This is a genomic window from Corynebacterium sp. HMSC068G04, from assembly GCF_001814885.1.
Lineage (GTDB): Bacteria > Actinomycetota > Actinomycetes > Mycobacteriales > Mycobacteriaceae > Corynebacterium > Corynebacterium hiratae.
The window spans coordinates 95084-151652 of the sequence record NZ_KV818299.1 but is presented as its reverse complement, the minus strand read 5'-3'; the positions used below and the strand labels follow the sequence as shown (position 1 = coordinate 151652).

The following is a 56569-nucleotide window of genomic DNA, read 5'->3' as shown; positions in this document are numbered from 1 at the left end:
TGGAGGAGGCTTATGTGGCCATGACGGATCGCGCGGTGCAGTACCAAGCGGAGGCACCGCAGAAAGGGGCCCAGTTCTAATGTTTTTCAACACTGTTCACGCGGAGTGGACGAAGCTGCGCACGACGAAGTCCTTCTGGTGGACCACCGCGCTCATCTTCCTCATCGTGACCGGCTGGACGCTGCTGAACTCGCTCAACGCGGGGGAGGCGGTGCTCGGCATTAGCCCGCTGCAGCCGATGAGCCTGGCCTCCGTCCTCCTGCTCATGGGCGTGCCGATCATGATGATCCAGGGCGCGATGATGGTGACCACGGAGTACCGCTACAAGACGCAATCCCTCACCTTCTTGGCCAACCCGAATCGCTGGAGCGTGGCCTGCGCCAAACTGGTGGTGTACGGCGTGATTGCGGCTGTCATCGCCTTCTTGGGATTGGTGTACATCTTCGTGTTGGCGGATCTCACGGCAAACGAATCCGCGGCGGAGGCCTTCCAGCCTTTCTCCAGCGACGACGGCAAGCACATGCTGTGGGCCTTCCCCATCGCGGCCTTTGGCGCGGTGCTCTTCGTGCAGGGGCTGGGTCTGCTGCTACGGCAGACCGCCGGCACGGTGGCGATTTCCCTCATCTTGTACATGGGCCTGGAAAACTTGGTGCGTTTGCTCCCGGTAGTGGGAGATAAGATCATCCACTTCATGCCGTTTACTGCTTTCCAGAACTGGGCGTTGGACTACGTGGATGAGAACGCCCCGTGGAGCTCGATTGGCTTTGAGGCCCTCGTCTTCTTCGGCTGGGCTGGTGTGCTGTGGATCCTGGGCGTTATCGTGCTGGAGCAGCGCGACGCGTGATCCCTTTTCCGCTTCTGGCGACGTTGGCGCTGTTGTCCGCAACAGCGCCCTTCGCTACTGATATGTACCTGCCGGTGATGCCGGAGATCGTCGCCGATCTGGGCACCACCCGGGCCATGGTGCAGCTGACCATTTCGGGCTTCTTCGTCGGCATGGGCATGGGCCAACTCGTCATGGGCCCGCTGTCTGATGCCATCGGGCGCAAGCGCCTCCTTGTCGCCGGCGCCTTTCTCGCTCTGCTGGCTTCCGTGTTAGCGGCGATGGCCCCGACGGCCTCGGTGCTCGTCGTGGCCCGCGTGCTGCAGGGCCTCGGCGGCGGTGCGTGCGTGGTGCTCTCCCGCGCGGTGGTCCCGGACCTCGTGCATGGTGCCGCGGCGGCGAAAGCCTATTCACTGCTCATGGCGCTCCAAGGTATCGCTCCTGCGGTAGCCCCGGTACTGGGCGGCATCCTGGCGGAGCCGCTGGGCTGGCGCGGCATTTTTTGGGTGCTTGCCGGGCTGCATGCGGTGCAGTTGGTCCTGGCCATCGCTATCGTCCCGGAAACTGCGGGCGGCCGCTCTCGCGATGGGTTGCTGCGCACGGTGGCGGGCAATTACTGGGCGGTGCTGACTAACGCCCGGGTCTGGGGCTACCTGGTGACCATGGCCTTCGGCTTCTGCTCGATGTTTTGTTACATCTCCGCCTCGGCCTTCGTGGTGCAAGAACAGTGGGGCTTTTCACCGCTGGGCTATTCGCTGATCTTCGGCATCAACTCCGTGGGCCTCTTTGCGGCCACGCTGGTGAATTCGCGGGCGATGGATTCGGTCTCCCCGGCGGTCATGTTGCGCATCGGCGTGACCGGTGTCTTTGTCTGCGGGGTGCTCCTCCTGCTGGCGGTACTGCTCGGCGCCCCGGTGTGGGTCTGCCTCATTGTGCTTTTTGCTTGCGTGGCACCGACCGGCTTCATTATGGGCAACGCCACCGCCTTGGCCACGGGTTTGATGCGCCCGCGGGCGGGCAGCGTGTCCGCGATCATGGGCTTTGGGCAGTCCATGCTAGCCAGTGCCATCAGCCCGCTCATGGGCTGGGGCTCGAACGCCGCGCTGACCATGGCCATCGGCATGGTGTGCTGCAGCTTCATCTCGCTGTGCGGCCTCGTGGTGTCCACGCGTCTGGCTCGTGGAGCTGCGTGAAGTTCAACAGATGTGCACAACGCAGAGAGCGTTCATGCGTATTATTGGCCGCATGGCTACCCCACGTCTCGCTGAGCTTCGCCTGAGCAAGTTCAAGTCCTTCCAAGATGCTGTATTGACTCTGCATCCAGTCACTTTTCTGACTGGCCTAAACAGTTCTGGAAAGTCGAATGCTTTGGATGGGCTGGAGGTTTTGTCCCGCTTGGCATCGGGGGCAGAACTAGGAGACGCACTTGATGGGCGCATGACCCAAACCGGCCCGATCCGAGGTGGCTCTCGTGGTTGCGCCCCGCATGGCACCGAGAGCTTTGAACTGGGCTGTACCGTTGAATCTGGGACAGATACGTACCGCTATGACGTCGAGGTTCAGGTATATCCGGAGTTGCGTGTTGTCAAAGAAAGCCTCGTGGGTACCGGATATTCCGTAAAGAGCGGCACCCGCACTAGCGATGCAGAGTTGTTTAAGACCCAGCCGGCAGCAGACAACCGAGCTGGGATCTACACGTTAATTTTTAGCGGAAAGCGTGGGGCAAACCCCACCACACTCTTGCGTGACTCTCGCCTTATCTTGGGACAGATTAAAGCGGTGCTTGCGGGAAAGAACCGTGCAGAGAATTCAGTGTTGAAAGGGGCGTCGATTGTGTCCATGGCGCTTCGATCAGTGTTTCACCTCGATCCAGTCCCCAGCCTTATGCGGGATTACGTTCCAAGGAAGAGCACGCAGCTGAAGCGTAGCGGTGAGAACCTCTCGGCGGTGCTGTGGCAGTTGCACAAGGATTCCCCCAAGACTTTCCAAGAGCTAGGGCAGCTGGCCGCTCACGTGACTGGAGTGGATTCCACACTGGACTTTATTGACTCCCCGTTGGACGAAGTCATGCTGACCCTCGTGGAACACTTCGAAGATGGAAAGCAAGAAAGAACGCCTGCTCGTGAAATGAGCGATGGTCTCCTCCGATTCCTCGCAATTGCAACGGCGCTTAAAACTGCGCCCAAGGACTTGGATATCGAACAGCCACTTGAACTTGGTGATGACGTAGAGAACCCAGTAGCTCAAATTGTCGTCGAAGAAATGGAAAACGGGCTCCACCCTTCGCAGGCGCAAAGAGTTATGCAGATGCTTAGCGAATCCGCACGCAAACATGACTCGCAGGTTCTTGTCACGACCCACAGTCCTGCCATCTTGGACCAGATTTCTGGGGAGAAAAACGGTCAGGTAGCAGTGTGCTACCGGGATAGCAGAACCGGGCAAAGCGAGCTCTCGCCTTTGGTGGAGTTACCGGATTTCGTGGAATCCATTTCCAAGCACAGCTTGGGTGCTGCGGTCACCGCTGGTGAATTAGTCGATGACACCGAAACGCAGACTAGTTTCGAGAACATGAATCGGCTTTTTGGGATCGGCTGATGCGCGTTTACTTCATCGATACCTCTGTGTTGGATAACCTGCTTGCGATCCCTCACAAATGCCAAGCTAAAGAACAAGCCAAAATCGATTTTGCGGAACGCCAAAGTGAGAACGCGAAGTTCATCCTGCCGATTACCGCGGTGATTGAAACCGGAAATCACATTGCGCAGCTTCCGCAGGGCGACGTGAGGCGCAATATTGCGGAAAAATTTTCCCAGATGCTAGAGCTGACCGCCCATCAACAAGCCCCATGGATCCTGCATGACTTTCAGTGGAACAAGGAGTTCATCACCGAGCTCGTCTCAAGGCACCGTGCGGGTCTATCAATGGTGGATATGATGACTCAGCAGGTTGGTGGCGGCGACCTTTGTATTCTGACTGAGCGCGAGCTGTATAAGCGCGCCACCGGAATTACCGCAGAAGTGTGGACATACGATGCGGCGCTGGGTGCATATTCTGGATAGGTCATGCCCAATCAAGGGCGAGGCAAATCGAGCTCGCGGGCGTGCTCCTACTGCAGCGCTGAAGTCAGGCGCATGACGTTGTCCACGTAGCGGCGCAGCACGCCGCGCTCGTTCCACTCTTCGAGGGTGAGCTCGTGGCAGACCTTCTTGTAATTGGTGGCCAGCTGGGTGAAATCCTCGATGAGGTCGCCCTTGGCCACCAGCATGGTCGATTCATAGTTGAGGCCGAAGGAGCGCATATCCATGTTGGAAGACCCGAACATGCACAGCGGTTCGCGCTCCGGCAGGCCCGGGTCCGCCAGGATGAACTTGGAGTGCAGCACGAAGGGCTCGGGGAATTGGAAGATCCGTACGCCGGCCTCCAGGAGCGCCTGGTAGTAGGAGGACTGCGCGTGGTGGACCATGAACTGGTCCGCCTTCGCGGACACTAGGAGCTCCACTTCGACGTCGCGGTAGCAGGCGGTGGTCACCGCCTCCAAGAGGGACTCATCCGGGATGAAGTAGGGCGAGCAGAGGATGAGCTTTTCCTTCGCGTGGTGCACCACCGAATTGAACATGCGCAGGTTGGGTTCCGTGGTGTAGCCGGGGCCGGAGGGGACCAACTGGAGGTGGTTGGAGTCCGCCGTCATAGCGTCGTCATAGGGCTGCATGTCCAAGGACAGCTGCTCCTCTGATTCCAGATACCAATCCACCGCGAACACCGCGGCGAGCGAAGTGACCACCGGTCCGGTCATTTCGACCATGTAGTCGATCCATGCGCGGTCCTTGGTCTTGTACTCGCGCTTGATCATGTTCATCGAGCCCAAGAAGCCAGTATGGCCATCGATGACCACGATCTTGCGGTGATTGCGCAGATCCGGGCGGCGGAAGCGGCCCTTGTGCAGCTGCAGCGGAAGCATGAGCCGCCAGTCGACGTCAATCTCGGTGAGGCGCTTGCCCAGCGTGAAGTAGCCCTTGTACTTCAGGCTGCCGATCTGATCGAGCAGCAGCTTGACCTCCACGCCGCGCTCGCGGGCGCGCGCCAGGGACTGGAAGAAAACATCGGTCACCTCATCCCAAGACTGGATGTAGATCTCAATGAGCACGTATTTCTCAGCCCGGTCCACGGCCCGCGCCATGGCCAAGATGGCCTCCTCATAGGAGGCGTGGAGGCCCTTGTTGTGCCCGATGAGGGCCGGGTGCCCGGTGAGGTTGCGGTTGAGCTGGATGAGGGATTCCACCTCCGGGGAAAGCCGGCCGGAGGGATGGTTGGGGGTGGAGGCGGTGACGTCGTTTAGCAGCGCATTGGCTTCTTGCTGGATGCGGTGGCGGCGGCGGTTGATGTAGGGCGAACCCATGAGCAAGAACAGCGGCAGCCCCACGATGGGAAGTACAAGAATGGCCAGCAGCCAGGCGGTAGAGCTGGAGGGGCGGCGGCCCTCGGGGACCACGCCGATGGCGATGATCTTGATGCCGTAGTCAATAACCAGCAGCACGAGCTGCCAGACGGAGAGATCGACGTTCACGTTCATGGCAGGCTAGCGCACCGACGCGAAATCGGGGACATCGAAATCTGCGATCAGCGGCACGTGGTCGGAAGTCTTGTCACCGGCGCGCTCCACCATGTCCACCTGGGCGCCCTGGACGAGGCGCGCTAGTGGCTCGCTGGCTAGCTGGAAGTCGATGCGCATGCCCTCGTTCTTCTGGAAGCGCAGGGACTTGTAATCAAAGTAAGTCCAGCGCTCCTCTTCGGTGAAACGGCGCGTAACCTCCTGCAGCCCGGCCTCCTGAAGCATCTGGAAAGCCGCGCGCTCGGGCTCGGTAACGTGCGTCTTGCCGCGGAAAAGAGAGATGTCCCAGACGTCCTCATCCCGTGGAGCAATGTTGAAATCGCCCGTGAGCAGTAGTTTCGATTGCGCGCGGGTTTCCACATAGCGCGCCAAGGAGTAGAGAAAGTCCAGCTTGTAATCGAAGTGCCGGTCCGTAATCTCGCGCCCGTTGGGAACATAGAGGGACCAGATCTCAATCCCGCGGATGCGGGCTGAGACCGCCCGGGCCTCGCGCTTTTGCTCCTTGGCGGGGTCCTTGTGGAAACCCGGCTGAGCAGGGAAGAAGGTCTGGACCTCCTCCGGTTCTTCCTTGGATAGGATGGCCACGCCATTCCACTGGTTCAGGCCGTGGCAGGTGACGTGGTAGCCGGCCTCCTCGAAAGGCTCGCGGGGGAACTTCGCATCCGCCACCTTGGTTTCTTGCAGGCAGAGCACGTCGATGTCGTGTTTGGCCAGCAAGTCCACCGCGCGCTGGGCGCGGGTGCGGACGGAGTTGATGTTCCAGGTAGCGATGCGCATGTGGTTTAGGGTACTTGAGGCAGGCGGCGGGCGTAACGGTGGCGGTGCTGCTCGAGGAAGCCGAGCATCTCATAGAGCCGAATCCCGGCCGTGTTACCCGCCACGACCTGCAGGTAGGCTTTCTCAGCACCCTGGGCTTTGCCCCAGGCCAGCATGTGCGCGCCCAGCGCGGTGCCCAGTCCCTTACGGCGCCAACCTTCGGCGACCTCCACGGCGGAGTAGCCCAGCCACACGGTGCCGTCACCGGATTCCGTCAGCGTGCCCCGCGTAATCGCGATGGTCTCACCCGTCGGGGCGAGCAGGCGCCCAAAGCCCATCGTCCCGTCGATGCGGCTGCGCAGGTACTCCAGGGCCAACGGCGGCAGGGCCTGACCACGGAAGTGGTAGAGGTCGAGCCACTCGGAATCGGGCTGCTCGTCGATGCGGAAGCTGACGTCCCCCGGGGCAGGGAGCTCCGCCAAATCGCGCACCATCACGAGGATCTCCGGTTCGAGCTCCCACGCTTCGGGTTCTGCTGCCAGCAGCTTCTCCGCGGAGGCACCGATGCGCTCCGGAATGGCCAGGCACACGGGCAGCTCGTGGCGGGCATAAAACGCTTCGATCTCCTCCATCGGCACCGGGAGGAAACCCGCAGAAGGGCCGAGCGGGATCGCCGAGTTGGAGCGGCCGGTCACGCCGTCGCCGGCGCGCATGAGCCACTGGCCATCTGAGGTCCACGTGTGCTCCTTGCCGGGGAAGGCCGCCGCGGTGGCCACCTCGACGGCCCGGATATCGGAGTTGCGAACCGTGCGCGGCGAGAGGCGCTTAATAATCTTGAGCTGCTCCGGCGGAATCTCCACCGCGTCGAGCGAAGACGGGTAGCCGCCGACCTCTTGCGGCCGGATGAGCAGCGGATCCAGGCTGAGCACGTGGCCGATGACATCGCTGTACACGCCGTCGAAATCGCGCCGGGCCACGACGCGCTCGCCCACGGAGACGTCATCGGAGCGGAAGATGCGGGACATTAGTCGTCGTGCCCGAAGGGGTCCTCGTCCTCGCCCGGCAGCCAGGTAAGCCCGGCCTCGGTCCACCCGTTGCGCTTGATGACCTTCTTGGCCTGGCGCTTGTAGCGGCCGGTGAGCACGTCGGTGTAGACAAAGCCGTCAAGGTGGCCGGTTTCGTGCTGCAGCATGCGCGCGAAGAAGCCGTAGCCTTCGATGGAGATGTCCTCGCCCTTCTCGTTCTTGCCGGTCACGCGGGCCCAGTCGGCGCGGCCGGTGGGGAAACCCTCGCCGGGGACGGAGAGGCAGCCTTCGTCCTCGGAGCCGTCGTCAGCCGGCATGGTCTCCGGGATCTCTGAGGTTTCCAGCACCGGGTTGATGACGCAGCCGCGGCGCATGCCGCCGTCGGGAAGCTCGGTGCCATTGGGACCGTCGGTGTCGGGGCAGTGGTAGACAAAGAGGCGCTTGTTCACGCCGATCTGGTTGGCGGCCAGGCCAACTCCGTGCGCGGCGTCCATGGTTTCGTGCATGTCCGCGATGAGCTCCTGCAGCTCGGGGGAGTCGATGGCTTCGGTGACCGGCTCGGTGGGATTGTGGAGGACCGGGTCGCCGTGGATAACGATGGGACGAATAGTCATGGCATACAGTCTAAGCATGCACTCCCTGTCAGACCTAGACGCCGCGATTTTGGAGTTCGAGTCCCACGCCCCGCGCGATATCGGCGCCAAGGAGGAGGCCATCCGCACGCAGCTGGACATCACTCCGGTGCGCTATCACCAGCGCCTCAACGTGCTCCTGGATGACCCCGCAGCGCACGCCTCCTACCCGCTGTTGGTCACCCGCCTGCGCCGGCTTCGCGACGTCCGCGACGACGTCCGGCGCGCCGCACGCGATAATGCCCCAGACTGAGCGAATCAGATACTAAAGTTGCCAATGTGACTAATGTGAATCCGGAAAACTCTGCCTCGTCCGCTGACCACGCGCGCCACGCCGCCGATTCTGACGCGGCTGCCGCCCCGGCCGCCGCTGCCGCTCCTGCGAGCAAGCTCCCCCTGCGCGGGCTCGCCATGGTGCTCATCGCCGTTGCCGTCATGCTCGGCATGTGGGCGCTTTATGCCATGACCTCTGATGATTCGGAGGACACCGCGCAGAACGCGCCGGCAGGCAACGATGCTGTCGTATCCGGCCCCGCGACTGGCGGCGCCGAGGGTGACGGTGCTGCCGCCGGTGGCGCGGAAGGAGAGGCGGACAAGAACCGCGAGGAGTCGGATGCTGCCGGTGCTGACGCCGAGGCTGGCGCAGACGGCGATGCTGAAGCCGAGCGTGACGCTGCCCGCGACGACAACGCTGAGGAAGGCGCTGCCGCAGGTAGCCCCGACCGAGCCCAGGCGGAGATCCCCGTCAACGTCTACAACAACTCCGGTCGCGCCAACTTCGCTGCCGATGAGGCCGAGCGCCTGAAGTCCCAGCACTTCCACATCGCCGAGGTGGGCAATATCAGCGGCGACGTCCTCGTGGCTCCGAAGACCACCGTCTACTTCCCGGAGGGGGATGCGGCCGCCGAGAGCCTCGCCAAGGAAGTTGCCGCCCAGTACTACGGTGCCAACGTGCCGGCGGAAGCGATTGCCCCGTACCCGGCCGAGCTGACCGGGGACTACACCAAGGGCGATGCCGTCGTGGTTGTCCTCGCGGTTCCTCAAGCCTAGGGAATAAAATCTTATTAAATTCATCCGCCCGACGGATAGGATGAATGGGTGAATATTCCGGAAGAGAACTTCGCCCGCTCGCCCGAGCCCACGCTGGGTGTTGAGTGGGAAGTTGCCCTCGTTGATCCAGCGACCTGGGATCTCGTGCCGCGCGGCGCTGAACTCATTGACCGCGTGCGCGCTGCTCATCCCGACATCCACCTGGAAAAGGAATTCCTCCAAAACACGGTGGAGCTGGTGACCGGGGTGTGCCGGACGGTGCCGGAGGCGATGGGGGACCTGCGGGCGTCGCTCAGCGCAGTGCGTGAGGCGGCCGACTCCTTGGGTGTGCGCCTGTGGGCCTCGGGCGGGCACCCCTTCACGGACTTTCGGAAGAACCCCGTCTCCAACAAGGAGAGCTACTCCGAAATTATCAACCGCACCCAGTATTGGGGGCAGCAGATGCTGCTGTGGGGCACCCACGTGCACGTCGGCATCAGCCACGAGGACCGCGTGTGGCCCATCATTAATGCGCTGATGACGAAGTACCCTCATCTGCTGGCTATTTCCGCCTGCTCCCCGGGGTGGGAGGGGCTCGATACCGGCTATGCCTCCCACCGCACGATGCTCTACCAGCAGCTGCCCACCGCCGGCATGCCCTACCAGTTTGAAAACTGGGAGCAGTGGCAGTCCTACATGCGGGACCAGGCCATTTCGGGAGTTATCAACCACACGGGCTCGATGCACTTCGACGTCCGACCGGCCTCCAAGTGGGGCACGGTGGAGGTGCGCATTTCCGACGCCGCCTCCAACCTCCGCGAGCTCTCCGCCATCGTGGCGCTGACACACTGCCTCGTGGTGCACTATGACCGCATGATCGACGCCGGCGAAACGCTGCCCACGCTGCAGCCGTGGCACGTGGCGGAGAACAAGTGGCGCGGCGCGCGCTATGGCATGGACGCGCTGGTCATCACCTCGCGCGAGACCGATGAACGCTGGATCAAGGATGAGCTGGCGGATCTCTTGGTGGAGCTAGCCCCGTTGTCCGAAGAGCTCGGCTGCGCCCGGGAGCTGCAGCTGGTGCAGGAGATCATCGATGGCGGGGCGGGTTATGAGCGCCAGCGCCGTTTGTACCAGGAGACCGGCAGCTGGCAGAAGGTGGTTGAGGCCACTGCGGATGAGATGGAGCGGCTGGCGTAAGTACCGAACGATCAATTAAGGCCCGAAAATTGGGAGGTTTCAGGGGCTTAATTGATCGAAACGTCCCAACTGGGAAGCTGCCTCAGCTCAAAGGCGACGTTTCGATCAAATAGCCCCGCAAAACCGCCTTGGTTTTAGCCCTTAATTGATCGAAACGTCCCCCTAGCTCTCCGCGACCGCGCGCTTGCGCGGCGCAATGAAGCCCCACACGGCGTAGACCACGATGAAGGCCAAGCAGGACAGCGTCCACAGCGAGGTTGCCCACGGCTGGAAGGATTCGATTGCGTCGAGGTTGGCCGAGGACATGGTGAACCACACGGGCACCGACATGAAGGGCAGCGAGAGCACGAACAAGGCCGCCACGGAGGCAAGCCCCGCGAGCTGCTCACCGCCCTTGCCGGACACACGCGAGCTCACCGCCTGGTTAACCGAGACGAAGACCATGACGATGAAGGGGATGGTCCACACGAAGTGGTGGTACCACGAGAAGGGGGAGACCAGGCAGGTGCTCAGGCCCGTCAGAGCGAAGGCCGCCGAGCGGTTGCCGCGCAGGTAGGCGGTGCGCAGCGCCAGGCAGGTCAGCGCGAAGACCACGATGACCGCCAGGATCCACCAGATGCCGCCGTCGATGCCGAGCTCGCGGAACATGAGCGAGCGCAGCGACTTCGCCCCGGGGTTGGCATGCTCGCCCACACGCGATGAGTTGAACATGGCATCGGTCCAGAACACCATCGCATCAGGAACGAAGAGGAATCCGAGCCCCACCGTGACGAGGAAGGTGATCACCGCGCCCGCGGCGGCCCACCAGCGCTTCTCAAAGAGCAGAGCTAGGCCCATGTACGCCGGGGTCAGCTTGATTCCGGCCGCCAGGCCAATGCCCACGCCCGGCAGGCGGCGCTTGATAGGCAGGAAGTCAAAGGCCACGAGCAACATGAGGAAGACGTTGACCTGCCCGTAGTACAGCGACCCGTGCATGGTCTCATTCGCCGGGGTCAGCGCGGTAAGCAGCACCGCGATGAGGACGGCCGCCGGGGTCATCTTCACGCCCCGCTCGCGGAAGATCATGACGATGATGGCCAGCACAGCCAAGAACATGAGCGAAGGCCAGATAATGGTCAGCGCGTCCTTGCTGAAGAACGGCAAGACCTTGAACAACAGGCCCGCAAAGGGTGGGTAAGTGAAAGGGAATTCAAAGATATAGGGGGCGTCGTACAGCAGGCCACCGGCGTTGAGATCCTCGCCAGCCATGCGATAGATGGCGAGGTCAAAGGGGAGGATGAAGGTGAAGGCCTTGTGGCCATCGAACTGGATGATCTTGTACACCATCACCGCGATGCCCAGTGCGAGGACAGCACACATCGTTGGTACGCCTTGCAGCTTCTTCACGTCGACTCTCCTCGCCTGACCACCTATTAGTGCCTTTTGCAGCCTATATTATTGTCCCCGCATTTCCCGGCAGAAAGGTACCGTGTCCTTACTTTCGGCGCATCGAACGCGCGGCCGGGCTCTCGTTGCGTGTCATCGATTCCGGGGGACCGTACAGGCCCTCGCGGCGGGCGATACGCGTGGTTCTCTGCGCGGTCACCGGGCTGGTGATCATGGCGAAGAGAACGAGCAAGACGAGGATTCCCAGGTCGCCCCTCTCGGCCACGCTGAAGTCCTCGGAGCCCGTCACCTTGATGATCGCGCCCACGATGGTGAAGATCAGCCCTGTGGTCTGTGGTTTGGCGATGGCATGCACGCGCGCCATCGTGTCCTGAAAGCGCGCCACGCCAATTGCGGCAGCCAAGATGAGGATGGAGCCGACGAGGATGAGGATGATGGAGAGGACATCGGCAATCAGTGCGTAACTCATGAATCCCTCTTCCTAAAGCGGGTGACAGAGACCGTCGAAATGAACCCGAGGAGCGCCACGACGATCATCGCGTTGGAGACCGTCGTGTCCAGTGTCCAGCAGATATAGGTGGCCAGGGCGCATTGGAACATGGCCACGAGTCCGTCCATGGCGATGAGGCGGTCGAGCGAGTTGGGGCCGATGACGATGCGCCACGTGGTGATGAGGAATGCCACCACGAGGAAGCCGGCGGCCACGGTGAGCAGGATGTTATACAGGTCCGTATCCATCAGGGGTGGCTCCTTTCAAAGATGGCAATCATATCGGCCTCGAGCTTGCGTACGGCCGCGATTTCGCGTTCCAGGTCCTCTTCGGAATCGGCGTTCAGCAGGTGGATGGTCAACATGCGGTTGGCAATGTCGATATCGGAGACCGTGCCGCCGGGCTGCAGGTTGTACAGGCTGACCGCCAGCGAGAGAATGAACTCGTTCTCCACTCGCATCGGCAGCTTCACAATCGCCGTCTTCGGCACCGGCTGCGGGCGCACCGCCAGCCAGCCGACCATGATGGAGGCCTCCATGAGCTCTATAAACCACTGCGCCATGAAGACGAGCAGTTTGCCCCAGCTCACCGAAATCCCCGCCACGGGCATGGCCGGCAGCGGCAGCGCAAAGACGATGACGAGGCTGACGAGCAGGCCACCCACCAGGTTCGCTACGGTAACTTCGCCCATGAGCATGCACCACATGACGACGATCCACACCATGAACCATGGCCGGAAGCGGTGCTTAATACCGGAGAATCTCATCGCGACACCTCCTTTTCATCATCGTCCACGGTCGTGGGGAGTGTAGCCGTCGTGCTTGGCGACGTCCTCGTGGTCGGCGCCACCGGTTCCGGATCCGGGAGGGGCTCGCTGCGGTTCTTTCGCGAATCCGCGCCCTCCTCGTAGCGCTCAGCGGGGTCTAAGTGGCGCGTCGGGTCCTCGGCGGAATCACCCAGGACGGCATAACGGTAGATGGAATCATCCTGCGCCGAGGTGGCCGCGCGGGTGGTGACACCGGAGATGGGGCCCGCCAGGAAGGACATCGATACCGAGGCGATGACGAGTAGGGAAGTAGAGGCCAGCATGCCGAAGGGCACGCGGCCGACGTCATCGCGCTCTTCCAATTCGACGTACTCGGTGACTTCTCCCAGTGGGGAAGGCCGCACCATGGCGAGGTTGCCCTCGGGCGCATCGCCGCGGTCGCGCAGGAATCCCTTGGCCCACACGAGGATCATGACGTAGAGGGTCAGCAGGGAGGTGACCACCGCGCCGCCGATGAGAACCCAGGACAGCCAGGAACCTTCATTCGCGCCGGCTTGGAGCAGCATGATCTTGCCCAGGAAGCCGGAGAAGGGCGGGATACCGCCCAGGTTCATGGCCGGGATGAAGTACAGGATGGCGATGATCGGCGCGGTGTAGATCAACGAGCCCAAGCGCCGCAGCGAGGAGGTGCCGGCTTGGCGCTCGATGAGGCCCACCACCAGGAACAGCGCGGTCTGCACCAGAATGTGGTGCACCGCGTAGAAGATGGCGCCCGACAAGCCCTGCGCGGTTCCGAGGGCGACGCCGAAGATCATATAGCCGATGTGGCTGACCAGTGTGAAGGACAGCAATCGCTTGATATCCGATTGGGCGATAGCGCCCAAAATACCCACGAGCATCGTGGCCAGTGCGACCCACATGAGAAGGACGTCCAGCCCGCCATCAGTAAAGATCGAGGTGCGCGCGCGGATGATGGCGTAGACACCAACCTTGGTGAGCAGGCCCGCGAAGACGGCGGTGACCAGCGAGGGGGCGGTGGGGTAGGAGTCCGGCAGCCAGGCATCCAGCGGGAAGACGGCCGCCTTAATTCCGAAGGCGATGAGCAGCACGGAGAACACCGCGGTGCGGGTACCCGCGGGGATATCTTCCATCCGGATGCCAATCTGGGCCATGTTCATCGTGCCCACCGTGGCGTAGACATAGGCCAAAGCCAGCACGAAGATGAGCGAGGACGCCATGGAGACCATGACGTAGCCCACGCCGGCCCGCACGCGCGCCGGTGAGGCGCCGAGGGTGAGCAAAACGTAGGAGGCCACGAGGAAGATCTCGAAGCCCACGTAGAGGTTGAACAAGTCACCGGCCAGGAAGGACACGTTCACGCCCATGGTCAGCAGCATGTAGGTGGGCAGGAAAGCCGCCACCGGCTCGTCCTTCGTGCCGTCGCGCACGCCCTGTGCGATCGCGTACCACATGACGGAGAAGAGGACGATGGAGGAGGTAAAGAGCATGACCGTGGACAAACGGTCCGCCACCAACGTGATGCCCACCGGCGCGTCCCAGCCGCCCACCTGAAGGGTTTGAATGCCGGTGGTATCCGCGATGGCAATCAGAGCGGCATTCACCACGGCGAGCGTGAGCAGCGAGAAGAAAGCGATGCGGCGCTGCGCATTGGTATTGCGAGCAAAGAGCATCGCCAGCGCAGCAGCCAAGGCCGGGATGATGATCGGCAGGGGGATCAGGTAGCTGATATACGGCAGCAACAGATCCACTAGGGGCGAGATGGTCTCACTCATCGGTCGCCTCCTTCACGGGAGCCTCGAAGAACTCGGGGCCAAACTTATCGCCTTCCTTGGTGGTGCGTCCGGTGGTCGGGTCATTAGACGCGTCGTGGTCAGGGGCGGCTGAGGCATTGCCCGGGCGCGAGGCAATCGCCGCGATGGCAGCGTCCTCGGTGTCGTCCTCAATCACGTCCGCGGAGCGGTAGCGGTATTGGCGGTAAGCCAAGGTGAGGATGAAGCCGGTCAGCGCCATCGAAATGACGATGGCCGTGAGGATCATCGCCTGGGCCAGCGGATCGGCGATCTGATCGCCGTAGGGGAGGGAGTTCCGGCCGTCGATAGGCGGCGAGCCCGCCTGGCCGCCAGCCATGAGCATGAAGAGGTTTGCGCCGTTGCCCAGCAGCAAGATGCCGAGCAGCATCTTGGTCATCGCGCGGTCGAGCAACAGGTAGACTCCGGTGCCGCAGAGCACGCCCGCAGCGAGCAGGAGCATGAGATTGGCATCCATTAGGCGTGTCCTTTCTCTGCCGTGGCAGCGGTTTCTTTTGCTTGTGTGCGGCGCGCCAGGGAGCGTGCGCGATCGCGGGCGCGTTGCTTACGCATCTCTTCTTCCTCATCGAGCTTCGCGCCCAAGGAGGACAGCACGTAGAGCGTGAGGCCAATGACGATGAGGTAGACGCCGGCGTCGAAAATCAGCGCGGACGGCAGCGACACATCACCGATGAGCGGTATGCCTACCTTCGTGTACCCAGAGGTCAGCGGCGGGTAGCCCAAGAGCATCGGGGTAATAACGGCGCTGAGGGAGAGCAGCAGGCCTACCGCCATGGTGCGGCCGCCGTCGAGAGGCAGCGCCTCTTCGAGCTCCTCGCGGCCGCCAGCCAGGTAGCGCAGGATCAGCGCGAGAGCGGCGACGAGGCCACCGGCAAAACCGCCGCCAGGGGCGTTGTGGCCACCGAAGAAGAAGTACAGGGACAGCACCATCATCGAGGGGAAGAGGATGCGGGTGCTCACGTCCACCATGAGCGAGCGGTTGAGTGCCTTCTCCGATTCCACGCCTGCAGCCAGCCAGCGGCGCCCGGTGACCTGCAAGGTCGGGCGGCGGGAGGCACGGGTAAAGCTCTGCGTGCGGAAAATCAACGAGGCAATACCCGTTGCGGCAATGACGAGCACCGTGATCTCGCCGAAGGTATCCCACGCGCGCAGGTCCACGAGCAGGACGTTGACCGTGTTGGCGCCGTGGCCAATCTCCTTGGCCAGATCCGGCATGTACTGCGAGATGGGCTCCTCGCGCCGAGCGTTGATGGCAAACATGCCCACCACGGTGACGGCAAGGCCCACGCCTACCGCCAGCCAGGCGCGCAGGCGGCCGGTTTTGGGGTCCTGCTTCCACTCGGTATTGGCCGGCATACGGCGCAGCACCAGCATGAAGAGCACCATGATGATGGTTTCCACGAGGAGCTGCGTCAGCGCCAAGTCCGGAGCGCCCTGCAGCGCAAAGATGAAGGACAAGGCGTAGCCGGTCACGCCCACCAGGATGACCCCGGAGAGGCGGTTATCCAGCACCGTGGCGGCCACGGCGGCGATGATGATGATCACCGCGGCGATGGCCTGCCAGGGGTTTTCGGCCACGATCATGCGCACGTTGGTGAGATCGCCGCGGATGAGCATGACGATGGGCAGCACCATGAGCGTGGCGAAGATGACCGTGAGGTTGTACTGCAGCGAGCCGCGCTGCGTGGAGGCGGTAATGCGCAGGGAGAGCTGGCGCAGGGAGTTGATAATGGCGTCGTAAGCATCGTCGGCAGAGCCCAATGCGGGGTAGGTGAATTGGGCCTTGGTGAGCGCCTGGCGCTGCCAGTGGAGGAGGGAACCCGCAGCGATAATGATCACGGAGAGCAGCAGCGGGATGGTCCAGCCATGCCACAGGGCGAGCTCGGAGGCGTCCTGCGCCCCAAAGGTGTTGTCCAAGTGCTGCGTGATGCCGTGGGAGAGCGGCAGCGGCAGCAGACCGAAGAAGATGGTGAGCAGGGTCAGCACTGCCGGTGGGATCCACAGGAAGGGGCCGATGTGGTGCATGTTTGCTACCGCCTCAGAGGGCTCGTCCTGGCCCTTAGAGGAGAAGGCTCCCCACAAGAAGCGCAGCGCGTAGGCCATCGTCAGCGCGGAACCGACGACGACGGTGACGAGCAGCATGTTGCGCGGCATGCCGACGAGTAGTTCCTCGTGCATGATGGCCTCGAGCGTGGCTTCCTTGGACACGAAACCCAGCAGGGGCGGGATACCGGCCATGGACATCGCGGGGAGGATGGCCAGGACGTACAGCGCGGGGTTCTTCTTGCCCAGGCCCGCAAGCTTGTCGATGTCCCTGGTTCCCGTCGAATGGTCGATAGCGCCGACGATCATGAAGAGCGCGGCCTTGAAGAGGGAGTGCGCGACGGTCAGCGCCAGTCCTGCCTGCATCGCCTCGCGGGAGCCAATGGCGATGATGGCGGTAATAAAGCCCAGCTGCGAGACGGTGCCGTAGGCCAGGATGAGCTTCAGGTCACGCTGCTTGAGCGCCATCCAGCCGCCGAGCAGCATGGTGAAAGCACCCAAGGGGAGGACCACGAGGTGCCAAGTGGGGATGTCATGCACCGAGGGGGCAAGGCGTGCGACGAGATAGATGCCGGCCTTCACCATGGCCGCGGAGTGCAGGTAGGCCGAGACCGGGGTCGGTGCGGCCATGGCACCGGGCAGCCAGAAGTGGGCTGGGGCGATGGCGGACTTGGAAAGCGCACCACAGAGAATGAGCACGATAGCCACGGTGAGGTAGGGCGTGTTGGCGAGGTCCTCGGTGGCGGCGATACTGCTGAAAGACCACGCGCCGGTCTGGCGGCCGAGGAGGGTAATACCCACCAGCATGGCGAGACCGCCCAGGACGGTGACCATGAGCGCCTGCTGCGCTGATCGACGCGACGAGGCTCGCTCGCCGTAATAGCTCACCAAGAGGAAAGACAGCAGGGAGGTGATTTCCCAGAAGACGTAGAGCAGCAGGAAATTATCGGAAATCACCAGGCCATACATGGCCGTGGCAAAGCCCACCATTTGGCTGCTGAAGAGGGCGAGGCGCCGCCGGGAGTGGTCGAAATAGCCCCAGCAATAGAGCAGGACCAGCGCGCCTACGCCCAAGATGATGAGGCTGAATAACGCGGAAAGCGCATCCATGCGGAAGCTGACATCGAGGTGCGCTGCTGGCATCCAGTTGAGGTCATAGGCCAGCTGGTTGCCGTCGCGCAGCGTGCCATCGGTCAGCCGTTGGAGCACCCAGAAGAACCCAACCGCGGGCACTATTGCCAAGAGGCCGAAGGCACGGCGGCCGAGATAGAAAATCAGGAAGGGAGCGGCGATGGTGGTTAGAACCAAGGCACAAAAGAGAGTGAGCACGAGGTTGCGGTGGCGTCCTTTCCTTGTCGGGGGACTGGGCTAAACCCACCGCACTGGCGGGCGTCTACTAGTGCTCACGATACAGTCTGAAATCCCAATTTTCACATTTTCATTTCATACAGTTATATATGCGTCTCCTGTTGGCGTTCTTCCACGTCGTCAGCGGCCCAGGTTGGAGGGGTACTGCGCCGCCCGCCCGGGATGCCCGGGCCACGGTGGGCAGCGCTGCGGTGCGCTTAGGCGAAGCGCTGCAGGAAGAGCGCCTCGGCGATGGCGATCTTTTCAATCTCGGTCGGGTCGACCGACTCGTTAGCGGAGTGGATGGTGCACTGCGGCTCCTCGACGCCGAAGAGTGCGATCTCCGCGTTCGGGTGCTTCTCCTGCAACTCCACGGTCAGCGGGATGGATCCGCCCATGCCCTGGGTGATGGTCTCCCCACCGAATGCCTCGCCGAGGCACTCGCCGAGCAGAGCCACCGCGGGCTTTGCCGGGTCGGTCTCGAATCCCAGGTTGGCCTCCAAGATGGTGACCTCGATGTGTGCGCCCCACGGGACGTGCTTCTTCAGGTGCTCGGCCACGGCCTCCGCGGTGGCGCGGGGATCCATGGTGGCGGGCGTGCGCAGGTTGATGTTGGCTTCTGCGGTGGCGGGCACAGCGTTGACGGCCTCGGCCACCGGGGTGGAAGTAAAGCCGGTGATGGTCACTGCCGGGCGGGCCCAAATCATATCCGCGATAGCGGTGGCACCGGCCGGGTCCTGCGCGCCCATGACCTCGGTGCCCTCGAGCATCTGGGCATCAGCGCGGAAGTTCTCCTCGCTGTAGGCGGTGTCCTGCCCCTCAGCCAGCGGCCAGGTGCCCTCGCAATCGACGCCGTCGATAGTCGTGCGGCCATACTCATCCGTCAGGGAATCTAGCGTGCGCATGAGCGCCTTGACGGCGTCGGGAGCCGCGCCGCCGAACTGGCCGGAGTGCACGGCCGAGTGGAGGGTGGAGACCTTGACGTTGATCTGCGAGCCGCCGCGCAGGGAGGTCGTCAGCGTCGGGACACCTACCTTGGCGTTGCCGGCATCGGCGATGAGGATGGCGTCGGCCGCGAAGAGCTCAGGGCGCTCCTCGATGAGTGCGGACAGGCCCTCGCCGCCGCGTTCCTCGGAGCCCTCAATAAGCACGGTGAGGTTGAGGTCGGTTCCACCGTTGGCGTCGAGCGCGCGCAGGGCCGCCAGGTGCATGGCGACGTTGCCCTTGCAGTCAGCGGCGCCGCGGCCGTACCAGCGGCCATCGCGCTCAGTCAGGGTGAAGGGATCAGACTCCCACGCGTCGGGGTTCCCGGCAGGAACCACGTCGTAGTGCGAGTACAGCAGCACCGTCTTCGCGCCCTCCTTGCCGGGGCGCTTGGCGACGATCGCCGTGGAACCATCAGCGGTAGGGATGGCCTCGGGGGTGAAGTTGGCGTCGACAAGCGCGGCGTGGACCCACTCCGCCGCCTTCGCGGTCTGGTCCTCTAGACCCGGCTCGTTGTGGACGGAATTGAAGGAGACGAGCTCCTTGAGCTGGTTGAAAATAGTGTCGCGGTCATTGTTCACAAACTCAGAAATCTTGGTCATGCACTCCAACCTACTCGGATCCTCAACTCGGCCTACCGGCCGCTAGGTAGTAACATATGCACGGTTCTAGTCCATATTGTTTATAAGTTCTTTTTAGAAAGGACCTGACATGGCGTCTACCACCGCCGAAGGTTCCCAGTCCACGCTCCGCGAGCTCACGCTGCGCGGCATCATCATTGGTGGGCTCATCACTCTTATCTTTACCGCCGCCAACGTGTATCTGGGCCTCAAGGTGGGCCTGACGTTTGCCACGTCCATTCCTGCCGCCGTGATTTCCATGGCGGTGCTGCGCCGTTTTGCCGGGCACAACATCAAAGAAAACAACATCGTGCAGACCATCGCCTCTGCGGCCGGCACGTTGTCCGCGATCATCTTCGTGCTCCCGGGCTTGGTCATGGTGGGCTACTGGCAGGGCTTTTCCTTCATCGATACCGCCGCGGTCTGCGCCATCGGCGGTGTGCTCGGCGTGATGTACTCCATTCCGTTGCGCCGTGCGCTGGTGACGGGCTCGGACCTGCCCTATCCGGAAGGCGTGGCCGCGGCGGAGGTCCTCAAGGTGGGCGATAGCACCGGTGAGGAGGGCGAGGCCGCCCACGAAGAGAACACGAAGGGCCTGCACGTCATCCTTTTTGGCGGCATCCTTTCTGCCGTCATGGCACTGCTGGCGGCTATGAAGGCAGCCGCCTCCGAGGTGGCCACCTACTTCAAGCTGGGCCCTGGCGCGACGACGCTGGGTAGCTCCCTCTCGCTGGCGCTGGTCGGCGTGGGTCACCTCGTGGGCTTGGCCGTGGGTATTGCCATGCTCGTCGGCGTGGTCATCTCCTACCTCATCCTGCTGCCCATCCTCACCGGTGGTGAGGGGCTGGGTGATCCGGCCACGCTCATGGACACTGTTGATTCCGTCTTCTCCGGCCGGATTCGCTTCATCGGCGTGGGAACCATGGCTATCGCCGCGATCTGGACGCTGATCAAGATCACCGGCCCAATTGCCAAGGGCATGGCTGAGTCCTTCGCCTCCTCCCGTGACCGCAAGGGCGGCCAGCAGGTAGCGGTGGAGGAGCGCGATATTCCGGCGCCCTATGTCATTGGCACCATCCTGGTCCTGATGATTCCGATTGGTCTGCTGCTGTGGAACTTCGTGCGCGGCACCGATATTCACGACCACATGGCCGTCCTCATCACGGTCTCCGTACTCTTCACCTTGCTCGTGGGCCTGATCATCGCGTCGGTGTGTGGCTACATGGCTGGCCTCATCGGTGCCTCCAACTCGCCGATTTCCTCCATCGGCATCATCGCGGTCATCGCTGCCGCGCTGATCATTGCCGCCGTGACCCGCGGGACGGACGCGGAGCCGCTGTCGCTGGTGGCCTACACGCTGTTTACTGCGGCCATTGTTTTCGGTATCGCGACTATTTCCAATGACAACCTGCAGGACCTCAAGACCGGTCAGCTGGTCGGTGCGACGCCGTGGAAGCAGCAGGTAGCGCTCATTATCGGTGTCCTCTTCGGCTCCCTGGTGATTCCGCCGATTCTGCAGGTCATGCTCACCGGCTTCGGCTTCCAGGGCATGGAAGGCGCTGGTGAGGACGCACTGGCTGCACCGCAGGCCGCGCTGATGTCTTCGGTAGCCTCCGGTATTTTCGATAACTCCCTGCCGTGGGATCTCATCGGTCTGGGCGCGGCTATTGGTGCCGTCATCATCATCGTGGACGAGTGCCTGCGCCACTTCACCGACAAGTACTCCCTGTCCCCGCTGGCCGTGGGAATGGGCATGTACCTGCCGGCAGCCATCACCATTGTGGTGCCGATCGGCGCTTTCTTGGGCTACTTCTACAACCGGTGGGCGGCCCGCCAGTCCAAGCCGGACTTTGCTAAGCGCATGGGCACGCTGCTGGCCACCGGCCTCATCGTGGGTGAGTCGCTCTTCGGCGTGGTCAATGCGGGCATCATCGCGGCGTCGGGCGGCGATTCCCCGCTGGAGATCTTCGAGGGCGGCACGGCAGCCAAGTTCGTGGGCGTCATCCTCTTCGTTGCCGGCATTGCCGCGGCGTATAAGTGGACAGCGAAGAAGGCTGCGTCTTAAGCGCGACAGAGACTTCGTTGTGACGGGCGGTTCGGTTTAGCGGGCAGTTCGTTTTCGTGGGCGGTGCTTATGCACCGCCCGTTCGCTTATAGCGTTCGTGTTGAATCTTGCAGTCGGTAGGTCTGAGTGCCAGAATGGTCGCTAGCACTTCCACATGGCAAGTGCCAGAAATGAATCAAAATCATCTATGTGGTTGGGGCTGGAGAACACTCGCCAGCCGTGCCGTCGCGGGCGTCCGTCATAGATCCAGACGTGAGTGTCGTCCTCAACAAAGCTTAAGGAGCACAAACACATGGCAAAGATCATTGCCTTCGATGAAGAGGCACGTCGCGGCCTCGAGCGTGGTCTCAACACGCTTGCCGACGCCGTCAAGGTCACCCTCGGCCCCAAGGGCCGCAACGTCGTCCTGGAGAAGTCCTGGGGCGCCCCGACCATTACCAACGACGGTGTCTCCATCGCGCGCGAGATCGAGCTCGAGGACCCGTACGAGAAGATCGGTGCAGAGCTGGTCAAGGAAGTAGCTAAGAAGACTGATGACGTTGCCGGTGACGGCACCACCACCGCTACCGTTCTGGCACAGGCTCTCGTGCGTGAGGGTCTGCGCAACGTAGCCGCTGGTTCTAACCCGATGGGCATTAAGCGCGGCATCGAGGCCGCTACCAAGAAGGTTGTTGACTCCCTGCTCTCCTCCGCGAAGGAAGTAGAGACCCAGGAAGAGATCGCCACCACCGCTGGTATCTCCGCTGCTGACCCGGCAATCGGCGAGAAGATCGCCGAGGCTATGTACACCGTGGGCAACGGCTCCGTAAACAAGGACTCCGTTATTACCGTTGAGGAGTCCAACACCTTCGGCGTTGACCTTGAGGTCACCGAAGGCATGCGCTTCGACAAGGGCTACATCTCTGGCTACTTCGCTACCGACATGGAGCGCCAGGAGGCTGTCCTCGAGGATCCGTACATCCTGCTGGTTTCCTCCAAGGTCTCCAACATCAAGGACCTCGTTCCGCTGCTGGAGAAGGTCATGCAGACCGGCAAGCCGCTGCTGATTATCGCTGAGGATGTTGAGGGCGAGGCTCTGTCCACCCTCGTGGTCAACAAGATCCGCGGCACCTTCAAGTCCGTTGCCGTGAAGGCTCCGGGCTTCGGCGACCGCCGCAAGGCCACCCTGCAGGACATGGCTATCCTCACCGGCGGCCAGGTCATCTCCGAGGAGGTCGGCCTGTCCCTGGAGACCGCTGAGATCGAGTACCTCGGCCAAGCACGCAAGGTTGTCGTGACCAAGGACGAGACCACCATCGTTCAGGGCGCTGGCTCCCAGGAGCAGATCGACGGCCGCATCAAGCAGATCCGCGCCGAGATCGAGAACTCCGATTCTGATTACGACCGCGAGAAGCTGCAGGAGCGCCTGGCCAAGCTGGCCGGCGGCGTGGCAGTCCTCAAGGTTGGTGCCGCTACCGAGGTTGAGCTCAAGGAGCGCAAGCACCGCATCGAGGATGCCGTGCGCAACGCTAAGGCAGCCGTCGAAGAGGGCATCGTCGCCGGCGGTGGCGTGGCCCTGCTGCAGGCAGCTGATGTCCTGGATTCCCTCTCTGACCTCACCGGTGACGAGGCAACCGGCGTCAAGATCGTCCGTGAGGCACTGTCTGCTCCGCTGAAGCAGATTGCTCAGAACGCTGGCCTGGAGCCGGGCGTTGTCGCCGACAAGGTGGCTTCCCTGCCGGCTGGCCAGGGCCTCAATGCGGCTACTGGCGAGTACGTGGACCTCATGGCCGCTGGCATCAATGACCCGGTCAAGGTCACCCGTTCCGCACTGCAGAACGCTGCGTCCATCGCGGCCCTGTTCCTGACCACCGAGGCAGTTGTGGCGGATAAGCCGGAGCCGGCCGGTGCAGGCGCTGGCATGCCGGATCCTGACGCAATGGGCGGCATGGGCTTCTAGTGCCTAGCTCCCCGGGCTGAGGCGTCTCGCGGCTGCAGCCCGTAGCAAAACGAACGCTCCCCACGGTCAACCGTGGGGAGCGTTCTCTGTTCTGAGACTTTTTGTGCCCTTATGTCACCCCGGATGGGGGTAGGCGAGCATGTTCTTGCGGAAAATATTTCTCGCTTTTACTTTGTTTGTCAGGCCTATGAATCGCTAGTGGAGGGGCTAGCGTTACGTTTTGCAGAAAATTTCTTGTCGCCTCGCGCCTGATGCTGTTTATTTCCGCAGTTAGAGGCGTTGTTGCTGGTTAGGTTAAGGTCGAGTGAATAAATAACGCTCGTTGCATGCTTGATCTGCAATGATCTTCATCCGAAAAATTAACTCGCCTAAACGCTTGCAAAGTCGGGGAGGTGTGCCAAAATAGTTTTCTGTGACGCCCGCTGAGGGTGTCTGCAAAACCGCAAACCCCTCCGGGCACTTCTGAGTCCGGACTTCACAAAAGGAGACCATAATGGATCTTTCTTTCGTTGCTGATCAGCTGGGCAACTTCGCTGACTTCGCTTCCGGCATCAAGAACCTCTTCCAGGGCTTCGCTAAGGCTTTCGACATCATCGCTGGTGCTGCTACCGCTGACTCCGTTGAGGTAACCCCGGACACCTCCAAGCTGGACGCCCTGTCCTCCACGAAGTAATCTTGTGCCCTTCTGAAGGGCGCACTTAATACACACACTTTCAATCCCAAGGAGATTTTAAAATGGAAACCCTGTCTTCCACCGGCATCTTCGGCCTCATCCTGCCGCTTCTCTACGCTCTGGGCGACGCTGCTTCCGGCGCCAAGAAGCTGATCGGCCTGCTCTAAGCAGCACGCTGTTCACGCAGAACTAAGCGTTAACCCCGCTGTCCCATGATGGGCAGCGGGGTTTCTCATTTCCAGAACCCTTGGGCTAGCGCAGTGCCGCGGTACGTTTTCGCAAACATGCCCTTGGGATCATGCGCTTTCCGGACCTTGCATGCGAAAACGTACCATCGCGTAAGCGGGGCGGGTACGGATCGATCATTTAAGGCCCCCGATCTTCGAGTTTTGGGGGCACTATTTGTGAGAAACGTACATTCTGGGCTGCTGCTGACGCCCGTTTGCCACTACGGGGGTAAATTGGGCGGCGGCAACCAGTTTTATCGCGCCGGATGCCTGTTTCATAGATAGAATTATTGGCATGGCTGACATTAAAGACGACGAACTCCCCGAGATCGACCTTGCGCAGACCGACGGCTACGTCGTCGATGACTCCGATGAAGACGATCCCACGCTCATCATGCCGGATGGCTCGCCGGTTGAGACTTGGCGCGAGAACTACCCATACGAAGAGCGCATGACGCGCGATGAGTACGAGTCCATCAAGCGCTCCCTGCAGATCGAGCTGTTGAAGTGGCAGAACTGGACCAAGGAAACCGGCCAGCGCCACATTATCCTCTTTGAAGGCCGCGATGCCGCAGGCAAGGGCGGCACCATCAAGCGTTTCAACGAGCACCTCAACCCGCGTGGTGCCCGCACCGTAGCGCTGGAGAAGCCGTCCCCGCGCGAATCCACGTCGTGGTACTTCCAGCGCTATATTCAGCACTTCCCGTGCGGTGGTGAAATCGTCTTCTTTGACCGCTCCTGGTACAACCGCTCCGGCGTGGAGCGCGTCATGGGCTTCTGTACGGAATCCCAGCACGCAGAGTTCCTGCGCGAGGTTCCGATGCTGGAGAACATGATTCTCGGCTCCGGCATTTCGCTGACAAAGCTGTGGTTCTCCGTGACCCGCAAGGAGCAGCGCACCCGCTTCGCCATCCGCCAGATCGACCCGGTCCGTCAGTGGAAGCTTTCGCCCATGGACTTGGCCTCTCTGGATAAGTGGGATGATTACACCCGCGCCAAGGAGGAGCAGTTCCGTTACACCGATACTGAAGAGTCTCCGTGGATCACCATCAAGTCCAACGACAAGAAGCGCGCCCGCATTAACGCGATGCGCTACGTGCTCTCCAAGTTTGAGTACACCAACAAGGACCACGAGCTCGTTGACCAGGTGGATGACAAGATCGTCAAGCGTGGTCGCGACCAGATCGGTGACTAGTCACCACGCACGGGCCGCTCATTAGCGGCTCGCGAATTTGCGCCAGGCATAAAGAGAAGAGGCGGCAGGAAATCCTGCCGCCTCCTTTCTTTGCCTACCTAGTGTTTCCAGGGCTCAATCGGGTTGCCCTGCCACTCGGAGTTGCTCGGGACTTGGTCGCCGCGCATGACCAGCGAGCCGGGGCCGACGGTTGCCACGCTGCCGATGACCGAGGCAGGCAGCGCCACCGAATGCGAGCCCAGGGTGGCGCCGGCCTTGATGGTGACGGTATCCAGGCTCATGACGCGGTCCTGGAAGAGGTGCGTTTGCACCACGGTGCCGGGGCCAACGGACGCGCCTTCGCCCACGAAGCACAAGTCCGTCTCCGGGAACCAATAAGAATCAATCCACGCGCCGCGGCCAATCGTCACGCCCAGCGCGCGCAGGCCCTGGTTGATTTCACCCATGCCATAGGTGTGGGTGAAGAACCACGGGGCGGCAACCGCCTCCACGAAGGTGTCCTGCAGCTCGTTGAGCCACACGAAGGCGGACCACAGCGGGTGGTCGCCGGCGGTCTGCGTGCCCACGCAGATCCACTTGACCGCCACGGTGATCGCCATCGCGATGGCGCCCGCCACCATGAGGATGACACCGCCGAGGGCCCAGGCGGCGGCGATGCTGAGGGCGTCGGCAAGCGCGTAAAGCGTTGCCAACGTGCCCGCCAGCAGCATGGCCGAGGTCATCGGCGCCAGTAGGCGCATGGTCTCAATCGCACCACGCGCGGCCTTGACCCCAAAGCCCGGGTTGTAGGTGAGGGACTCGCCCTCCACACCGTCCACGTGGGCCTCCACGCGGCGCATGCGCTCCGGCGGGGAACCCCACCAGTTGGCACCGGACTTGGTCTTCTTCGGCGTCGAGGACAGCACAGCCACCAGCGAGTTCTTCGACAGCTTGCGGCCCGGACCGGTGATTCCGGAGTTGCCCACGAAGGACCGCTTGCCCACCTTGGTCTCACCCGTAAGCATCCAGCCGCCGCCGAGCTCATAGCCGCCGATCATGGTGTCATCCGCCAAGAATGCGCCGTCCTTGACCTCAGTGAGCTTGGGCACCATGACGGCCGTGGAAATCTCCACGTTCTTGCCAATTGTGGCGCCCAGGGAGCGCAGCCAGGCCGGGGTGATCTGGGAAGCATAAATGGGGAAGAGCTGCGTGCGGGCATCATCCATGAGGCGCTCGATGGCCCACAGGCGCCAGCCCTTGGCGGAGCGCACCGGTGCCACACCGGGCTTGATACCCAGCGAGAGGATGCGCACGCCCAGCCAGGTTTGCAGCATGAAGGTGGCAAACGCCGCCAGGGCACCGAGCGGAGCGAAGAAGATAGATCCGACGTAAGGGGAACCATCGGTCACCGCGATGAGCCCCACGACGACAGCAGCGCCCACGGCCAGCGCCACGATGGGCTGGAAGGCCAGCAAGATAGAGGTAGCGCCGTAGATGGCTACCCACCACGGGCGGCGCTTCGGGGCATGCGACGGGAAGCGGTGCTTGGAGCGGCCCACCTTCTTGGCAGGCGAGCCGGACCAGCGCTGGCCGTCCTTGATCTTCTTGCGCCCAGTGACGGTGGAGCCAGCCTCGACGTGGGCATCCTTGCCCACAACGGTTCCTGGGAGCAGCGTCGAGCGCGCGCCCACGCGAGCGCCTTCCTTGACCTCAATGGCACCGACGTGCAGGATATCGCCGTCGAGCCAGTAGCCGGAGAGATCGACCTCGGGCTCAATCGCGGCGTGCTTGCCCAGGGTCAGCAGACCCGTCACAGGCGGCAGCGAGTGCAGGTCCACTCCGCGGCCCATCTTCACTCCCAGCGCGCGGGCATAGTTGTTGACCCACGTAGCGCCCGCGATCGAGCGCGAACCAGAAGCATCCGCCCAGCGCTCCGCTGCCCAAATACGCAGGTGCGTGGAGCCCCCGCGCGGGTACTCGCCGGGCTTAATGCCGGCGGTGATCAGCCGCGCGCCGAAACCACCGATGGGGATGCGGCCGATGGGAGTGACAAAGATGACGAGGAGAAGGATGACCAGCCACCACGGGGTGGTCATGGCCCACTCCACGCCCAGCAGGTTCGCCAGGTTGGAGCCCAGTAGCAGCCAGGCCAGCCACGTCGTGGCAGCCAGCGTCATGATGGGCAGCTGGATAAACGTTTGCGCGATGCGCGTGCCTGCGCCGACAGGCGTGACCTCGCGGGAAGGCCCGGCGTTTTCGACGGACTCGGCACCAGCAAGCTGCTCTGCCAGCGAACCCAGACGCGGGTGGTCGTAGAGGTCGCGCACGGCCACGGTGGGGAAGCGCTCGCGGATGCGGCCGACCAAGGTCGCCGCGGCCAGCGAGGTGCCGCCGAGAGAGAAGAAGTCTGCGTTGACGTCCTCCACGGAAACACCCAGGGTGTCCACCCACAGCTCCGCCAGCCACTGCTCGGTGGGGTTGAGGCCGTCTGCCTCCACGCCCACTCCCGGCAGCGGCCACGGCAGGGCTTTCTTATCCACCTTGCCGGAGGTTCGAATCGGCAGCTCATCCATGACGCAGATGCGCGGGACGAGCGCTGCCGGCATGGTCTCCGCTAGGCGGGCGTGTGCCGCTTCGTGGTCGAACCCGGCATCCGGGTCATCCAGGGAGACGTAGCCGACGAGCACGGACTCGCCGCCCGGCGTCTTCTGCACGGCCACGGCGGAGTTGTACACGTTCGGGAGCGCGGCGACGTTGGCCTCTACCTCACCGAGCTCGATGCGGCGGCCACCAATCTTGACCTGGTCATCGACGCGCCCGACAAAATACAGGCCGTCCTCTTCCAGGCGCACGTGGTCGCCGGTGCGGTAGGCGCGCTCCCAACCCAGGGACTCCAGCGGCGCGTACTTCTCCGCGTCCTTCACCGGGTCCAGGTAGGCGGCCAGGCCCACGCCACCGATGACGAGCTCGCCCACCTCACCGATGTTCACGGGGACGCCGTGCTTGTCGACGACCACCAGATCCCAACCCTTCAGCGGCAACCCAATCGATACGGGCCTGCCTGGCAGCATGCGCTGCGCGCAGGCCACGACGGTGGCCTCGGTGGGGCCGTAGGTATTCCACATCTCGCGGTCCTCGGTGGCCAGGCGGTCCGTGAGCTCCTGGGAGCAGGCTTCGCCGCCGACGATGAGGAGGCGGATATTATCCAGGGCCTCGGCTGGCCAGAGGCCGGCCAAGGTGGGCACGGTGGAGACCACCGTGATGTCGCGGCGGATGAGCCAGGGGCCTAAGTCCATGCCGGAGCGCACCAGGGAGCGCGGGGCCGGGACCAGGCAGGCGCCGTGGCCCCAGGCCAGCCACATTTCCTCGCAGGAGGCGTCGAAGGCCACGGACAGGCCGGCTAGGACGCGGTCGTCCGGGCCGAGGGGGCCGTGCGGGCTATCCGCCAAAAAGAGGGCAGCTTCGGCGTCCACGAAGGCGGCCGCGGAACGGTGGCTCACGGCCACGCCTTTGGGCTTGCCCGTCGATCCGGAGGTGAAGATGATCCACGCGGTGTCTTCGGGGCGTGGCTCGTCGAAAAGCGCGCCGTCTCCACCGCCCTTGTCATCGGACGTGCGCCGCGCCTCGCGCAGCATGCGGAAGCCCTCATCGGTGAAGACACCGTCGATGTCGGCTTCGCCGAAGACCATCTCGGCGCGCTCATCGGGGTCGTCGGCGTCGACCGGCACGTAGGCCGCGCCGGCGGCGAGTGTGGCCAGGATGGCCAGGTAGAGCTCGCGCTTGCCGGAGGTCATGCGGATGCCGATGCGGTCGCCGCGGCGCACACCGCTGGCGTGGAGCTCGGTGGCCCATGCGGAGACGTCGGCAAGCAGCTCGGCGTAGGTGAGGATTTCACCGTCGTCGAGGGCCGCGGCCTCGGGGTAGTGCTCAGCGGTGGTCTTAACGATGTCCCACAAGGTGCGCGCGGGGGCGGCCTCGTCGCCGAGGAGGTAGTGCTCGGGGACCTCGGGCATCGCTGGGGTCTCGGGCTCATCGGTGCGGAGGGCGTGGCGGCCCCCGGTACTAGGAAGGTTTTCGGGCTCTGTCATTTAAGCATCACCGCTTTCGGTATCGGCGGGTGCGTCCGCCGCGATGATGGCGGCGGCCAGCTTGCGCAGATGCTTGAGCTGCTTGTTGGTGGATTCGTCGAGGGCTTCGTCCTCGGCCTTCGACACCAGGACGGCAAGCTCCTTGTGAGCTTTCACGCCCTTCTTGGTGGAGGCAATGATTTGGCGGCGGCGATCTTTGGCATCGCGCTCGCGCTTAACCCAGTTGCGGGACTCCAGGGAATCGAGCAGGCGCACCATGTCGGAGGCGTCGATGGCCAAGGTCTCCGACAGTGCGGACTGGGAGGACGCGGTCTCCGCAACGAGGCAGGTGAGCACCCAGTACTCGCGCAGGGTGGTTTGCTGCGTTTGCAGCGCGGCCTCGACGCCTTCGCGGGTGCGGCGGCGGAGGCGCTCCAGCTGGAAGGAGGGGGACTCCAAGAGCGCGGTCGGAATGGATACAGAATTCAATGAAGGCATGCCGACGATACTACGCGCCTAAGGTGGCAAACTTAAATCATGGGTTGTGGCCCATTAGTTTCAGGCTGAGGCTAGCTTCTGCACGATGAGTGTGTTGAGAGAAACGCCTTCCCGTTCTGCTTCGATGGTTAGGTCTCGGTGAAGTGACTGAGGTATGCGGAGGTTGAACTTCCCCGAAAAGCTTCGCTGCCCGAATGGTTCCGGGATGCGTTCATTGTTGCGTTGCATATCTTCTAGAGTTTCTTCGACGACGCTGCGCAACTCGGCTTCTGCGGTGGCCGCGGTTGTGTCCAGCCATGACAGGGAAGGGAACTCTAGGACTGTGGCAACGAACTCGCCATCTTCTTCTGACCAAGCGGTTTGGTAGGTGTATTTGTCTGCGAGATTCATGATCTGCTCCTAGAAATAGAAGTCACACACAAGTTGCAGCTCTGAGAAGCGGACGTTTGTCCGTGAGGTCCGCATCTTTGTGAGGATCTTTTCTATCTTGGAAACCACACCTGGATGGTACCGCAAATGGTACCACTAGTGGTTTGGGTAAACCATAGGGCAGCCTTGTGCTTTCCAACCATCCGTGCCGCCCTCGACGTTGATGACGTCCCAGCCCTTTGCCTGCTCGAGGTACTGGCAGACCTGCATGCTGCGCCCGCCTGCATGGCAGATGACGTAGATATCGCGGTCCGGGTCAATCTCGTCGAGACGCTCGACTAGGTCTCCCATCGGGATGTGCGTGGCGCCCTGGGCGTGCTCGGTGTTCCACTCGTGGTCCTCGCGGACGTCGATGAGCTGGGCGTTCTCGGGTACTTCGGTGGGTTGTACGTTCTGCATGCGCACCAGCTTACGCGGGCGCGGTTGTGAGGCTGGTGGGGCACCGTAGCGTGAGCAGCACTTTCGGCCCCGGCGCGCCCTTATGCCACACTTATTCAGGTGATGAACTCCAGCGCTGTCGCGCTTATCCCCGGAGACCCCACGGGTCGCTTCTTTGGTTCTCGAGTGCTCGTGGTGGATAATTTTGACTCCTTCACCTTCAACATCGTGGACTACCTGGTGCGGTTAGGCGCTGAGGTTGGGGTCACCCCCAATACCCAGCCCGTGCCGCTGACCGGCTACAACGCGGTGGTTCTCTCACCGGGGCCGGGAACTCCAGAGTGTGCGGCGGACATCGGCTTTTGCGCCGAGGTTCTAGAGCGTGCCACGGTGCCGGTGCTGGGGGTGTGCCTGGGCTTCCAGGCGATGGCCCAGCACCTCGGCGCACGGATCGCTCCGGCCCCAGAGCCTGTGCACGGGCGGGTGAGCACCATACATTGCTCCGAGGATCCGCTCTATGCCGGGATTCCCACCTGTCACGATGTGGTGCGCTATCACTCATTGGTGGTAGATAAGCTGCCTTCCGGTATGAAGGAACTCGCGCATACGACAGATGGCCTCATCATGGCTGGCCGCAGCGAAGAACGCCGCTGGTGGGGCGTGCAGTACCACCCGGAGTCGATTTGTAGCGAACACGGTCTCCGGCTCTTCGAGAACTTCCTGGCTATCGCTTGTCCCGAAGCAAACGAGGTGGCATCTCCTGACGTCAAAGTCGACACCCCCTCAGTTGCGCCCCTGCCACCACTGCACGTGGAGGAGCGCCTACTCGCCATCGATCCCCTCGACGTCTTCGATGTCCTAGGCGGCAAAGGGGCGCTGCTAGAGTTCGAGGGCACTTCGATCATTGCACCGTTGGGAGAAATGGTGGGAATGGAAGCACTAGCGGAGCCCCCTCGCTTTTCCCGCCCCGCGGGGTGCCTCGGCGTTCCAGGTGTGTTCGGCTATCTGGGTTACGAGGCCCTCGGCGGCTTGCCCACACACCACCCTCATGGTCTCTTCCGCGCGCCAGGCGTGGTGGCCATCCGTGGGCAGAGAGTGCAGCTGATTTGCCAGGAATCCGCGGCCTCCTGGCTGGCACAGACCTGGCGGCTCCTCGAAGGACTCGCCGGCAACCCTGTTCAGCAAAGGCGTTTCGACACCAGTGCGATTGGCCCGCTGATCTGCCGCGATACCGCCGCCAGCTATAAGGAGAAGATCCGCCGCGCCCAAGAGCTCATCAGTGCGGGTGAGACCTACGAAGTCTGCCTCACTACCAGTCTCGAGGCGGCAGCCGATCTCGATCCGCTGGCCCTCTACCAGCGCCTTCGGCAGCAGGTGCCCGCGCCGATGCGTTCGTTGTTGGTGCTCCCTGAGCTCGCAGTGGCTAGCGCCTCCCCGGAACGCTTCCTTAAAGTGTCTGGCGGCGTCGTCTGCTCGGAGCCGATCAAAGGCACCCGCCCACGTGGCCACAACCCCACCGCCGATGAACAGCTGCGGGCGGACCTGGCCAGTAACCCGAAGGATCACGCGGAAAACCTCATGATCGTTGACCTAGTGCGCAACGATCTCACCCGTGTGGGGATTCCAGGCACCGTGCATGCCGAAGAACTCTTCGCGGTTCGCAGCTTTGCCACCGTGCACCAGTTGGTCTCCACCGTTTCTGCTCGGTTGTGCCCGGATGCCTCGCTTATCGACGTCCTCCGCTCCACCTTTCCCGGTGGCTCTATGACCGGTGCGCCGAAAGTCCGCACCATGGAGATCATCCGTGAGCTCGAGGCCGCGCCGCGTGGGGTGTACTCCGGTGCGATCGGCTATCTCGGTTGCGATGGCAGCGCTGATTTCGCTATGACTATCCGCAGCATCGTCCTGCATTCCGGGAGACTGCATTATGGCGTTGGTGGAGCGGTACTGGCTCTTTCGGACCCGGATGCCGAGTGGCAGGAGATCGTGGATAAGTCCGCCCCGCTCCTCAAACTTTGCGGGCAGGCCTTCCCCGGGGAGCACTGCTACCGCTTCGAAGCGGGCGAGCTGCTTCCCGTCCCATCGCTTCCCGAGCCCGTGCTGATCGACTCCTTCCGTCTTGAAGAGGGCCAGGTGCGCGGCTTTGAGCTACACTGCGAGCGCTTTACCGCGGGTGCAGAGGCCTTGGGGATGGACTCCCCTCGATCCTTCCTCCACGCAGTCCAGGAACACCTGCCCGCTCGGGGGCGGTGGTTCCCGCGTCTGGAGGCCGGCCCCAGCGGCTTCGCACTCCGCCTGCGCCCCCTTCCCGAACAGCGGAAAACTACCCGCTTGCACAGCGCCACGGCAACAGTGGAATATCCGCATGTCAAGGGGCCGAATCTGGTGCTGTTCTCAGAGCTTCGTGAGCAGGACGATACCTTGCTCATCTCCGACGAGGGCGTGGTCTGCGAAACCACCACCGCAGCGCTCATCGCCTGGGATGGCGACACGATGCTCACGATGGACGCGCCTCGGCTGCGTTCGGTCACTGAGTCTCTGCTGGTTGCTGCGGTGGGAGAAGAGGGGAGCGTCGAAAAGCGCAAGCTCGGTCTGTCCGATCTTGCCGGCCTAGAGTTGTGGACCCTCAACGCCTTGCACGGGATTACCCCGGTGGTGCAGCTCGACGGGAAGCCGCAGCCGGCACCCGACGCCGCACGCCTTGAGCACTGGCGCAGCGTGCTAGATAGTATGTGCGCTACAATTCCGCGAACCCAATGAGCACGATCCCGCTCTATCTCAACGCCTCATAGCAGCATTCGATGCTCGCCTTGGGCTTTAGCGGTGCGCTGAGAGGTACTCCAGAATGGCTTTCACGCGGCGGTTGTCCTCGCTGGGGTCGAGACGCAGCTTGGTGAAGATGTTGGAGACGTGCTTGGCCACCGCAGCGGAAGACAAGACGAGATCAGTGGCGATGTCCTTGTTGGACTTGCCGCGGGACATCAACTCGAGGACCTCGCGCTCGCGCGGGGTGAGCTCGCCCAGGCCGCTGCGCCCAGAGCTCATGAGGGCCTGCGCCACGGTGGGGTCGATGACGGTGCCGCCCTGGGCCACCACGTCCAAGCTGGAGAGGAAGTCCCGCACCTCGGAGACGCGGTCCTTCAGAAGGTAGCCGGTGCCGGCATCGGGGGAGTCGAAGAGTTCCACCGCATATGCGGGGGCCACATACTGGGAGAGCACCATGACGGGTAAGCCCGGATATGCATTTCTCAAGTTCACGGCAGCTTTCAAGCCGTCATCGCCCATGCCCGGCGGCATGCGCACGTCCGTGATGACGATGTCCGGAAGCTCATCGCGCAGCTTATCCACCACGGCCTCCAAAGCTGGAGCAGAATCCGCCTGGCCCACAATTGAATGCCCGCGGCGCTCCAGAAGGCCGGCGAGGCCCTCGCGCAGAATGGCGGAGTCATCCGCCACCACGATTCTCAAACTCATTTCTTAAACTCCTGACTGTCCGCGATCGAGAAGAAGTGGAATCGAGCATGCCAGCCTCGTGGGCCCGCCCGGGGGAGAGCTCAGCGTCATCTCCCCGCCAAAGGCGGCGAGGCGCTCGGCCATCCCCGCCAAGCCGTGACCTTGTACAACCTGCGCGCCACCCGGGCCCTCATCCACCACGGTGATGCGCAGCGAATCATCCGCGATCACTAAAACAGACACCGGCGCGCCGGGCGCGTGCTTGGCCGCGTTGGTCAAAGCCTCCGTGCCGAAGAAGTAGCCGCAGGCCAGCACGGAGGCGGAAAGCTTGGGCAAAGGATGCGGGGCGAAGACGCTGACGTGGGGGCCGTGGGAGGAGGAGACGTCGGCAAGCGCGGCGACCAAACCGTGATCCTGCAGCACCTGTGGGTGGATGCCGTGCACCGTGGCGCGCAGGGAGTGCAGGCCGCGGTCCACGTCCTGCTTGGCAGCGGTGAGAAGCTCGGCAATTTCAGAGGGGGCGTCGAGAAGAGCCTCCCCCAACTTCATGCTCGCGGCCACGAGGTATTGCTGCGCGCCGTCGTGCAAGTCGCGCTCGATGCGGGCGCGCTCCACCTCATAGGCGTCCGCGATGGCGCGGCGCGAGGCCGTGAGCTGTGCAATCTTCTGCGCCTGCTGTTGCTCATGGTTGGTGGGCTGGGGTTTTCTTCGGAACACGGCTTTCAGCATAACGGGCGCTACCGACTACAGGGGTAGTGCTGGCACTACCGTAAAGAGCAACGCTAGGGCTGTTCTTTCTGCGGGCCCTTCACGGTGGAATGAGAGACATGGCACAGACACTTTCCCTGACAGACATCACCAAGGATTTCGGCGGCGGCCCGGTGCTCGCCGGAATCTCCCTCGACATTGAACCGGGCGAGCTCGTGGCCGTCATGGGGCCATCTGGCTCCGGCAAGTCCACGCTGCTGCACTGCATGTCCGGCGTGCTGACCCCCACGCACGGCAGCGTGCGCTACGGGGATGACGAGCTCTCCGCGCTTGGCGACGGCCCCCGCTCCCGCCTCCGCCTGCGCAACTTCGGCTTCGTCTTCCAGGACGGCCAGTTGCTGCCGGAGCTGAGCAACGTGGACAACGTAGCGCTTCCCGCGATGCTCAACGGGGTCTCGCGCGGTGCTGCGCGCAAGCGCGCGATGCAGCTGCTGGACCAGCTGGGATTGGGCGGTTTGGCGGAGCGTCGCCCGGCGCAGGTCTCCGGCGGCCAGGCGCAGCGCGTGACCATTGCGCGTGCGCTGGTGGCGAACCCGGGTGTGGTCTTCGCCGACGAGCCCACCGGTGCGCTGGATCAGTCCACCGGTCACGAGGTCATGCAGATGCTGACTACCATCGTGCGCCAGTCCGGTGCCAGCCTGGTCATGGTCACGCACGACCCGAAGGTGGCCGACTGGATGCAGCGCCGCGTGGAGATTCGCGATGGCATCATCCACGACGACCGCCGCCTCGAGGTGATCCGATGAACACCGCGACTTTAGTCTTTGACCTGCAGCGCGAATCGATTCGCGCGCGCTCCGGAACGGGTATCGTTTCTTTGCTGGCGATTGTGAGCCTGACCATCGGTTCCGCCATCGCCTTCCTGGTTGCGGGCGGTACCTGGATGTTCTGGGAGCGCGCTCAGCACGTCGAGGAGGCCGCGCCCGCTCTGCAGGAGGCTTTCGGCGACGAGATGGAGGCCTTCCTCTACCCGTGGTTTGCCCTGGCCCTGCTGGCCTGCGCCTTCATTCTTCCGGCGCTGTTTAACCTCACTGCCCAAGCCGCCGTCCTCGGCGCCTCCGGCCGGGAGCAGCGCTTGGCCACCCTGCGCCTGTTGGGATTGAGCTCCCGCCAGGTGGAGCGCATGGCCATCGTGGAGACCGGCCTGCAAGCCATCCTCGGCATCGTGCTCGGCGGGCTTATCAGCCTGCTCGTCGCGCCGGTCTTTACGCAGGTGGATTTCCAGATGCGTTCTATTGCTGTATCCGAGATTCTCCTCCCGTGGTGGGGTTATCTGGCCGTGGCCGGTGTGCTCTTTGTGTTGGCCATCGGTGCGGCACTCGTCGGCATGCAGCGCGTGCGCGTGAGCCCCCTGGGTGTGGCCAAGCGCCAGATGCCCGCGGCCTATCGCTGGTGGCGCGTCATCGTCTTCCTCATCATCGCGGGTATCGGTGGTGTGTTGCTCTCCGGGAAGGCGGGACCGCCGACCGCCATGGTCATCGTGGTCATGTTTGGCATGGTGATGAGCATCAACCTCATTTCCCCTTTTATCTTGCAGCTCGGCGCACACATCATGTCTCTCTTTCCTGGCACCGCGCACTTCGTGGCCTGCCAGCGAGTGGCGGGCAATGCGCGCCCGGCGTGGAAGCGGAGTGCGGCCATCGCGTTCTTCGGCTACTTGGCGGGCTTCCTCGTTGCGGCGCCCCTAGGCTCTGATGCCTTGGCCATGGTTCTCAAAGAGGACCCGGGGATGAACGTGGTGTTTAAGGACATCTCCACCGGCGTCTTATTAACCCTCATCTTCGGCTTCACGCTGACCACCATGTCCATCATTCTGGGGCAGGTCTCCGGCATCTTCGAAGACAAGGAACTCATCCGCTCTCTGGATCTCATGGGTGTGCCGCGCGGTTTCCAGTTCCGCTCCGGTGCCCTGACCATCATGGGGCCTGTGGTGGGATTGAGCTTCTTCGGCTTCCTTTTCGGCGGTGGGATCGCCTCACTGATGTTCTTCTCCAGTGTCGAGCAAAGCGATGTCGACGTTCTTGGCCGTCTGCTCATGGCCTTCGGTTTCTTGGCCATAGGCTGGCTGGTCACGCTGCTTGCCATTGTCCTTGTTGAACCCCTGCGCGGCTACGTGCTGCGGACTGGAGGTCGAAAAGAATGAAAACGGTACTGAAAATCTTCGGCGGACTCTTTCTCGTTGCTCTTGTTGCTGTGGCCGCGGCCGTGTATTTCTTCGGCCCCTCCTATGGCGGGGCGCTGCTGGGCAAGCCCTACTTCCTCTTCAATGCCAGCGAGAAGCGCATCAACACTGCGATGGTGGATACTGCCGCGATCTCCGGAATCTATGGCGAGAGCGAAGAATTCCAGCGCGCCCGCGAGGCCTTCAAAGCGGACCCCACGAACGCTGAGCTCCTCGATGCCGCCATCAACGCTGCCGGTGGCAAGCACTCCAAAGTCTTTAGCACCGAAAAGGAAAAGGCCGCCGAAAGCGCTGAGCCTTCGGTTGACTTCAACGATGGCGTCTTGCGCGCTACCGTGCCCTCCATCGGCCGCCACGATGACGGCCAAGCCTACGCCGACACTTTGGCCCACGGTCTGACCTCTCACCCGGAGGCCTGTGCTGCCGTGGTGGATCTGCGCGGCAATGACGGCGGGGACATGGGCCCGATGTACGCGGGCTTAAGCCCCCTTCTGCCGGATGGCACCGCCCTCTCCTTCGTCAGCCGAATGACTACTTCTGACGTGGTCATCGACGGTAATTCCGTTACCGGCGGTGGCACGCCCACCACCACGTCGGGCGGCAAGCTGAACATTCCCGTCGCCGTGCTCACCGACGACGAGACCGCCTCCTCCGCCGAAGCCACCCTCCTGGCCTTCCGCGGGCTGGACAACACACGGACCTTTGGCAAGCCGACCGCCGGCTACGCCTCCGCCAACGTGGTCCTGGACTATCCGGACGGCCGCTCGCTCATGCTCACCACGGCCAAGGACAAGGCGCGCACGGGCGAGGAGTTCGCCGAGGATCCCATCGCTCCCGATGCACCCGAATCCGAGCTCGACGGATGGCTTGCTTCCCGCTGCAGTTAGTTAGCTGCAGTGTTAGTAAGCCGCAGCGTTAGCCAGCCCGGTTCGTTGTCGGCACGTTGCTGCTGTTCAGCCGCAACGCTAGCCTGCCCAACGCTCGCGCTCCCACCGCCAGTAGTGGTGCCACTTCCAGGGCGGGGCGACGAACTCGCCCCGCCCTTTGATAACTGCGAGGACCTGGTGAACAGCGACGTCAAGGTGGTGCTCAATCGTGGCGGCGGTGAAGTGGAGGGGCCGATAGCCGCGCTGGACGGCGTCGTTCAGCTTTTGGCGGTCGATTTCGAAACGTTGTCGGTTCTCGCCTTTGTGATAGGCGTAGCCGTCCACCTCGATGGCCACCTTGTGCTCCTCGAGCACCAAGTCCCAGCGGTAGGGCCCAATCCGCACGTTGTTGCGGACTTTGACGTGGGGCTCAAGGCCCCTGGTCAGGTCGCGCTCCGGCTTGCTATCCGCTCCGACGATGGCCTTTTCCAGAACTTCGCGCGTGTGCTTGGGCAGGCGGCGAAAGTCCAGCTGCTCGGTCTCGATGCGCGAACGCCCGTGCGGCCCGGCGAAGAAGGCCTCGATGAAGGCCACGGCATCCTCCTGCGCCATCGCCTCAATACATTGCAGCGGGCTGCAGACGTTCACCCCGTTCATGCTGCCCAGCGCTTTAGGCCGTGCCCGCCTGCTGCGAAAATAAGTGCTCGATGGGAGAGTGGAGTCGCGGATAAACTCGAGCGGGAATTGAAGGGGCTGTTCTAGGTACCGGCGCGCGGCGGAATAGCCATCAAGCGCTAAATCAGGCCATTCACGTGACATGATTTGTGCTAGCTGAAGCGGTGTGGGCTCCTCTGAGAGGTAAAAGCCATTCGCAATCTTGATGGCCCCCTTGCGCCGAGCCCCGCGGGAGACATCGCGCCCCCGATAAATCTCAATCAATGTTCCCCCCGGAACGAAAAAGGTACGTTTTCGCAAATAGTGGCGAAAAACTGGTAGGTTTTCAGCCCCTATTTACCAAAACGTACCTGACAGTGCCGTCGCCGGCATGCGGAACGTGGCGGCTTACTTGAAGCGAGCCTTAGCCTCTTCGAGGATCTTCTCTGCCTCAGCCTTGTCGCCCCAGCCGGAACCGGTAACTTCCTTGTTCGGCTCCAGGTCCTTGTAGCGGGTGAAGAAGTGCTCGATCTCGTCCTTGATGTGCTGCTCTACATCGTTGATGTCCTGGTAGCGCTCCCAGCGCGGGTCATCGACGACGGCGAGCAGCTTGTCGTCGCCACCGGCCTCGTCGGTCATCTTGAACACGCCGAGGACACGAGCCTCAACGACAACGCCGGGGAAGACCGGTTCCGGGAGGATGACCAGCGCGTCCAACGGGTCACCGTCCTCACCCAGGGTGTGGTCGATGAAGCCGTAGTCAGCCGGGTAGGCCATCGGGGTGAACAGGTAGCGGTCGAGGTGGACCTTGCCGGTCTCGTGATCGATCTCGTACTTGTTGCGGGAGCCCTTTGGGATCTCGATGGTTACTTCAACGCTCACGGCTGAATCCTCCAAAACTAATAGGTTGGCATGTGCTCCGCTTAGTCTACCGCGCTAGTCTAAAGGGCGATGAAAGCTAAGCATGTCTGGTGGAGTACTGCGGCCCTCGTCACGGCGGGAGCCGTGGCGGCGACGGCCGCCTTGGGCGTAGAAATCCAGCGCACCTACGATCACCTGGACCACGGCCAGCCCTATAAACAGGAAGAACCCACAACACTGGTCCAGCCCGTCGAGCCCGGTGATATCGACGCCGCCGCGCTCAAAGCCAGGTTGGATGAGCTAGGCAAGGACAAGGCTCTAGCCACTTTCGGCGGGCAGATCATCGACACCACCACCCAGGACGTGCTGTGGGAGCGCGAGCCCGCAAAGCCGCTGACCCCGGCCTCCGCCACCAAGGTCCTCACCCTCGCCGCGGCTACGCTCAAGCTCGACGAAGAAGAGCGCCTGACCACCGAAGTGGTCGCAGGTGAGCACGAGGGCGAGATCGTTATCAAGGCCGCCGGCGATGTCTGGCTGACGGACGAGCGCCTCGATGAGCTGGCGGAACAGATTCAGCAGAAGATGGATACCGTCACGCGGGTCTCCATCGACACGTCCATCTGGGCCGGGCCCGACCAGGCACCGGGCTGGGATGATGACAATATTGACGGCGGTTTCGTCGCCCCCATCCAGCCGGCCATGCTCTACGGTGGGCGCATTGGGGAGAAGACCGGCGACGTTCCGCGCTCCCACGAGCCGGCCCTCGACGTCGCCCGCGCGTTGGCCTCCCGCCTGGGAACCGACAAGGCGGACACGAGCTCAGCGCCCGAGAACACCGAGGTCATCGCAGCTACAGAATCTGAGCCGTTGGCTTTGCGCGCCCAGGAAGCGGTGAAGGATTCCGATAACGTCATGGCGGAGGCCATCGCCCGCGAGCTGGCCGTCAGCCAGGGCGCGGAAGCAAGTTTCGAGGGCGCCACGAAAACCATGCTCGACGTGCTTAAAGGCCACGGCATCGACATCAGCGACATCACCCTCAAAGACGGTTCCGGCCTGTCCCGCGATAACCGCATCCCCGCCGACGTACTCGCCCACATCATGGACCAGGCCGTAGCCACCGAGGAGCTGCGCCCGCTGTTGGGCTACCTGCCCCTCGCCGGCGGTGAGGGCACGCTCTACCAGCGCTACCCCGATTCGCCGGCCCGCGGGTACGTTCGCGCCAAAACCGGCACCCTCACGGGAACCTCCGCGCTGACCGGCACCGCCCAGGGCCAGTCGGGTCGCGTGTACGCCTTCGCCTTCTTAGTCAACGACGGCGAAGTCACCTCCGCCCGCCAAGCCCAAGATGCTCTCGCCGCTGCCCTCCATGACTTCTAAGAAACCTTTTTGGCCGCGCAGAAGCCCCAACTTCTTGGCCTGCCGCGTCGCCGCCCGCGCCGTGGTCGGTGAGCAGCCACGCGTCATCGCCGTGGGCTTGTCCGGCGGGGCCGATTCCTTGGCGCTGACCGCCGCTCTCGTGGCCGAAGGACACGAGGTGACAGCGCTCTGCGTCGACCACGGCTTACAGGAAGGCTCGGCCGCGCAGGCGCGCCGGGCTGCCGAGCAGGCCCGCGCCTTGGGGGCGGGGGCGGAGGTGTTGCGGGTGGACGTCGGCAAGCAAGGCTCCGTGGAGGCCGAAGCCCGCGCCGCCCGGTACCGTGCCTTCGCGCCCTGGGGTGAGGTGGCGGTGGCGCATACCGCTGATGACCAGGCCGAAACCCTGCTGCTGGGTGCCCTGCGGGGGAAGGTCGCGGGCATGCGCGAGCGCTCCGAGGTGGAGGGCGTGCGCGTTGTGCGCCCCCTGCTGAGCGTGCGCCGCGCCCAGACCGAGGCCGCCTGCGCGGAGCTGGGGCTGGAGGTCTGGCAGGACCCCCAGAACCAGGACCGAGCCTTCCGCCGCGTGGCCCTGCGCCGCGAGATCCTCCCGCGGCTGCAGGAGATCGTGGGCGGTGACCCCGTCCCGGCCTTAGCCCAGGCAGCCCACGACGCCGCGCTTGACGACGCCCTCCTCAGCACACACCCCACCACCGACTGCGCCGAGCTGGCCGTTCTCCCAGAACCAAAGCGCCGCCGGGCGATCGCTGCGTGGCTGCGCGAGGAGGGAATAGAGGTTACGCGCGAGGCGGTGCGCGGCATCGATGCCCTGTGCACGCAGTGGCATGGCCAAGGCCCCGTCGCCGTCCGTGGGGAAAAGAAAGGTACAAGGTTGGAAGTCGCACGCGTTGGTGGCAAACTGTCACTATTGCCTCGGTCAGCAAAGGAGCGCTCACGTGCACGATAACCATGATTTAGCCGTCCCCGCCCATCCTTATGGAGAGGACATCAAAAACGTTCTCATCACCGAAGACGATCTTCAGGCGCGCATCCAAGAGATGGCGGATCGCGTGTCCAAGAAATACAGCAATGCCGACGATGACCTCATCTTGGTCTGCGTGCTCAAGGGCGCGGTCTTCTTCCTGACGGATTTCGCCCGCAAGCTGGCTATCCCGTCCCAGCTGGAGTTCATGGCGGTCTCCTCTTACGGCAACTCGGCCTCCTCCTCGGGGGTTGTGCGCATTCTGAAGGACTTGGACCGCGATATCGAGGGCCGCGATGTGGTCATCGTGGAGGACATCATTGATTCCGGCCTGACTTTGTCGTGGCTTATCCGTAACCTGCAGGGCCGCCAGCCACGATCCCTTGAGGTGGTCACCCTGTTGCGCAAGCCAGAGGTGGTTAAGGCAGAGCTTGACCTGTTCGATGTAGGCTTCGATATCCCCAACGAGTTTGTCGTGGGGTATGGCCTGGATTTTGCCGAGCGCTACCGTGACCTGCCCTATGTAGGTACGCTGCATCCGGCGGTCTACAGCAACGATTAATCTTTATTCTTGTCCGGCGCTTTAAGCCGCAATTGTGCAAGGTAGTTAATGAAAAACAAGAACATCATCCGCTACGGCTCCATCGCGGGCCTGGTTCTCATCCTGCTGTACGCATTCACGTTCTTTACCAACGATGCCCGCAGCTTCAAGCAGGTGGACACTTCGGTGGCCATGGAGCAGCTGACCTCCAAGAACGTCGAGGAAGCGCAGATCGACGACCGCGAGCAGCAACTGCGCCTCAAGCTCAAGAAGCCGGTGACGGTGGAAGAGCAGGAGGGCATCGAGGAGGTCATTGCCAAGTACCCGGCACGCGCCTCCGAGCAGGTCTTTAACGCGGTCAAGGACTCCGGTGCTGAGAAGTACCAAACGAAGGTCACGCAGGATTCCTTCATCGGCTCGATGATTAGCTTCCTGTTGCCGATGCTGCTGCTCTTCGCGCTGTTGTTCTGGATGATGTCGCGCATGCAGCAGGGCGCTGGCGGCATGTTTGGCATTGGCGGCTCCAAGGCCAAGGAGCTGACCAAGGATATGCCGACCAACACCTTCGCGGATGTGGCCGGTGCGGACGAGGCCGTGGATGAGCTGCAGGAAATCAAGGACTTCCTCGATGATCCGGAGCGCTACCACGCCCTCGGCGCGAAGATCCCGCGCGGCGTACTTCTCTACGGCCCGCCGGGCACCGGTAAGACCTTGCTGGCCCGTGCCGTGGCGGGCGAGGCCGGTGTGCCCTTCTACTCCATTTCTGGCTCCGACTTCGTGGAGATGTTCGTCGGCGTCGGTGCCTCCCGCGTGCGCGACCTGTTCAAGCAGGCGAAGGAAAATAGCCCGTGCATCATCTTCGTTGATGAGATTGATGCCGTGGGCCGCCAGCGCGGCTCCGGTACCGGCGGTGGACACGATGAGCGCGAGCAGACCCTCAACCAGCTGCTCGTGGAGATGGACGGCTTCGGTGACCGCGAGGGTGTTATCCTCATCGCGGCCACCAACCGTCCCGACATCCTGGACCCGGCGCTGCTGCGCCCGGGCCGCTTCGACCGCCAAATCCCGGTCACCAACCCGGACCTGGCCGGCCGCGAGCAGATTCTGCGCGTGCATGCCAAGGACAAGCCGCTGGCCAAGGAGGTCGACGTGGCGCAGCTGGCCAAGCGCACCGCCGGCATGTCCGGCGCGGACCTGGCCAACGTGCTCAACGAGGCTGCCCTGCTCACCGCCCGTATCGGCGGCAACGTCATTACCTATGACGCGCTGGAGGAGGCCACCGACCGCGTCGTAGGCGGCCCGCGCCGCCAGGGCAAGATCATCTCCGAGCACGAGAAGAAGGTCACCGCTTACCACGAGGGCGGCCACACTCTGTCCGCGTGGGCGCTGAAGGATATCGAGCGCGTCTACAAGGTGACCATCCTGGCCCGCGGCCGCACCGGCGGCCACGCCATGACCGCGCAGGAAGACGACAAGGGCATGTACACCCGCGATGAGCTGTTTGCTCGCCTCGTCTTCGCTATGGGCGGGCGTGCCGCGGAGGAGCTCGTGTTCGGCGCACCCACCACCGGTGCGTCCTCCGATATCGAGCACGCCACCAAGATCGCGCGCTCCATGATCACTGAGTACGGCTTCAGCCCGGATTTGGGCACCGTCAAGTACGGCAAGGAGCAGGGCGATCCCTTCGCCTATGCCGCCAGCGGCGGCTCCATCGACTACTCGGATGCCGTGGCCGCCAAGATTGATGAGCAGATGGCCTACCTGCTGGACCGCGCGCACCAGCAGGCCTATGACATCCTGTCCGAGCACCGCGACTACCTGGATAAGCTCGCTGAGATGCTATTGGAGAAGGAAACCCTGCGCCGCCCGGACCTCGAGGGCATCTTCGAGGGCATCGAGCCGCGCGAGGCTTTCGACGTCTTCCCGAACGAGGACGCTCGCTTCCCGCGCCAGGCCGGCCGCGAGCCGGTAAAGACCCCGGTCGAGCTTGCCCAGGAGCGCGGCGAGGAGCTGCCGAAACGCATGACGCTTCTCGACGCCTCCCGTGCCGCCCGCGAGCGCCGCCACGCGGAGCTCGAGCGAGCGAAGGAAAACGGTGACGAGGCCGCCGCGACATCGGAGGCGCCGGTCGAGGAGATTGGCTTCAGCTTCGGCCAGCACGCAGGTGATTACGTGGATCCGGAGAAGGGCAATACCTTCTTCGGCGAGTCCGATATCACCGAACCCACCGGCCGCGAGCTCAGCGCAGACGAGGCCGCCAGCGATGGGGCGCGCGAAGAGACCGTGGCCCCAGAACAGGCTGGCCCCAGCCACGAGGACACCCAAGAGATTCCGCGTGTGCCGGATGCCGCCGCATCGCAGCCAGAATCCCAGCCCCAACCAGAACACCAGCCGCAGCCACGCGAACCGGAACGCCGCGGCCGCCACGCCAAGCCGGAGGAGCACGCCTGGGGCGCGCCCGGCTGGGGAGAACATGAACACCGCAACAACCCGTACAAGGATGGCGACACCAATGAGCGATAACATCCCGGCGCAGCGCGAGTTCGACCACGAGCGCGCCGAAGCAGCCATCCGCGAGCTGCTCATCGCAGTGGGCGAGGACCCCGACCGCGAGGGCCTGCGCGAGACCCCGGCCCGCGTGGCCCGCGCCTATGCCGAGGTCTTCGCAGGTCTCCACCAGGACCCGACTGCGGTCCTGCACAAGACCTTTGCCGAGGAGCACCAAGAGCTCGTCCTCGTGCGCGATATCCCCATCTATTCCACCTGTGAGCACCACCTCGTGCCCTTCTACGGCACGGCGCACATCGGCTATATCCCTGGCTCCGACGGCCACGTCACCGGTCTGTCCAAGCTGGCTCGCTTGGCGGACATGTACGCAAAGCGCCCACAGGTGCAGGAGCGTCTCACGAGCCAGATCGCCGATGCCCTCGTGGAGGTCCTCCACGCGCAGTCCGTCATCGTCGTCATCGAGTGCGAACACCTGTGCATGGCCATGCGCGGTATCCGCAAGCCGGGGGCGACCACGACGACCTCCGCGGTGCGCGGTGGATTCAAGAAGAATGCCGCCTCCCGCGCGGAGGTCATGAGCTTGATTAGGAGCTAGCAGCAATGGCAGTCAGCGATCTCACTGTTCCCGGCCGCACGCTGGTCATGGGCATCGTCAACGTCACCGAGGATTCCTTCTCCGACGGCGGGCGTTGGATCAACATCGACGATGCACTTACCCACGCCCGCCACCTTGTCGCCTACGGCGCGGACATGATCGATGTCGGCGGTGAGTCCACCCGCCCGGGTGCGGTGCGCGTGGCTGCCGAGGAGGAAGAACGCCGCGTCGTGCCCGTCATCAAGGCGCTGCGCGAGGAGGGGATTAAGACCTCGGTGGACACGATGCGGGCCTCGGTTGCTCAAGCCGCCGCGGAGGCCGGCGTGGACATGATCAACGACGTCTCCGGCGGTGCGGCCGACCCGGACATGTACCGCACCATGGCCGAAACCGGCCTGCCGGTCTGCCTCATGCACTGGCGCACCGTCCAGTTCGGCTCGGCCGCCGGTGTGGCCGACCATGGCGGGGATGTGGTGCGCGATGTCCACGAGTCCCTGGCGAAGCTCGCTGATAACGCCCTGCAGGCCGGTGTTAGCCACGACAATATCGTCGTGGATCCGGGCCTGGGTTTTGCCAAGTCACCGCAGGATAACTGGGCTTTACTCAAGGCTCTGCCGGAGTTCCTCCAGGGCGAATTCCCGCTGTTGGTGGGTGCGTCCCGCAAGCGTTTCCTCGCCGCCATCCGGGAGGATCGCGGTGCCGAGTCCAGCCCGCTGCTCGCGGATCCGGCCACCGCCGCCGTGACTGCCATCTCCGCGCAGATGGGTGCGTGGGGCGTGCGCGTGCACGAGGTGGAAGTCTCGCGCGATGCCGTGGATGTCGCCGCGGCCTGGAACGCGGGCGCGGCCTACACCGGCGGCGCGCATGCCTCCGGCAGCTACGCCAACGGCGCGGACGGCGGAACAGTGGTGTCCACTTCTTTGGGAAAGGCATAAAACATGGCGGATCGCATCGAACTCACCGGCCTGGAGTGCTTTGGCTACCACGGAGTCTTCGAGGAAGAGAAAAAGACGGGGCAGCCCTTCATCGTGGACGTCACCTGTTGGTTGGACACCGCGGGAATCGGGGATGACCTGTCCCGCACGGTGAACTACGCCGAGCTTGCCGACGTCGCCGCAGACATCGTCGAGGGCCCCTCCCGGGACCTTATCGAGACGGTGGCTGAAGAAGTTGCTGAGACCGCGATGCAGCGCTTTGAGATTCTCCACGCCATCGAGGTGACCATTCATAAGCCAAAGGCGCCCATCCCGCGCACCTTCGCGGACGTGGCAGTGGTGGCCCGCCGCTCCCGGAAGAGGATGGCAGGCTAATGCGCGCCGTGCTGTCCATCGGCTCCAACATGGAGGATCGCCGCGCGCTGCTGCAGACCGTCTTTGACGAGTTTGCTGAGGAGACCGTCGCTGCCTCTCCAGTCTTTGCCACCCCGCCGTGGGGCGTGACCGACCAAGATGAATTCCTCAACGCGGTGCTCATCGTGGACGTGGACTGCACCCCGCTGGAGCTGCTGCGCCGCGGCCAGAAGCTGGAGGAGGCCGCTGAGCGTGTGCGGGTGCGGCACTGGGGTCCTCGCACCCTGGACGTGGACATCGTACAGATAGACGGCGTGACCTCCGAAGATCCGGAACTTACTCTGCCGCACCCTTATGCTCACGAGCGGGCCTTCGTGCTCGTGCCGTGGTTGGCCGCGGATGAGCACGCGGAGCTCAACGGCACCCCGGTGCGCGAGCTCATCGCCGACCTCGATGAGGACGAGGTCGCTGCGGTGAAGGAACTGGGGGAGTAATGACGAGGACGTCGATCGGCGCGCTTGTCGGCACCGCCCTCTTCGTGGCTGCGGCGGCTGCCATCCTCACCACCCGCTTTTATGGCTCCATGCTGGCCATTCCGGCAACCGTATCGATTTCTCTGTGGGCTATGGCGCTGGTGTGCGTGCTGTTGACGCTCAAGGTGCGCGGTGCCAAGGAGGACGAGCACGGTATCGGCCTGGATAACTCGCAGCTCAATCCCATGACCATCGCGCAATTCCTGCTTGTCGGCAAAGCCTCGGCGTGGACCGGGGCCATCGTGGGCGGGGCCTATGCTGGCATGGCGGTCTACGTGGTGCCGCGCGCCGGTGAGCTCGTCGCTGCGGCTGGTGACCTGGCCGGGGTGGTGTCTTCGGCGCTGGGCGGTGCCGCGATGTGTGTTGCCGGAGTGGTGTTGGAGCGACACTGCGAGGTGCCACCTCCAACTGATGGGGCACAAGCGGTAAGTTAGTGGGCATGACGAGCCCGCACCACGCCCCTGATCCCCAGTACGAGTCGGCCCCGGATGATCGCCCGACCACCCAGTTTTCTGCGCAGCCGGACTCTCAGCCACCGACAACGGCGGAGTCTTCCCAGGACGGTTCGAAGACGGATGCTGGTTCTATTGGGCTTATCATCCTCGTCATCCTCGCGGTCATCGCCAGCCTGGTCATGCTGATTTCGGGTTCAGCGAACGCACTGAAGATTGCTCTGCTGGCTGCCCTGTGGGCCGCGGTGCTCGGCTTTTTCCTGGTGGTGCGCTACCGCCGCCAGGCACACGAGGCCAAGGAGCTTCTGGCGGTGGAGCGCGCCCATGCCGCCTCCACCTTGACGGCTTCCGGTGCTTCGAGCGCGGATAACAGCAAGGTCTTGGCAGAGATCCGCTCGGAGCTGGAAGCCATCCGCACCCAGATCGAGGAGATCTCCGGGCGCGAGTGGGTCTACGAGCCTGCCGCCCTGTATGCGGAGGCTCGCCGCATCCAGGAGCTGGAACGCAAGGCCGGCGGCGCAGGTGTGGATGAGCGCGGCGATGCGCCGAATGTGAATTTCACCCAGAAGTCCGGCGGCGCGCCGTCTGCCGACGCCGTGGCGGGCCGCCTTGGCACGCAGCCGACCCATCCGGTGAGCAACCCGCTGGATAACCTGCTGGCGGATAATGCCCGTGCCAACACTCAGCAGCCGGCGGCGAAGCCAGCCGAGCAGTCTGCCGCGAAACCCGCGGAGCAACCCGCGGATCAGCAAGGCACCCGCCCAGCACCATCCCCGTTCGGCGCACCGCAGCCGTCGCAGGGCCGTCCTCCGGCGTTTCGCCCTATGGGAGCACCGCAGCCTCAGCCGCAGCCTCAGCCGAAGGACGAGAAGCCACAGTCCAAGGCTGACAAGCCTCAGGCAAAGGCAGAGAAGCCACAGGCGCGCTCCGAGCAGAAGCCGCAGCAGTCGAAGCCCCAGACTCGGTCGCAGCAGAAGGCGCCGGAGTTCAAGACCGATAGCTTCCAGGCCGTGCAGTGGAACCAGGGTGCCGCGGGCGGGCAGCACGTCAAGGAGAACTCTGCCCCGGCCCAGCCGCACCACCGCCACCGCAAGCCGGAAGCAGATACCGCACAGCCCGACACCCGTGGCCGCCGTCGTAGCGATGAACACCGCGAGGGCGCGGTCTCCGTGGCTGAACTCATGGCGCGTAGCAAGCGCCGGAAAGAACAGCAGAACAAGGACGTGAAGAAGTAGATGTCTGCTCCGCGCATGCGAGTGGCGGTCTGGGGTAATTCCCGAGCCGGCATTAACTTCGCCCTCCGTCTGGAGATGGCTGGCCACACCATTGAGAAGCTTGAGGACCCCGCCCAGCTGGACCGCTTCGATGCGCTGATTCTCGCCGCGACGGCGAGGGAGCTGGAGGGGGCAGTGGGGGACGTCGAAAAGCACGTGCGCCCCAAGCAAATCGTCATCCACACCTCATTGCTGGCTGGGGTGGAAGCCCTTGATGAGCTGGAAACGCGCGGGTGCCTGACGATTGCCGCAGCTCCCCTGGGCGACTCCTACGCGGTGGGCACCCTCGATGAGGTGGCGGAGACCGTCATTGGGTTGCTGCTCTCGGAGATTCACCAAACTGCAGAAACGGTGCCGGCGGCACAACGTGCCGAGCGAGCCGCGCGGTTGTACTACGCGGAGATGCTCGGTGAACTCAGCGCGTGGGCGGCGCTTAAGGCGGGGATTATCGAAGATTTTATGGGCAGTTCCTTCGACCTTGACGCTGGCGACATCATCGATGCTTACCCCGCCGCCGTGGAGCTGGGCATGGCGCGCAACTACCGCGACGTCGCCCGCATGGTGGGTGAGAAGAAGAACATGGAAGAACTGGAACTGTGGGCAGTAAGAAAGGAAGCGCCGTGGCAGAGCAACTCCTAGTGGAGGACAACGAGCGCATCCGCATGGTCGGCAGCGCCTACCGCAAGACCGGCAAGCGCGTAGTGCTGGTGCCACTCGGCCGCGATATTCACGCCGGGCACCTGGCACTCGTGCAGGCAGCACAACGCGTGCGCGGTGGCATCGTGGTCGTGGCAGTGGACCCGGAGACGGACATCTCTTCCCTCGATGGGGTTGATGTGGTGTGGCGCTACGACCAGCAGAGTCAGCGCACGCGGGTCCTTGCACCCGACCACGGCATGGAGGACGTGAGCGCGGAGCTGACCCGCATTGTGGCGCTGACCTGCGCGCTGGGTCCCAGCGATGTGTTCATGGGGGAGAAGGACTACGAGCTGCTCGTGGCCACCCAGCAGGCCTTTACGGACCTCCACATTGCGGCGCGTGTGCAGGGCGTGCCCTCGGTGCGTATGCCCGATGGGGTGGTGATGAGCCTGCGCAATGCCGACGTCGCACCGGAGGCCCGTGAGCAAGCCAGCGCCTTGTCAGCGGCACTCACCGCCGGTGCGTACGCGGCGGAATCCGGGGCCGAGGAAGTCGTGCGCGTGGCACGTGAGGTGTTGGCTGCCGCGGGCGTGGAACCGGAGTACGTGGAGCTGCGCGGGCGCGACCTGGGTGAGGCCCCCGCAGAGGGCGATGCCCGCCTCTTTATCGCCGCCACCGTGGGTGGGGTGCGGCTCATCGATAACGCGGGCGTGCCGTTGGGAATTGGGTTCCGAAACTTAGAACAGCGCGGATAAAAGTCTGTGGCGCAGGTCTCCACCAGCTAGGTTGGAGACATGAAGATTGGAATTCTGGGAGCCGGCGCCATCGGCGGATACTTTGGCGGAAAACTGAAAGCAGCGGGCCACGACGTCGCCTTCGTCGCTCGCGGTGAGACCTTGCGGGTGCTGGGGGAGACGGGCGTGACGCTGATCGACGCCCACGCGGAACCCACCACCACCGAGGTCATAAAGGTCCCGGCTGCCCACACCTTTGCTGAGGTCAAAGAACTCTTGGGCGGATTGGACGTGGCGATTATCGCGTCGAAGGCGCTGCCGGGCAACGAGACCTTTGGAAGCGCGGAGGACCGCGAGGCGCTGCAGGGAATCCCGGTGGTGACCACGCACAACTCGGTCGAGATTCCGTACTTGGCGGCCGAGGAATTCGGGGAGGAAAACATCCTCGCCGGTGTCGCTCGCGTCTATGCCACGCGCCTGGCGCCGGCACGGATCAAGCGCAACCCAGGGCCTTTGGCTTTGGCTTTCGGACCGCTAAGTGCCGATGCGCCGGAGTCCCTGCGCCGCACGGGCGAGGAACTGGCGGCGGCGCTGAAGGAGTCTGGGGCTTCCAGCAAGTTCCATGACGCCGCGCTTGTCGACGTTTGGTCGAAAGCCATGTTCGTTACCCCGACAGGAACTCTGGGCGCCTTGGTGGATAAACCGATTGGTTACCTCTGCCAGGAAATCCCCGGCCAGCTTGAGGCATTCATGCGGGAAGTCGAGGCCGTCGGGCGCGCACTCGGCGTGAAGCTGCCGGAGAACGTGGTGGAACAGACCATGGAGTTCGCCCGCCAGCAGCACCCGGACAGTACGTCCTCGATGCAGCGCGATATCAAGGAGGGGCTTCCCAACGAATTAGACGCCCAGGTCGGAGCGATCCGACGCATGGGCGTCAAAGCTGGCGTTGCAACCCCGTTGTGGGACTTTGCACAGGAGGTGCTGGAGGCGCAGCTGCGCACCGCCTAAGAGTGCGCACTACGCAACGTCGGTGCCTTATTCGGTACCGATCTTGCCGCCCTTCTTCCACACCACAACCACGGCCGGGCGCGGGGTGGACTTACCGCCATCAGGCCAGTGGGAGGTGGCGTTGTCGAAGGTGGCGTCATCAGACTCGCCCGGGTGCTGAACGTTGACCATGACGCGGTCATCGTCGACGATCGGGCCACAGGTCTCCGCGCCCGCCGGGACGGTGAGGAAGCACTTGAGCTCGCCGCGGGTCTCGCCCTCGGTGGTCACGGCGTAGAGGCCGTCGTTAGAGTCCAGCGCGTTGCCGTCAGTGGAGATCCACAGGTTGCCGTGGTTGTCGAAGGCCAGGTTATCCGGGCAGGAAATCGGGGAGACCTTCTCCTTATCAAAGCCACCGAAGTAGGTGCTGGCCTCACGCGGGTCACCACAGACCAGGAAGAGGTTCCAGGTGAACTTCTCGCCGGCGTGGTCATCCTCGAGCTCCATGACCAGGCCGTTCTTGTTCTCCTTGACCGGAGCCCATTCCTTGGCGTCTTCCTTGTTCTTCTTAGCGTTCTCGCCGGTGGCGCCGCGGTACTTATTGTTGGTCAGCGCGATGTAGACCTTCTCGGTCTCCGGATGAACCTCAACGTCCTCCGGGCGGTCCATCTTGGTGGCGCCCACCTTATCGGCGGCCTCACGGGTAAAGACGGCGACTTCTTCGGCGGACATGCCGTCCACGTGGGACTCGAACTTGTTGTTCTCCGTATCGGAGGTCAGCAGCTTGACCCACTCACCGGTGCCGTCGAAAGCACCGTCCTCCGGCAGGACGCCGGAGCCGTCGATTTCCTTCTCCGGGGAGTTGCCCTCCATCTTGGCCACGTACAGGGTGCCGTGGTCCAGGATGGTCATGTTGTGCTTCAGGTCGCCCTCCTTGTACTTCTTGGAGGAGACGAACTTGTAGACGTACTCGAAGCGGGAGTCATCGCCGGAGTAGCAGACCACGGTGCCATCCTTGGTGATGTGGATGTTGCCGGCCTCGTGCTTGAAGCGGCCCACAGCGGTGTGCTTAATCGGGGTGGACTTCGGGTCCAGCGGGTTGATCTCCACGAGCCAGCCAAAGCGGTTCGGCTCGTTCGGCTCCTTGGTCACGTCGAAGCGGTCATCGTACTTTTCCCACTTACGCTCGGACGGGCCCTCCTCGATGCCGAAGCGCTTGAGGGATTCAGCGGCCTTCTCATCCTTGACATCGCCACCGGCGAAATACTGGTCGAAGTTCTCTTCGCCAGAGAGCATGGTGTTCCACGGGGTCACGCCACCGGAGCAGTTGTTGAGGGTGCCCAGGACCTTCTCACCCTTCGGGTCGGCGGAGGTCTTCACCAGGTCGGTGCCCTTAGCGGGGCCCACCAGGGTGAACGGGGTGGTAGCGGTAATGCGGCGGTTGAGCGGGCCGAACTCGCGCTTGAGTTCGCCGGAGCCCTTCACCTTGGAGACCTCGAGGATGGTGTGGCCGTGGCCAGCCCAACCGATCTTTACCTGCTCCTCGGTAGGGTTCTCCGGGTCGTAGTCCGGGAACATCATCGGCTCGGTGGTGTACTCGTGCGAGCACATGTAGATCATGCGGTTCTTGTCATCCGGGTGCTCGATGAGGCCGGCGAAGTCATTGTTGAAGCCGAACTGCTTCTCCGCATCCGCGGCAGTCTGGTTGTTGACGTCGAATTCCGGCGCGCCCTCGATGACCGGGTCACCCCAGGCAATCAGGACGGACTGCTCATAACCCTTGGGGATGACGACCTCATCCTTGGTGTTGGCCTCCACGGCTTCAAAGTGCATGCCCTCGGCGGAGGTGAGCTCGATGTCAGAGCCCTTGACCTCGCTGGTCTTGTTGGAGGAGCTGCCAGCCGCAGACCCGTTGTCATCCGGCGCGGCACACGCAGCCAGCGCAGAGGAGCCACCGACGGCGACGACGGCCAGACCACCGGCGCGCAGAGCAGTGCGGCGGGAGAACTGGTCACCAAAGTAAGGGTTATCGGAGGTGTTCTCGCACTCGCCGAAGCAGGCATTACCGCACTTGTAGGTGCAGGTAAGAGAAGAACGAGAAGAGGTAAACATGTTAGCCAAGAGATTGCGGCCGTTGAGTGTCATGAAAATATGCTCCAAAAATCGAACTCGTTGGTTGCGCGGGGATGTCGCAACGGACGCACTGAGTTAATACGGTTGAGATGGCCGCGCGGTTGATGCTGTCTAACGGCTAGATGAACACTCTGTGAACCGGGATCGCGCCAGCGTATGGGGATCGACTACCCTAGACAACCGTGAGCGAGAAGAAGAATACTGAAGTTACTGACGTCCCCGAGCAGCTGCGCATCCGCCGCGAGAAGCGCGCCCGACTGTTGGAGTCCGGCACCGAGCCTTATCCGGTGACCGTGGACCGCACGATCTCCCTGCGGGATCTCCGCCAGCAGTTCCAGGTCGTTGCAGAGGGCGAAGAGCCGGCCGCGGAAGAGGGCGTCACCTACCTCAGCGCGGGTGAGGAGACTGACGTCGAGGTAGCCATCGCCGGCCGCCTTATCTTCATGCGTAATACCGGCAAGCTCTGCTTTGCCACCTTGCAGGATGGTGATGGCACCCAGGTACAGGCCATGCTGTCGCTGGCGGAGGTAGGGGAGGAGCGCCTCGCCGCGTGGAAGTCTGACGTTGACCTGGGTGATTTCATTTCCGTACGCGGCCGCGTCATTGCTTCGCGCCGCGGCGAGCTCTCCGTCATGGCTTCCGAGTGGACCATGGCGGCGAAGTCCTTGCGCCCGCTTCCGGTTTCCTTCGCTGACATGAACGAGGAAACTCGCGTGCGCCAGCGCTACAACGATCTCATCGTGCGCGAGGAGGCCCGCAAGAATGCCATGACCCGCGTGAAGGTCATGCGTGCGTTGCGCAACTACCTGGAGGATCAGGGCTTCGTGGAGATCGAAACCCCGATGCTGCAGACCATCCACGGTGGTGCGGCGGCCCGCCCGTTCGTAACCCACTCCAATGCCCTGGACATCGACCTCTACCTGCGCATCGCTCCGGAGCTCTTCCTGAAGCGCGCTGTCGTCGGCGGCATTGACCGCGTCTTTGAAATCAACCGCAACTTCCGCAACGAGGGCGTTGACCGCTCCCACTCCCCGGAGTTCGCCATGCTGGAGACCTACGAGGCATGGGGCGACTACAGCGACTGTGCTCGCACCATTCGCGAGTCCATCCAGTCGGTGGCCCGCGCAGTCTTCGGTTCCACCACCGTCACCCTGGCGGATGGCACGGAGTATGACCTCGGCGGCGAAGAGTGGCCGGAGATTGAAATGTACCCCTCCCTCAACGAGGCTCTGCAGCGCAAGTTCCCCGGCCAGCCGGAAGTGACCATCGACTCCACCGTCGAGGAGCTCAAGGCGATTGCCGACGTCATCGGGCTCGACGTCCCGAAGAACGGCGGCTGGGGCCACGGCAAGCTGGTGGAGGAGATCTGGGAGGTGCTCTGCGAGGACCAGCTCGAGGGCCCGATCTTTGTGAAGAACTTCCCGGTTGAGACCTCCCCGCTGACCCGCCAGCACCGCTCCCAGCCGGGCGTGACGGAGAAGTGGGACCTGTACGTGCGCGGCTTCGAGCTGGCCACGGGCTACTCGGAGCTGGTGGATCCCGTAATCCAGCGCGAGCGCTTCGAGGACCAAGCCCGCCTTGCCGCCGGCGGTGATGAGGAAGCCATGGTGCTGGATGAGGACTTCCTCGCCGCCATGGAGCAGGGCATGCCGCCGACAGCCGGTGCTGGCATGGGCATGGACCGCCTGCTCATGGCGCTGACCGGCCTGGGCATCCGCGAGACCGTGCTCTTCCCGATCGTGAAGCCGGAGCACTAGTTTCTCCTAGCCTCCACCTGCCCGCGCCCGCCACTGTGGTGGCTGCGCGGGTTTTCGGGTTTTCTCATTGCTGCGCCTCCAGCCCCCAATGAGGGAAAGTTGCTGCGGCTAGCCGCAGGATTGACCAATCCATGGGAAAATGCAGGTGTGACAAAGCTTCTGAATGCCCTGCCCCTCGCACTGATCGCCTGTACAGCGGCAGCGTGTTCTGCTGCCGAGGATTCCACCAGCGGTGAGCCGCAATTCCACAACACCTCCACCGCCGAGACTTCCGCCGATAACACTGAATCTACGGAAGCGAGCCCGGCTCCGACGTCCGCGAAGGACAAGGAAGGTGACTCGGGCCTTAAAGAATTAGATAAGGAAGACTTCATCGCCACCAACTTGGGACACGCGACCTCCACGGTGTATGGAGTGAGCAGCCCGAATGACCGTGTGGCCTGCACAGTTACTGAAGATCAAGGTTTGATCGGGTGCAGCGTAATGCTCGCTGATCCGCCCCTGTACCCGGCGACCGGGCAGCCGTTCTGGCTTTCTAACTCCGTCAACTTCGATGCGAACGCGGGCTTTTATCCCAATGTGAAAATGGGCGGAGACGCCGCGGCGCCCACCATGCTAGAAGCAGGGAACACCGTCACGATGAACGGTGTGACGTTTGAATCCGTGAATGAGGATGAGTTCACGGTCAAGATCGATGGCCACCACTTCACAGTGAAAGACGATGGTGAGTACTACTCCGATACCTTCCCACCGCAGCCAGATGGGGAAGGGAAAGCTATGACCGGAACCATCTGTGGGGACCTCGGCAATGGCGAGTATGTCTATGCCAAAGAAAACGGGACGAATTGCGCGCGGGCAATGGAAGTTCTTGAGTATTACAAGAACTATGACTTCGCGCCCATGGAGGGCGGCAACCGTGGGTACCTCATGGAAGATGATTTCAGTTGCTCCTATAACGCCGATCCCGGCTGGCCAGACGAGCCCGACTATCGGTGGCTTGGCTGCAGCATTGAAGACGG

At 63.2% G+C, this 56569-nt stretch carries 52 protein-coding genes (1 of these 52 only partly in view); 31 read left to right on the top strand and 21 right to left on the bottom strand.

Annotation, left to right across the window (positions count from 1 at the left end; all coding sequences use genetic code 11):
- The 5 genes in view from HMPREF2993_RS03185 to HMPREF2993_RS03165 are tightly spaced (at most 34 nt apart) and all read left to right on the top strand, a layout consistent with a single transcriptional unit that may run on beyond the window.
- Positions 1-80, top strand: partial view of an ABC transporter ATP-binding protein gene (locus HMPREF2993_RS03185; RefSeq protein ID WP_070511176.1) — the 3' portion only. Its footprint begins 859 nt before the window's first position; 80 of the gene's 939 nt are visible here — the last part of the coding sequence; its start codon lies off the left edge, out of view; its stop codon occupies positions 78-80.
- Positions 80-844, top strand: a complete 765-nt coding sequence (locus HMPREF2993_RS03180; protein ID WP_070511174.1) for an ABC transporter permease — start codon at positions 80-82, stop codon at positions 842-844. The genes HMPREF2993_RS03185 and HMPREF2993_RS03180 overlap by 1 nt, the downstream gene beginning before the upstream one ends.
- Entirely contained in the window at positions 841-2016 is a 1176-nt protein-coding gene (locus HMPREF2993_RS03175; RefSeq protein ID WP_070511172.1) for a multidrug effflux MFS transporter, read from the top strand. The genes HMPREF2993_RS03180 and HMPREF2993_RS03175 overlap by 4 nt, the downstream gene beginning before the upstream one ends.
- Before the next feature lie 34 nt (positions 2017-2050).
- A complete protein-coding gene (locus HMPREF2993_RS03170; RefSeq protein ID WP_168163150.1) occupies positions 2051-3418 on the top strand; it encodes an AAA family ATPase in 1368 nt (455 codons plus the stop codon).
- The gene (locus HMPREF2993_RS03165) at positions 3418-3882 is read left to right on the top strand and encodes a hypothetical protein (RefSeq protein ID WP_070511170.1); all 465 of its coding nucleotides are present in this window, start codon (positions 3418-3420) and stop codon (positions 3880-3882) included. Before HMPREF2993_RS03170 ends, HMPREF2993_RS03165 begins: the two co-directional genes overlap by 1 nt.
- Positions 3883-3929: 47 nt before the next feature.
- Here the strand turns inward: HMPREF2993_RS03165 and HMPREF2993_RS03160 are convergent, their stop codons facing one another.
- Genes HMPREF2993_RS03160 through HMPREF2993_RS03145 form a run of 4 tightly spaced genes read right to left on the bottom strand, consistent with a single transcriptional unit; the run spans position 3930 to position 7827 of the window.
- Positions 3930-5393 carry a phospholipase D-like domain-containing protein gene (locus HMPREF2993_RS03160; RefSeq protein ID WP_049154686.1) on the bottom strand — a complete coding sequence of 488 codons (1464 nt, stop codon included), beginning with the start codon at positions 5391-5393 and terminating at the stop codon, positions 3930-3932.
- A 6-nt stretch (positions 5394-5399) separates the two neighbouring features.
- Entirely contained in the window at positions 5400-6209 is an 810-nt protein-coding gene (locus HMPREF2993_RS03155) for an exodeoxyribonuclease III (RefSeq protein ID WP_070511166.1), read from the bottom strand.
- Positions 6210-6214: 5 nt separating this feature from the next.
- Positions 6215-7213 carry an N-acetylglutamate synthase, CG3035 family gene (locus tag HMPREF2993_RS03150; protein ID WP_070516168.1) on the bottom strand — a complete coding sequence of 333 codons (999 nt, stop codon included), beginning with the start codon at positions 7211-7213 and terminating at the stop codon, positions 6215-6217.
- Positions 7213-7827, bottom strand: coding sequence for a peptide deformylase (locus HMPREF2993_RS03145; RefSeq protein ID WP_070516170.1), 615 nt, complete (start codon positions 7825-7827; stop codon positions 7213-7215). The genes HMPREF2993_RS03150 and HMPREF2993_RS03145 overlap by 1 nt, the downstream gene beginning before the upstream one ends.
- Positions 7828-7843: 16 nt before the next feature.
- Between HMPREF2993_RS03145 and HMPREF2993_RS03140 the strand changes: the two genes are divergently transcribed.
- From HMPREF2993_RS03140 to HMPREF2993_RS03130, 3 genes are read left to right on the top strand one after another with little or no spacing between them, the layout of a single operon-like run.
- A complete protein-coding gene (locus tag HMPREF2993_RS03140) occupies positions 7844-8098 on the top strand; it encodes a DUF3263 domain-containing protein (protein WP_070511158.1) in 255 nt (84 codons plus the stop codon).
- A gap of 26 nt (positions 8099-8124) precedes the next feature.
- Positions 8125-8895 (top strand): LytR C-terminal domain-containing protein, encoded by a 771-nt coding sequence (locus HMPREF2993_RS03135; RefSeq protein ID WP_118779488.1) that lies wholly within the window; start codon positions 8125-8127, stop codon positions 8893-8895.
- A 48-nt stretch (positions 8896-8943) separates the two neighbouring features.
- Complete coding sequence (locus HMPREF2993_RS03130; RefSeq protein ID WP_070700957.1) at positions 8944-10074, top strand: glutamate--cysteine ligase; 1131 nt, start codon at positions 8944-8946, stop codon at positions 10072-10074.
- A gap of 162 nt (positions 10075-10236) precedes the next feature.
- Here the strand turns inward: HMPREF2993_RS03130 and HMPREF2993_RS03125 are convergent, their stop codons facing one another.
- From HMPREF2993_RS03125 to HMPREF2993_RS03090, 8 genes are all read right to left on the bottom strand, one after another.
- Complete coding sequence (locus HMPREF2993_RS03125) at positions 10237-11460, bottom strand: glycosyltransferase 87 family protein (RefSeq protein WP_049154691.1); 1224 nt, start codon at positions 11458-11460, stop codon at positions 10237-10239.
- 88 nt (positions 11461-11548) lie between these two features.
- Positions 11549-11929 carry a monovalent cation/H(+) antiporter subunit G gene (locus HMPREF2993_RS03120; RefSeq protein ID WP_070700955.1) on the bottom strand — a complete coding sequence of 127 codons (381 nt, stop codon included), beginning with the start codon at positions 11927-11929 and terminating at the stop codon, positions 11549-11551.
- Complete coding sequence (locus HMPREF2993_RS03115) at positions 11926-12198, bottom strand: monovalent cation/H+ antiporter complex subunit F (RefSeq protein ID WP_046647179.1); 273 nt, start codon at positions 12196-12198, stop codon at positions 11926-11928. Before HMPREF2993_RS03115 ends, HMPREF2993_RS03120 begins: the two co-directional genes overlap by 4 nt.
- The gene (locus tag HMPREF2993_RS03110; protein ID WP_070546240.1) at positions 12198-12716 is read right to left on the bottom strand and encodes a Na+/H+ antiporter subunit E; all 519 of its coding nucleotides are present in this window, start codon (positions 12714-12716) and stop codon (positions 12198-12200) included. The genes HMPREF2993_RS03115 and HMPREF2993_RS03110 overlap by 1 nt, the downstream gene beginning before the upstream one ends.
- Entirely contained in the window at positions 12713-14509 is a 1797-nt protein-coding gene (locus HMPREF2993_RS03105; protein WP_070700953.1) for a Na+/H+ antiporter subunit D, read from the bottom strand. Before HMPREF2993_RS03105 ends, HMPREF2993_RS03110 begins: the two co-directional genes overlap by 4 nt.
- A complete protein-coding gene (locus tag HMPREF2993_RS03100; RefSeq protein ID WP_046647182.1) occupies positions 14502-15002 on the bottom strand; it encodes a Na(+)/H(+) antiporter subunit C in 501 nt (166 codons plus the stop codon). The genes HMPREF2993_RS03105 and HMPREF2993_RS03100 overlap by 8 nt, the downstream gene beginning before the upstream one ends.
- Complete coding sequence (locus tag HMPREF2993_RS03095) at positions 15002-17917, bottom strand: Na+/H+ antiporter subunit A (RefSeq protein ID WP_070700951.1); 2916 nt, start codon at positions 17915-17917, stop codon at positions 15002-15004. Before HMPREF2993_RS03095 ends, HMPREF2993_RS03100 begins: the two co-directional genes overlap by 1 nt.
- A gap of 236 nt (positions 17918-18153) precedes the next feature.
- Complete coding sequence (locus HMPREF2993_RS03090; protein WP_070680044.1) at positions 18154-19521, bottom strand: dipeptidase; 1368 nt, start codon at positions 19519-19521, stop codon at positions 18154-18156.
- Between the two features lie 109 nt (positions 19522-19630).
- On the opposite strand from HMPREF2993_RS03090, the gene HMPREF2993_RS03085 reads away from it, so the two are divergent.
- The 4 genes from HMPREF2993_RS03085 (at position 19631) to ppk2 (ending at position 25638) form a co-directional block, all read left to right on the top strand.
- Complete coding sequence (locus tag HMPREF2993_RS03085) at positions 19631-21604, top strand: OPT family oligopeptide transporter (RefSeq protein ID WP_049154698.1); 1974 nt, start codon at positions 19631-19633, stop codon at positions 21602-21604.
- Between the two features lie 292 nt (positions 21605-21896).
- Complete coding sequence (groL, locus tag HMPREF2993_RS03080; RefSeq protein WP_046647185.1) at positions 21897-23543, top strand: chaperonin GroEL; 1647 nt, start codon at positions 21897-21899, stop codon at positions 23541-23543.
- A gap of 493 nt (positions 23544-24036) precedes the next feature.
- On the top strand, positions 24037-24216 hold the full coding sequence (locus HMPREF2993_RS03075) for a PorH family porin (RefSeq protein ID WP_046647186.1): 180 nt from the start codon (positions 24037-24039) through the stop codon (positions 24214-24216).
- Between the two features lie 522 nt (positions 24217-24738).
- On the top strand, positions 24739-25638 hold the full coding sequence (gene ppk2 / locus HMPREF2993_RS03070) for a polyphosphate kinase 2 (protein WP_046647187.1): 900 nt from the start codon (positions 24739-24741) through the stop codon (positions 25636-25638).
- Positions 25639-25736: 98 nt separating this feature from the next.
- On the opposite strand, the gene HMPREF2993_RS03065 is transcribed toward ppk2, so the two are convergent.
- The 4 genes from HMPREF2993_RS03065 to HMPREF2993_RS03050 all read right to left on the bottom strand — a co-directional run bounded on the left by HMPREF2993_RS03065 (position 25737) and on the right by HMPREF2993_RS03050 (position 31010).
- Positions 25737-29705 carry a Pls/PosA family non-ribosomal peptide synthetase gene (locus tag HMPREF2993_RS03065; RefSeq protein ID WP_070700949.1) on the bottom strand — a complete coding sequence of 1323 codons (3969 nt, stop codon included), beginning with the start codon at positions 29703-29705 and terminating at the stop codon, positions 25737-25739.
- On the bottom strand, positions 29706-30182 hold the full coding sequence (locus tag HMPREF2993_RS03060) for a MarR family winged helix-turn-helix transcriptional regulator (RefSeq protein WP_046647188.1): 477 nt from the start codon (positions 30180-30182) through the stop codon (positions 29706-29708).
- 60 nt (positions 30183-30242) lie between these two features.
- A complete protein-coding gene (locus HMPREF2993_RS03055; protein WP_010188794.1) occupies positions 30243-30572 on the bottom strand; it encodes a type II toxin-antitoxin system HicB family antitoxin in 330 nt (109 codons plus the stop codon).
- 135 nt (positions 30573-30707) lie between these two features.
- The gene (locus HMPREF2993_RS03050) at positions 30708-31010 is read right to left on the bottom strand and encodes a rhodanese-like domain-containing protein (protein ID WP_010188796.1); all 303 of its coding nucleotides are present in this window, start codon (positions 31008-31010) and stop codon (positions 30708-30710) included.
- 102 nt (positions 31011-31112) lie between these two features.
- Here HMPREF2993_RS03050 and pabB point away from each other — a divergent pair, with 102 nt between their 5' ends.
- The gene (pabB, locus tag HMPREF2993_RS03045) at positions 31113-33749 is read left to right on the top strand and encodes an aminodeoxychorismate synthase component I (protein WP_070700947.1); all 2637 of its coding nucleotides are present in this window, start codon (positions 31113-31115) and stop codon (positions 33747-33749) included.
- A 57-nt stretch (positions 33750-33806) separates the two neighbouring features.
- Here the strand turns inward: pabB and HMPREF2993_RS03040 are convergent, their stop codons facing one another.
- Positions 33807-34463 (bottom strand): LuxR C-terminal-related transcriptional regulator, encoded by a 657-nt coding sequence (locus HMPREF2993_RS03040; protein WP_070511133.1) that lies wholly within the window; start codon positions 34461-34463, stop codon positions 33807-33809.
- 3 nt (positions 34464-34466) lie between these two features.
- On the bottom strand, positions 34467-35171 hold the full coding sequence (locus HMPREF2993_RS03035; protein WP_070516199.1) for a sensor histidine kinase: 705 nt from the start codon (positions 35169-35171) through the stop codon (positions 34467-34469).
- 98 nt (positions 35172-35269) lie between these two features.
- Here HMPREF2993_RS03035 and HMPREF2993_RS03030 point away from each other — a divergent pair, with 98 nt between their 5' ends.
- The 3 genes from HMPREF2993_RS03030 to HMPREF2993_RS03020 are packed head-to-tail and all read left to right on the top strand — an operon-like array spanning position 35270 to position 38279.
- Positions 35270-35956 (top strand): ABC transporter ATP-binding protein, encoded by a 687-nt coding sequence (locus tag HMPREF2993_RS03030; protein WP_070511131.1) that lies wholly within the window; start codon positions 35270-35272, stop codon positions 35954-35956.
- Entirely contained in the window at positions 35953-37353 is a 1401-nt protein-coding gene (locus tag HMPREF2993_RS03025) for an FtsX-like permease family protein (RefSeq protein ID WP_070511129.1), read from the top strand. Before HMPREF2993_RS03030 ends, HMPREF2993_RS03025 begins: the two co-directional genes overlap by 4 nt.
- Entirely contained in the window at positions 37350-38279 is a 930-nt protein-coding gene (locus tag HMPREF2993_RS03020; RefSeq protein ID WP_070546261.1) for a S41 family peptidase, read from the top strand. Before HMPREF2993_RS03025 ends, HMPREF2993_RS03020 begins: the two co-directional genes overlap by 4 nt.
- A 78-nt stretch (positions 38280-38357) precedes the next feature.
- On the opposite strand, the gene HMPREF2993_RS03015 is transcribed toward HMPREF2993_RS03020, so the two are convergent.
- Together HMPREF2993_RS03015 and HMPREF2993_RS03010 are read right to left on the bottom strand one after the other, a co-directional pair.
- Positions 38358-38906, bottom strand: coding sequence for an endonuclease domain-containing protein (locus tag HMPREF2993_RS03015; RefSeq protein ID WP_246822327.1), 549 nt, complete (start codon positions 38904-38906; stop codon positions 38358-38360).
- A 414-nt stretch (positions 38907-39320) separates the two neighbouring features.
- On the bottom strand, positions 39321-39794 hold the full coding sequence (locus HMPREF2993_RS03010; protein WP_010188812.1) for an inorganic diphosphatase: 474 nt from the start codon (positions 39792-39794) through the stop codon (positions 39321-39323).
- A gap of 69 nt (positions 39795-39863) precedes the next feature.
- Here HMPREF2993_RS03010 and dacB point away from each other — a divergent pair, with 69 nt between their 5' ends.
- Genes dacB through HMPREF2993_RS02945 form a run of 13 tightly spaced genes read left to right on the top strand, consistent with a single transcriptional unit; the run spans position 39864 to position 51681 of the window.
- Positions 39864-41150, top strand: coding sequence for a D-alanyl-D-alanine carboxypeptidase/D-alanyl-D-alanine endopeptidase (gene dacB, locus HMPREF2993_RS03005; protein ID WP_070511124.1), 1287 nt, complete (start codon positions 39864-39866; stop codon positions 41148-41150).
- Entirely contained in the window at positions 41140-42093 is a 954-nt protein-coding gene (gene tilS, locus HMPREF2993_RS03000) for a tRNA lysidine(34) synthetase TilS (protein ID WP_083318681.1), read from the top strand. The genes dacB and tilS overlap by 11 nt, the downstream gene beginning before the upstream one ends.
- Complete coding sequence (gene hpt / locus HMPREF2993_RS02995) at positions 42083-42670, top strand: hypoxanthine phosphoribosyltransferase (RefSeq protein WP_049154711.1); 588 nt, start codon at positions 42083-42085, stop codon at positions 42668-42670. Before tilS ends, hpt begins: the two co-directional genes overlap by 11 nt.
- Positions 42671-42718: 48 nt before the next feature.
- Positions 42719-45172, top strand: coding sequence for an ATP-dependent zinc metalloprotease FtsH (gene ftsH, locus HMPREF2993_RS02990; RefSeq protein WP_070700943.1), 2454 nt, complete (start codon positions 42719-42721; stop codon positions 45170-45172).
- On the top strand, positions 45162-45752 hold the full coding sequence (folE, locus tag HMPREF2993_RS02985) for a GTP cyclohydrolase I FolE (RefSeq protein ID WP_070700941.1): 591 nt from the start codon (positions 45162-45164) through the stop codon (positions 45750-45752). Before ftsH ends, folE begins: the two co-directional genes overlap by 11 nt.
- Positions 45753-45757: 5 nt before the next feature.
- A complete protein-coding gene (gene folP / locus HMPREF2993_RS02980) occupies positions 45758-46687 on the top strand; it encodes a dihydropteroate synthase (RefSeq protein ID WP_070700939.1) in 930 nt (309 codons plus the stop codon).
- 3 nt (positions 46688-46690) lie between these two features.
- On the top strand, positions 46691-47062 hold the full coding sequence (gene folB / locus HMPREF2993_RS02975) for a dihydroneopterin aldolase (RefSeq protein WP_049154714.1): 372 nt from the start codon (positions 46691-46693) through the stop codon (positions 47060-47062).
- Positions 47062-47535 carry a 2-amino-4-hydroxy-6-hydroxymethyldihydropteridine diphosphokinase gene (folK, locus tag HMPREF2993_RS02970; protein WP_070516215.1) on the top strand — a complete coding sequence of 158 codons (474 nt, stop codon included), beginning with the start codon at positions 47062-47064 and terminating at the stop codon, positions 47533-47535. The genes folB and folK overlap by 1 nt, the downstream gene beginning before the upstream one ends.
- Positions 47535-48008 (top strand): DUF3180 domain-containing protein, encoded by a 474-nt coding sequence (locus tag HMPREF2993_RS02965; protein WP_046647203.1) that lies wholly within the window; start codon positions 47535-47537, stop codon positions 48006-48008. The genes folK and HMPREF2993_RS02965 overlap by 1 nt, the downstream gene beginning before the upstream one ends.
- 5 nt (positions 48009-48013) lie before the next feature.
- Positions 48014-49261: a DUF6779 domain-containing protein gene (locus tag HMPREF2993_RS02960; protein WP_070700937.1), complete on the top strand. Its 1248-nt coding sequence runs from the start codon at positions 48014-48016 to the stop codon at positions 49259-49261.
- Positions 49262-49939 carry a Rossmann-fold NAD(P)-binding domain-containing protein gene (locus HMPREF2993_RS02955; RefSeq protein ID WP_052750503.1) on the top strand — a complete coding sequence of 226 codons (678 nt, stop codon included), beginning with the start codon at positions 49262-49264 and terminating at the stop codon, positions 49937-49939.
- 23 nt (positions 49940-49962) lie between these two features.
- Entirely contained in the window at positions 49963-50694 is a 732-nt protein-coding gene (locus tag HMPREF2993_RS02950) for a pantoate--beta-alanine ligase (protein ID WP_070516221.1), read from the top strand.
- A 39-nt stretch (positions 50695-50733) separates the two neighbouring features.
- Positions 50734-51681, top strand: a complete 948-nt coding sequence (locus HMPREF2993_RS02945; protein ID WP_049154717.1) for a 2-dehydropantoate 2-reductase — start codon at positions 50734-50736, stop codon at positions 51679-51681.
- Between the two features lie 27 nt (positions 51682-51708).
- Here HMPREF2993_RS02945 and HMPREF2993_RS02940 read toward each other — a convergent pair whose 3' ends face one another.
- Positions 51709-53805, bottom strand: a complete 2097-nt coding sequence (locus HMPREF2993_RS02940) for a PhoX family protein (protein ID WP_070511113.1) — start codon at positions 53803-53805, stop codon at positions 51709-51711.
- A gap of 170 nt (positions 53806-53975) precedes the next feature.
- Between HMPREF2993_RS02940 and lysS the strand changes: the two genes are divergently transcribed.
- Positions 53976-55550 carry a lysine--tRNA ligase gene (gene lysS / locus HMPREF2993_RS02935; protein ID WP_046647207.1) on the top strand — a complete coding sequence of 525 codons (1575 nt, stop codon included), beginning with the start codon at positions 53976-53978 and terminating at the stop codon, positions 55548-55550.
- Between the two features lie 99 nt (positions 55551-55649).
- The coding region (locus tag HMPREF2993_RS02930; protein ID WP_168166758.1) for a hypothetical protein at positions 55650-56569 on the top strand (920 nt) is incomplete at its 3' end.

Excerpts from the sequence above, each read along its gene's own strand:
- HMPREF2993_RS03180 (WP_070511174.1), top strand. The coding sequence starts at position 80 with ATGTTTTTCAACACTGTTCACGCGGAGTGGACGAAGCTGCGCACGACG.
- HMPREF2993_RS03170 (WP_168163150.1), top strand. The coding sequence starts at position 2,051 with ATGCGTATTATTGGCCGCATGGCTACCCCACGTCTCGCTGAGCTTCGC.
- HMPREF2993_RS03165 (WP_070511170.1), top strand. The coding sequence starts at position 3,418 with ATGCGCGTTTACTTCATCGATACCTCTGTGTTGGATAACCTGCTTGCG.
- HMPREF2993_RS03160 (WP_049154686.1), bottom strand. The coding sequence starts at position 5,393 with ATGAACGTGAACGTCGATCTCTCCGTCTGGCAGCTCGTGCTGCTGGTT.
- HMPREF2993_RS03155 (WP_070511166.1), bottom strand. The coding sequence starts at position 6,209 with ATGCGCATCGCTACCTGGAACATCAACTCCGTCCGCACCCGCGCCCAG.
- HMPREF2993_RS03150 (WP_070516168.1), bottom strand. The coding sequence starts at position 7,213 with ATGTCCCGCATCTTCCGCTCCGATGACGTCTCCGTGGGCGAGCGCGTC.
- HMPREF2993_RS03145 (WP_070516170.1), bottom strand. The coding sequence starts at position 7,827 with ATGACTATTCGTCCCATCGTTATCCACGGCGACCCGGTCCTCCACAAT.
- HMPREF2993_RS03140 (WP_070511158.1), top strand. The coding sequence starts at position 7,844 with ATGCACTCCCTGTCAGACCTAGACGCCGCGATTTTGGAGTTCGAGTCC.
- HMPREF2993_RS03120 (WP_070700955.1), bottom strand. The coding sequence starts at position 11,929 with ATGAGTTACGCACTGATTGCCGATGTCCTCTCCATCATCCTCATCCTC.
- HMPREF2993_RS03115 (WP_046647179.1), bottom strand. The coding sequence starts at position 12,198 with ATGGATACGGACCTGTATAACATCCTGCTCACCGTGGCCGCCGGCTTC.
- HMPREF2993_RS03110 (WP_070546240.1), bottom strand. The coding sequence starts at position 12,716 with ATGAGATTCTCCGGTATTAAGCACCGCTTCCGGCCATGGTTCATGGTG.
- HMPREF2993_RS03105 (WP_070700953.1), bottom strand. The coding sequence starts at position 14,509 with ATGAGTGAGACCATCTCGCCCCTAGTGGATCTGTTGCTGCCGTATATC.
- HMPREF2993_RS03100 (WP_046647182.1), bottom strand. The coding sequence starts at position 15,002 with ATGGATGCCAATCTCATGCTCCTGCTCGCTGCGGGCGTGCTCTGCGGC.
- HMPREF2993_RS03090 (WP_070680044.1), bottom strand. The coding sequence starts at position 19,521 with ATGACCAAGATTTCTGAGTTTGTGAACAATGACCGCGACACTATTTTC.
- HMPREF2993_RS03085 (WP_049154698.1), top strand. The coding sequence starts at position 19,631 with ATGGCGTCTACCACCGCCGAAGGTTCCCAGTCCACGCTCCGCGAGCTC.
- groL (WP_046647185.1), top strand. The coding sequence starts at position 21,897 with ATGGCAAAGATCATTGCCTTCGATGAAGAGGCACGTCGCGGCCTCGAG.
- HMPREF2993_RS03075 (WP_046647186.1), top strand. The coding sequence starts at position 24,037 with ATGGATCTTTCTTTCGTTGCTGATCAGCTGGGCAACTTCGCTGACTTC.
- ppk2 (WP_046647187.1), top strand. The coding sequence starts at position 24,739 with ATGGCTGACATTAAAGACGACGAACTCCCCGAGATCGACCTTGCGCAG.
- HMPREF2993_RS03065 (WP_070700949.1), bottom strand. The coding sequence starts at position 29,705 with ATGACAGAGCCCGAAAACCTTCCTAGTACCGGGGGCCGCCACGCCCTC.
- HMPREF2993_RS03060 (WP_046647188.1), bottom strand. The coding sequence starts at position 30,182 with ATGCCTTCATTGAATTCTGTATCCATTCCGACCGCGCTCTTGGAGTCC.
- HMPREF2993_RS03055 (WP_010188794.1), bottom strand. The coding sequence starts at position 30,572 with ATGAATCTCGCAGACAAATACACCTACCAAACCGCTTGGTCAGAAGAA.
- HMPREF2993_RS03050 (WP_010188796.1), bottom strand. The coding sequence starts at position 31,010 with ATGCAGAACGTACAACCCACCGAAGTACCCGAGAACGCCCAGCTCATC.
- pabB (WP_070700947.1), top strand. The coding sequence starts at position 31,113 with ATGAACTCCAGCGCTGTCGCGCTTATCCCCGGAGACCCCACGGGTCGC.
- HMPREF2993_RS03040 (WP_070511133.1), bottom strand. The coding sequence starts at position 34,463 with ATGAGTTTGAGAATCGTGGTGGCGGATGACTCCGCCATTCTGCGCGAG.
- HMPREF2993_RS03035 (WP_070516199.1), bottom strand. The coding sequence starts at position 35,171 with ATGCTGAAAGCCGTGTTCCGAAGAAAACCCCAGCCCACCAACCATGAG.
- HMPREF2993_RS03030 (WP_070511131.1), top strand. The coding sequence starts at position 35,270 with ATGGCACAGACACTTTCCCTGACAGACATCACCAAGGATTTCGGCGGC.
- HMPREF2993_RS03025 (WP_070511129.1), top strand. The coding sequence starts at position 35,953 with ATGAACACCGCGACTTTAGTCTTTGACCTGCAGCGCGAATCGATTCGC.
- HMPREF2993_RS03020 (WP_070546261.1), top strand. The coding sequence starts at position 37,350 with ATGAAAACGGTACTGAAAATCTTCGGCGGACTCTTTCTCGTTGCTCTT.
- dacB (WP_070511124.1), top strand. The coding sequence starts at position 39,864 with ATGAAAGCTAAGCATGTCTGGTGGAGTACTGCGGCCCTCGTCACGGCG.
- tilS (WP_083318681.1), top strand. The coding sequence starts at position 41,140 with ATGACTTCTAAGAAACCTTTTTGGCCGCGCAGAAGCCCCAACTTCTTG.
- ftsH (WP_070700943.1), top strand. The coding sequence starts at position 42,719 with ATGAAAAACAAGAACATCATCCGCTACGGCTCCATCGCGGGCCTGGTT.
- folE (WP_070700941.1), top strand. The coding sequence starts at position 45,162 with ATGAGCGATAACATCCCGGCGCAGCGCGAGTTCGACCACGAGCGCGCC.
- folP (WP_070700939.1), top strand. The coding sequence starts at position 45,758 with ATGGCAGTCAGCGATCTCACTGTTCCCGGCCGCACGCTGGTCATGGGC.
- folB (WP_049154714.1), top strand. The coding sequence starts at position 46,691 with ATGGCGGATCGCATCGAACTCACCGGCCTGGAGTGCTTTGGCTACCAC.
- folK (WP_070516215.1), top strand. The coding sequence starts at position 47,062 with ATGCGCGCCGTGCTGTCCATCGGCTCCAACATGGAGGATCGCCGCGCG.
- HMPREF2993_RS02965 (WP_046647203.1), top strand. The coding sequence starts at position 47,535 with ATGACGAGGACGTCGATCGGCGCGCTTGTCGGCACCGCCCTCTTCGTG.
- HMPREF2993_RS02960 (WP_070700937.1), top strand. The coding sequence starts at position 48,014 with ATGACGAGCCCGCACCACGCCCCTGATCCCCAGTACGAGTCGGCCCCG.
- HMPREF2993_RS02955 (WP_052750503.1), top strand. The coding sequence starts at position 49,262 with ATGTCTGCTCCGCGCATGCGAGTGGCGGTCTGGGGTAATTCCCGAGCC.
- HMPREF2993_RS02950 (WP_070516221.1), top strand. The coding sequence starts at position 49,963 with ATGGTCGGCAGCGCCTACCGCAAGACCGGCAAGCGCGTAGTGCTGGTG.
- HMPREF2993_RS02945 (WP_049154717.1), top strand. The coding sequence starts at position 50,734 with ATGAAGATTGGAATTCTGGGAGCCGGCGCCATCGGCGGATACTTTGGC.
- HMPREF2993_RS02940 (WP_070511113.1), bottom strand. The coding sequence starts at position 53,805 with ATGACACTCAACGGCCGCAATCTCTTGGCTAACATGTTTACCTCTTCT.